The 57671-nt window shown below is 74.7% G+C and carries 48 protein-coding genes (1 of these 48 running past the window's edge); 16 read left to right on the top strand and 32 right to left on the bottom strand.

Annotated features, from left to right (window positions below; genetic code table 11):
* From ACR807_RS09780 to ACR807_RS09765, 4 genes are all read right to left on the bottom strand, one after another.
* Positions 1–632 carry the beginning of a sensor histidine kinase gene (locus ACR807_RS09780; protein WP_438920911.1) on the bottom strand. The gene continues 1831 nt to the left of window position 1, outside the view, so the window shows 632 of its 2463 coding nt (coding positions 1–632); it begins with the start codon at positions 630–632; its stop codon lies beyond the left edge, outside the window.
* 215 nt (positions 633–847) lie between these two features.
* On the bottom strand, positions 848–1774 hold the full coding sequence (locus tag ACR807_RS09775) for an SMP-30/gluconolactonase/LRE family protein (RefSeq protein ID WP_438920910.1): 927 nt from the start codon (positions 1772–1774) through the stop codon (positions 848–850).
* A gap of 329 nt (positions 1775–2103) precedes the next feature.
* A complete protein-coding gene (locus ACR807_RS09770) occupies positions 2104–2523 on the bottom strand; it encodes a hypothetical protein (RefSeq protein WP_438920909.1) in 420 nt (139 codons plus the stop codon).
* A gap of 21 nt (positions 2524–2544) precedes the next feature.
* Positions 2545–4038 (bottom strand): PucR family transcriptional regulator, encoded by a 1494-nt coding sequence (locus ACR807_RS09765; RefSeq protein WP_438920908.1) that lies wholly within the window; start codon positions 4036–4038, stop codon positions 2545–2547.
* Between the two features lie 189 nt (positions 4039–4227).
* Here ACR807_RS09765 and ACR807_RS09760 point away from each other — a divergent pair, with 189 nt between their 5' ends.
* The 5 genes from ACR807_RS09760 to ACR807_RS09740 all read left to right on the top strand — a co-directional run bounded on the left by ACR807_RS09760 (position 4228) and on the right by ACR807_RS09740 (position 9716).
* Positions 4228–5100 (top strand): FAD binding domain-containing protein, encoded by an 873-nt coding sequence (locus ACR807_RS09760; protein ID WP_438920907.1) that lies wholly within the window; start codon positions 4228–4230, stop codon positions 5098–5100.
* A gap of 1 nt (position 5101) precedes the next feature.
* Positions 5102–5563: a (2Fe-2S)-binding protein gene (locus ACR807_RS09755; protein ID WP_438920906.1), complete on the top strand. Its 462-nt coding sequence runs from the start codon at positions 5102–5104 to the stop codon at positions 5561–5563.
* On the top strand, positions 5560–6915 hold the full coding sequence (locus ACR807_RS09750; RefSeq protein WP_438920905.1) for an 8-oxoguanine deaminase: 1356 nt from the start codon (positions 5560–5562) through the stop codon (positions 6913–6915). The genes ACR807_RS09755 and ACR807_RS09750 overlap by 4 nt, the downstream gene beginning before the upstream one ends.
* A complete protein-coding gene (locus ACR807_RS09745) occupies positions 6912–9137 on the top strand; it encodes a molybdopterin cofactor-binding domain-containing protein (protein ID WP_438920904.1) in 2226 nt (741 codons plus the stop codon). Before ACR807_RS09750 ends, ACR807_RS09745 begins: the two co-directional genes overlap by 4 nt.
* Before the next feature lie 96 nt (positions 9138–9233).
* Positions 9234–9716, top strand: a complete 483-nt coding sequence (locus ACR807_RS09740; RefSeq protein WP_438920903.1) for a nucleoside deaminase — start codon at positions 9234–9236, stop codon at positions 9714–9716.
* Between the two features lie 302 nt (positions 9717–10018).
* Here the strand turns inward: ACR807_RS09740 and ACR807_RS09735 are convergent, their stop codons facing one another.
* The 6 genes from ACR807_RS09735 to ACR807_RS09710 all read right to left on the bottom strand — a co-directional run bounded on the left by ACR807_RS09735 (position 10019) and on the right by ACR807_RS09710 (position 14554).
* A complete protein-coding gene (locus ACR807_RS09735) occupies positions 10019–10636 on the bottom strand; it encodes a response regulator (RefSeq protein WP_438920902.1) in 618 nt (205 codons plus the stop codon).
* Positions 10633–11832 (bottom strand): sensor histidine kinase, encoded by a 1200-nt coding sequence (locus ACR807_RS09730; protein WP_438920901.1) that lies wholly within the window; start codon positions 11830–11832, stop codon positions 10633–10635. The genes ACR807_RS09735 and ACR807_RS09730 overlap by 4 nt, the downstream gene beginning before the upstream one ends.
* A 2-nt stretch (positions 11833–11834) precedes the next feature.
* A complete protein-coding gene (locus ACR807_RS09725; protein WP_438920900.1) occupies positions 11835–12560 on the bottom strand; it encodes an ABC transporter permease in 726 nt (241 codons plus the stop codon).
* Between the two features lie 6 nt (positions 12561–12566).
* Positions 12567–13475 (bottom strand): ABC transporter ATP-binding protein, encoded by a 909-nt coding sequence (locus ACR807_RS09720; protein ID WP_438920899.1) that lies wholly within the window; start codon positions 13473–13475, stop codon positions 12567–12569.
* Between the two features lie 135 nt (positions 13476–13610).
* Entirely contained in the window at positions 13611–13973 is a 363-nt protein-coding gene (locus ACR807_RS09715) for an RNA-binding S4 domain-containing protein (RefSeq protein WP_438920898.1), read from the bottom strand.
* Positions 13973–14554 (bottom strand): TetR/AcrR family transcriptional regulator, encoded by a 582-nt coding sequence (locus tag ACR807_RS09710; RefSeq protein WP_438920897.1) that lies wholly within the window; start codon positions 14552–14554, stop codon positions 13973–13975. Before ACR807_RS09710 ends, ACR807_RS09715 begins: the two co-directional genes overlap by 1 nt.
* Before the next feature lie 72 nt (positions 14555–14626).
* Here ACR807_RS09710 and ACR807_RS09705 point away from each other — a divergent pair, with 72 nt between their 5' ends.
* Entirely contained in the window at positions 14627–14950 is a 324-nt protein-coding gene (locus ACR807_RS09705) for an antibiotic biosynthesis monooxygenase family protein (RefSeq protein WP_438920896.1), read from the top strand.
* Here the strand turns inward: ACR807_RS09705 and ACR807_RS09700 are convergent.
* Positions 14937–15560 carry a DUF305 domain-containing protein gene (locus ACR807_RS09700; protein ID WP_438920895.1) on the bottom strand — a complete coding sequence of 208 codons (624 nt, stop codon included), beginning with the start codon at positions 15558–15560 and terminating at the stop codon, positions 14937–14939. The genes ACR807_RS09705 and ACR807_RS09700 overlap by 14 nt on opposite strands.
* A 240-nt stretch (positions 15561–15800) precedes the next feature.
* Here ACR807_RS09700 and ACR807_RS09695 point away from each other — a divergent pair, with 240 nt between their 5' ends.
* Both ACR807_RS09695 and ACR807_RS09690 read left to right on the top strand, forming a co-directional pair.
* Entirely contained in the window at positions 15801–17219 is a 1419-nt protein-coding gene (locus ACR807_RS09695) for an LVIVD repeat-containing protein (RefSeq protein ID WP_438920928.1), read from the top strand.
* Between the two features lie 193 nt (positions 17220–17412).
* Positions 17413–18009, top strand: a complete 597-nt coding sequence (locus tag ACR807_RS09690) for a hypothetical protein (protein ID WP_438920894.1) — start codon at positions 17413–17415, stop codon at positions 18007–18009.
* Between the two features lie 6 nt (positions 18010–18015).
* Here ACR807_RS09690 and ACR807_RS09685 read toward each other — a convergent pair whose 3' ends face one another.
* From ACR807_RS09685 to ACR807_RS09670, 4 genes are read right to left on the bottom strand one after another with little or no spacing between them, the layout of a single operon-like run.
* On the bottom strand, positions 18016–19068 hold the full coding sequence (locus ACR807_RS09685; protein WP_438920893.1) for an ABC transporter ATP-binding protein: 1053 nt from the start codon (positions 19066–19068) through the stop codon (positions 18016–18018).
* A gap of 1 nt (position 19069) precedes the next feature.
* The gene (locus ACR807_RS09680; RefSeq protein ID WP_438920892.1) at positions 19070–19864 is read right to left on the bottom strand and encodes an ABC transporter permease; all 795 of its coding nucleotides are present in this window, start codon (positions 19862–19864) and stop codon (positions 19070–19072) included.
* On the bottom strand, positions 19855–20754 hold the full coding sequence (locus ACR807_RS09675) for an ABC transporter permease (protein WP_438920891.1): 900 nt from the start codon (positions 20752–20754) through the stop codon (positions 19855–19857). The genes ACR807_RS09680 and ACR807_RS09675 overlap by 10 nt, the downstream gene beginning before the upstream one ends.
* 15 nt (positions 20755–20769) lie before the next feature.
* Positions 20770–21900, bottom strand: coding sequence for an ABC transporter substrate-binding protein (locus ACR807_RS09670; protein ID WP_438920890.1), 1131 nt, complete (start codon positions 21898–21900; stop codon positions 20770–20772).
* Positions 21901–22381: 481 nt separating this feature from the next.
* Between ACR807_RS09670 and ACR807_RS09665 the strand changes: the two genes are divergently transcribed.
* The 3 genes from ACR807_RS09665 to ACR807_RS09655 are packed head-to-tail and all read left to right on the top strand — an operon-like array spanning position 22382 to position 25878.
* Complete coding sequence (locus ACR807_RS09665) at positions 22382–24604, top strand: hypothetical protein (RefSeq protein WP_438920889.1); 2223 nt, start codon at positions 22382–22384, stop codon at positions 24602–24604.
* A 60-nt stretch (positions 24605–24664) separates the two neighbouring features.
* Entirely contained in the window at positions 24665–25318 is a 654-nt protein-coding gene (locus tag ACR807_RS09660; RefSeq protein WP_438920888.1) for a hypothetical protein, read from the top strand.
* A complete protein-coding gene (locus ACR807_RS09655; protein ID WP_438920887.1) occupies positions 25315–25878 on the top strand; it encodes a superoxide dismutase in 564 nt (187 codons plus the stop codon). Before ACR807_RS09660 ends, ACR807_RS09655 begins: the two co-directional genes overlap by 4 nt.
* A 34-nt stretch (positions 25879–25912) precedes the next feature.
* Here ACR807_RS09655 and ACR807_RS09650 read toward each other — a convergent pair whose 3' ends face one another.
* The 13 genes from ACR807_RS09650 to ACR807_RS09590 form a co-directional block, all read right to left on the bottom strand.
* Positions 25913–26920 carry a 3-deoxy-7-phosphoheptulonate synthase gene (locus ACR807_RS09650; protein WP_438920886.1) on the bottom strand — a complete coding sequence of 336 codons (1008 nt, stop codon included), beginning with the start codon at positions 26918–26920 and terminating at the stop codon, positions 25913–25915.
* Positions 26913–28319 carry an MDR family MFS transporter gene (locus tag ACR807_RS09645; RefSeq protein ID WP_438920885.1) on the bottom strand — a complete coding sequence of 469 codons (1407 nt, stop codon included), beginning with the start codon at positions 28317–28319 and terminating at the stop codon, positions 26913–26915. The genes ACR807_RS09650 and ACR807_RS09645 overlap by 8 nt, the downstream gene beginning before the upstream one ends.
* Positions 28316–38665: a non-ribosomal peptide synthetase gene (locus ACR807_RS09640; protein ID WP_438920884.1), complete on the bottom strand. Its 10350-nt coding sequence runs from the start codon at positions 38663–38665 to the stop codon at positions 28316–28318. Before ACR807_RS09640 ends, ACR807_RS09645 begins: the two co-directional genes overlap by 4 nt.
* Positions 38666–38697: 32 nt before the next feature.
* A complete protein-coding gene (locus tag ACR807_RS09635) occupies positions 38698–39474 on the bottom strand; it encodes an ABC transporter ATP-binding protein (protein WP_438920883.1) in 777 nt (258 codons plus the stop codon).
* Positions 39471–40493 carry a FecCD family ABC transporter permease gene (locus ACR807_RS09630; RefSeq protein WP_438920882.1) on the bottom strand — a complete coding sequence of 341 codons (1023 nt, stop codon included), beginning with the start codon at positions 40491–40493 and terminating at the stop codon, positions 39471–39473. Before ACR807_RS09630 ends, ACR807_RS09635 begins: the two co-directional genes overlap by 4 nt.
* Complete coding sequence (locus tag ACR807_RS09625; RefSeq protein WP_438920881.1) at positions 40490–41488, bottom strand: FecCD family ABC transporter permease; 999 nt, start codon at positions 41486–41488, stop codon at positions 40490–40492. The genes ACR807_RS09630 and ACR807_RS09625 overlap by 4 nt, the downstream gene beginning before the upstream one ends.
* The gene (locus ACR807_RS09620; protein WP_438920880.1) at positions 41485–42492 is read right to left on the bottom strand and encodes an ABC transporter substrate-binding protein; all 1008 of its coding nucleotides are present in this window, start codon (positions 42490–42492) and stop codon (positions 41485–41487) included. Before ACR807_RS09620 ends, ACR807_RS09625 begins: the two co-directional genes overlap by 4 nt.
* Before the next feature lie 47 nt (positions 42493–42539).
* A complete protein-coding gene (locus tag ACR807_RS09615; RefSeq protein WP_438920879.1) occupies positions 42540–43406 on the bottom strand; it encodes a siderophore-interacting protein in 867 nt (288 codons plus the stop codon).
* Complete coding sequence (locus ACR807_RS09610) at positions 43403–43645, bottom strand: phosphopantetheine-binding protein (RefSeq protein WP_438920878.1); 243 nt, start codon at positions 43643–43645, stop codon at positions 43403–43405. Before ACR807_RS09610 ends, ACR807_RS09615 begins: the two co-directional genes overlap by 4 nt.
* On the bottom strand, positions 43642–44316 hold the full coding sequence (locus ACR807_RS09605; RefSeq protein WP_438920877.1) for an isochorismatase family protein: 675 nt from the start codon (positions 44314–44316) through the stop codon (positions 43642–43644). Before ACR807_RS09605 ends, ACR807_RS09610 begins: the two co-directional genes overlap by 4 nt.
* A 5-nt stretch (positions 44317–44321) precedes the next feature.
* Entirely contained in the window at positions 44322–45965 is a 1644-nt protein-coding gene (locus tag ACR807_RS09600; RefSeq protein ID WP_438920876.1) for a (2,3-dihydroxybenzoyl)adenylate synthase, read from the bottom strand.
* Positions 45962–47161, bottom strand: coding sequence for an isochorismate synthase (locus ACR807_RS09595; protein WP_438920875.1), 1200 nt, complete (start codon positions 47159–47161; stop codon positions 45962–45964). The genes ACR807_RS09600 and ACR807_RS09595 overlap by 4 nt, the downstream gene beginning before the upstream one ends.
* A 139-nt stretch (positions 47162–47300) precedes the next feature.
* On the bottom strand, positions 47301–48074 hold the full coding sequence (locus tag ACR807_RS09590) for a 2,3-dihydro-2,3-dihydroxybenzoate dehydrogenase (RefSeq protein WP_438920874.1): 774 nt from the start codon (positions 48072–48074) through the stop codon (positions 47301–47303).
* Between the two features lie 232 nt (positions 48075–48306).
* On the opposite strand from ACR807_RS09590, the gene ACR807_RS09585 reads away from it, so the two are divergent.
* The 4 genes from ACR807_RS09585 to bla are packed head-to-tail and all read left to right on the top strand — an operon-like array spanning position 48307 to position 51979.
* Positions 48307–48954 carry a helix-turn-helix transcriptional regulator gene (locus tag ACR807_RS09585; protein WP_438920873.1) on the top strand — a complete coding sequence of 216 codons (648 nt, stop codon included), beginning with the start codon at positions 48307–48309 and terminating at the stop codon, positions 48952–48954.
* Positions 48955–48983: 29 nt separating this feature from the next.
* A complete protein-coding gene (locus tag ACR807_RS09580) occupies positions 48984–50123 on the top strand; it encodes an alanine racemase (protein ID WP_438920872.1) in 1140 nt (379 codons plus the stop codon).
* 3 nt (positions 50124–50126) lie between these two features.
* Positions 50127–51047: an ornithine cyclodeaminase family protein gene (locus tag ACR807_RS09575; RefSeq protein ID WP_438920871.1), complete on the top strand. Its 921-nt coding sequence runs from the start codon at positions 50127–50129 to the stop codon at positions 51045–51047.
* The gene (gene bla / locus ACR807_RS09570; RefSeq protein WP_438920870.1) at positions 51044–51979 is read left to right on the top strand and encodes a class A beta-lactamase; all 936 of its coding nucleotides are present in this window, start codon (positions 51044–51046) and stop codon (positions 51977–51979) included. The genes ACR807_RS09575 and bla overlap by 4 nt, the downstream gene beginning before the upstream one ends.
* 7 nt (positions 51980–51986) lie before the next feature.
* Here the strand turns inward: bla and ACR807_RS09565 are convergent, their stop codons facing one another.
* The 4 genes from ACR807_RS09565 to ACR807_RS09550 all read right to left on the bottom strand — a co-directional run bounded on the left by ACR807_RS09565 (position 51987) and on the right by ACR807_RS09550 (position 56727).
* A complete protein-coding gene (locus ACR807_RS09565) occupies positions 51987–52769 on the bottom strand; it encodes a DUF899 family protein (RefSeq protein WP_438920869.1) in 783 nt (260 codons plus the stop codon).
* Positions 52770–52850: 81 nt separating this feature from the next.
* On the bottom strand, positions 52851–54290 hold the full coding sequence (locus ACR807_RS09560) for an amidohydrolase family protein (protein WP_438920868.1): 1440 nt from the start codon (positions 54288–54290) through the stop codon (positions 52851–52853).
* A gap of 328 nt (positions 54291–54618) precedes the next feature.
* Positions 54619–55014, bottom strand: a complete 396-nt coding sequence (locus ACR807_RS09555) for a bacteriophage spanin2 family protein (protein WP_438920867.1) — start codon at positions 55012–55014, stop codon at positions 54619–54621.
* Between the two features lie 264 nt (positions 55015–55278).
* On the bottom strand, positions 55279–56727 hold the full coding sequence (locus ACR807_RS09550) for a DHA2 family efflux MFS transporter permease subunit (protein WP_438920866.1): 1449 nt from the start codon (positions 56725–56727) through the stop codon (positions 55279–55281).
* Positions 56728–56915: 188 nt separating this feature from the next.
* On the opposite strand from ACR807_RS09550, the gene ACR807_RS09545 reads away from it, so the two are divergent.
* Complete coding sequence (locus ACR807_RS09545; protein ID WP_438920865.1) at positions 56916–57473, top strand: GNAT family N-acetyltransferase; 558 nt, start codon at positions 56916–56918, stop codon at positions 57471–57473.
* Positions 57474–57671: the final 198 nt, after the last annotated feature.

Here is a 57671-nt window from a genome sequence, read left to right as displayed (position 1 = left end):
GGGGTGAACTCGCCCGCGGCGAGCGCGCCCGAGGCGAGCGAGGTGGCGCGGGACATCCAGTCGGCGGCCTTGAAGTAGTCGGCCGCGGTGATGGCGTTCTGCACCGACTGGTGGTCGGGCACGATGCGGGCCTGCACGTTGAACAGCGCGTTGCCCGCGTCGAGGACGCTGTTGTAGTACGAGTAGACCTCGGTCTTGGAGGCGCGGTCGGCCTCCAGCGCGGACCGGCGCTGCGGCAGCTGGTCGAGCAGCGCGTTGAGGGCGTTGATCCGGTCGACGATCTCCTGCGGCGCGGAGGACGCGAGGTCCTCGAACGCGGCGCGCATCTCGGTGACCGCGCGGTCGGTGTCCTGCTGCTGGGCCTCCAGGTCGCTGGTGCCCCGGTCGGGCTGGCTGAGCGCCGTCATGCTCAGCTCGCGCTCCTTCTGGATCGCGGCGAAGGACTGGACGGCCGGGATCGAGGCGTCCTTGACGCCGGAGGCGACCGCGCGCAGGTAGAAGCCGTCGAAGACGGTGTAGGACGAGAACAGCGCCCACATGATGAGCAGGACGATGCTGGGGACGACGACGACACCCGTGAGCCGTGAACGGATGGTCTTGTAGTTCGTCTCCGTGGTGCTCTTCTGCTTCACAGCGCTCCGCAGCCTCGTCCTCGTTGGCAGGTCAGACGCAGCGCTAGGACCACTGCCTCTTCTTCACCCGATCGGCCACGGAACGGTAACACCGGAAGATCATTATTACGAAGAGACAGCGATCACTCGCGCGACGCGACGATGAGGTTACCCAGTCGAGTGATGCCGCGAACAGGGGGCCGATGTGAACTTCTCGACATCGACCCCCTCGACTTTCACGCCTTGGGAACGGAAACCGCGTCGTACGTCGTCGCGGGGGTGGGCGGCGTCGTGAAGCGGGCGTTCGGCAGGTACAGCCGGTGACCGAACGAGGCGACCGTGGTGGGCACGTCGAACCGCGGGTCGGTGATCTTGGTCACCAGCCTGCCGCTGGTCCCGTCCCTGGTGAGCGCGAACACCGCGATGGTGTTCAGCCTGTTCTGCACCACGTACAGGGTCCGGCCCTCGACGAGCAGGCCGTCACCGTTGGTCAGGACCTCGCCCCCGAGGTCGACCACCCGGGTCACCCCGGTCTTCTCGCTCACTTCGTGCAGTTGACCGGTGTTGCTCTGGACGATCAGCAGCGCTTTGCCGTCCGGGGTCTCCGCGATGCCGTTCGCGTTGTTCACGCCCGGCGTGAGCACGAAGTCACCGGTGAGCGGAATCGGGACGTGCGAGTCGGGCAACGCCCCGAACCGGCCAAAAGGGATCTTGTAGAGCACGGACTTGCGGGAGTCGGTGAAGTACGCGGCCTCGTCGGTGATCACCACGTCGTTCACGAACGTGTCGGTCTCGGCGAAGTCGTAGCTCTTGAGGACCTCTCCGGTTCTCGCGTCGACCACCCGGCCGTCACCGCCGGCGCCGCCGGCCACGAACAGCCTCTTGCGCCGGTCGACCTTCAGCCCGACCGAGGCCGTGCCGGGCCCCTGGCTGAACACCTCGCCCCGGCCGGTGCGGAGGTCGACCCGGAACAGGTCGCCGTCGGCGCGCGACCCGAAGTAGGCGGTGGGCGCGGAGCCGATCGCGATGCCCTCCGGCAGGAACCCGTCGGGCAGGGGGAACTCGGAGGGGAACCCGTGCGCGTGCGCTGCGGCGGCGGGCGCGGCGGCGACGAGGGAGACCCCCATCACCACGGCGGCCAGCGCGCCGAGTGTGCGAGACATGACCACTCCTAACGGTTGAGTCCGTCGCGGGAGTCTTCCGCGCCGGGACGCACCCGGAGAAGGGCCTACAGGAAACCGACAGGCCCACCCCTGCCGCGCAAGGCGGGGGTCAGGGGCCGAGATCGGGTAACGGAGGGGACGGGGAGGTCACCGGGGCGGAAACACGCCCACCGACGCCGACTCCACCGGAAGGGCGGAGGTCGGGACGGCGGGAGCGCCGACAGCGCTGATCGGCGGGGGCGCTGATCGGCGGGAGCGCTGATCGGCGGGAGCGCTGATCGGCGGGAGCGCTGATCGGCGGGAGCGGGTGGCGGTTCCCCTGCGGCCGGTTACTGCCGGTCGTGGAGGGCCTGGTCGTGGACGACCTGGTCGCGGTAGGCCTGGAAGTCGTGCCAGGTGCCGGGGTCGCCCTCGCGCAGCAGGTCGCCCTCCGACAGGTCCACCGGGCGGCAGCCGATGCCGCGGCCCAAACGGAAGATGGCGGCGTGCGCCTCGTCACCGCCGCCGCGCACGTGGAGCATGATCGCCTCGACCGGGTCGTCGTGGCCGATGTTGACCTCGATGCTCCAGCCCTCGCCGCGCAGCACGCCCCAGACGGGGTCGTGCAGGTCGATGCCGGGCTCGGCTCGGCGCAGGCCCTCGTGCACGGTGGCGAGCGGTCCGATCGGGGGCAGCCGCGCGTCGGTGGGCAGGTCGTCCACGGACCGCAGGTCCTCGGGCAGCGGGTACAGCATGACGTCCCAGCTCATCCGCGAAGTCTGCCAGGGGCGTCAGCCCGCCTGGAGGGCCAGGTAGAGGTCGACGCGTTCGGCGAAGTTCGACAGGTCCGCGCCGAGCAGGTCCTCGACGCGGCCCACCCGGTAGCGCAGGGTGTTCACGTGGACGTGCAGGAGGCCGGCGGCCGTGGTCCACGAGCCCGAGCAGTCGAGGAAGACGCGCAGGGTGCCCAGCAGGTCCGAGCCGTGCTCGTCGTCGTAGTCGATCACCGGGCCCAGCAGCCTGCGGCGCAGGGAGCCGCGCAGCTCCTCGGGGACGCCGGCCAGCAGCAGCTGGTGGAACGCGATCTCCTCGCCGGCGACGACCCGGGTCCGGCCGGTGCGCCGCTCCCCCAACCGCCGGGCGTGCGACGCCTCCTCCGCCGCGCCGCGCAGACCCGCGTGGCCCACCGGGGACGAGATGCCCACCAGCACGCGGGTGGTGCCCAGGCCGGGTTCGAGGGTGCGCAACGCCGTCCGCACGTCCTCCACCCACGGTCCGGCGGGGGCCAGCGCGTACACCTCGTCGCCGACCGCGGCGACCAGGAACCGGGGGGTCACGGCCGCCAGCACCTCGTCGAGCAGGGCGGCGGCGTACCCGGTCCCGGCCCGCTCGCCGCGACCGCCGGACGTCGAGGCGGCCACGACGCGCAGCGGGGCGTCCGGGTCCCAGCCGACGGCGGCGACGCGGGCGGCCAGATCCCCGCCGGCCAGCACCTGCCGCAGCAGCGGCCCGGCGGCGCGGTTCTCGATCTCCCGCCCCTGCACGACGCGGGCCCGCTCCACGCCGACCAGGCCGGCCAGCTCGGCGGCGACCTCGTCCCGGGCGCGGTCGCCGGGGACGACGAGGACCCACGACGCCGGCCTCGGTCCGCCGCGCACCGGCACCGGCAGCAGGGTCACCCCGCGCACCACGCGCGGGAGCCGGTCGGCCAGCAGGAACTCGCGGACCAGGGCGGCCGGGTCGTCCGGCGCCGGCCCGGCGACGACGCGACCGGTGCACGAGAGGACCGAGCACGGCACGCCCAGCTCGGCCGCGCCCGCGGCGACCAGCTCCGCCAGGTCCCCGCCCCCGGTGACCACGGTCAGCAGCCGCCGGTGGCGGCCCAGCTGGACGCCCGCCGCGCCGACCCGTTCGGCGGCCAGCTCCAGCACGACCCGCTCGGTGATGGTCGCGAAGGACAGGTCGACGGGCACCTCCAGCAGCGGCACGCCGTGCCGTTCGCACGCCTCCACCAGCGCCGCCGGCAACGCGCCCGCCTGGGGCGGGCTGGCCGCCAGCGCCGCCACCCCCGAGGCGGCCAACGACGCCACGAACGTCTCGCAGTCGGCGTCCACCCGGTGCCACAGGAGGCCGGACAGCACCAGCTCGCCCCCGGACAGGTACCGGGCCGGATCGGGCAGCTCGGTGCCGTAGAGCCTGGTCACGGGCCGGTCGAGCAGGTCGGCGCCGCTGACCGGGCGCAGGCGCAGCTCGGCCATCCCCACGAGGCTGCGGAGCAGCAACACGCACGCCTCCCCGTTGTCATCTCCGGTGCTTACCTTCGTCCGATCGTGTTTGTAGGAAAGCACAAATCCACTCCGGGGAGGAGGCTGGGATTCATGCGCCACCGCCGTAGCTGACCACCCCCACCGGTCTGTGTACTGGCCCCACGCCGCGTCCCCACCCCCCGAGGTAGCCGACCCCCGAGGTAGCCGATGGACTTCCTTCGCCCCGACAGCCTCGCCGAGGCGCTGGCCCTCAAGGCGCAGCGCCCCGACGCCGTGCCGATCGCCGGCGGCACGGACGTGATGGTGGAGCTGAACTTCGACCACCGCAGGCCGGCCGCCCTGCTCGACCTCACCCGCGTCGAGGAGCTGCGCGCCTGGGACCTCGACGGTGGCGCGGTGCGCCTCGGGGCGGGCGTGCCGTACACGCGGGTCATCGAGGAGCTGGGCGACCGCCTGCCCGGCCTGGCGATGGCGTCGCGCACCGTCGGGTCGCCGCAGATCCGCAACCGGGGCACGGTCGGCGGCAACCTCGGCGCGGCCTCCCCGGCGGGCGACGCGCACCCGGTGCTGCTGGCCGTGGACGCCGTGGTCGAGGTCGCCTCCACCCGCGGCACGCGCCGCATCCCCGCCACCGACTTCTACCTGGGCGTGAAGCGCAACGCGTTGGAGCCCGACGAGCTGATCACCTCCGTCCACCTGCCCGAGACGCGGGCGCCGCAGCAGTTCGCCAAGGTCGGCACCCGCAACGCCATGGTCATCGCGGTGTGCTCGTTCGCCGTCGCCCTGCACCCGGCGTGGCAGCGGGTGGGCGCCGCGATCGGGTCCGCCGCGCCCACGCCCCGGCGCGCCTCGGCGGCCGAGGAGTTCCTGACCGGCGAACTGACCTCCACCGGCCAGTGGGAGTCGCCGAAACCCCTGCTGGACTCGGTGAAGCGCCGCTTCGGCGACCTCGTCGCCGAGGCCGCGAGCCCCATCGACGACGTCCGCGGCACCGCCGCCTACCGCAAGCACGCCCTCTCCGTGCTCGCCCGCCGCACGCTCGGCTGGGCCTGGCAGGACTACTCCGGGAAGGTCGCCTGACATGCGCGTGAACGTGACGGTGAACGGCGAGCGGCGGACGGCCGACGACGTGTGGGCGGGCGAGAGCCTGCTGTTCCTGCTGCGCGAGCGGCTGGGGCTGCCCGGCGCCAAGAACGCCTGCGAGCAGGGCGAGTGCGGCTCCTGCACGGTGTACCTGGACGACGTGCCGGTCTGCTCGTGCCTCGTCGCCGCGGGGCAGGCCCACGACCGCGAGGTGCGCACGGTGGAGGGCCTCGCCGACGGCGACCGGCTCGACCCGGTGCAGGAGGCGTTCGTCGAGGCGGGCGCCGTGCAGTGCGGGTTCTGCACGCCCGGCCTCGTGGTCGCCGCGCACGACCTGCTCGCCCGCGTGCCCCGGCCGAGCGACCCGGAGATCCGCGAGGCCCTCGCCGGCAACCTGTGCCGCTGCACCGGCTACGAGAAGATCCTCGACGCGGTGCGCCTGGCGGCGTCGAGGCGATGATCCCCACCATCATCGACGGCGCGGCCATCGCGACGGTGGACGCCGCCGGCACCGAGATCGCCTCCGGCCACGTCGTGGTCGAGGACGGCCGCATCACCGCGGTCGGCCCCGGCCAGGCCCCGCGGCCCGCCGGACCGCACACGTGGGTCGACGGCACCGGCTGCCTCGTCACACCCGGTCTGGTCAACACCCACCACCACCTCTACCAGTGGGCCACGCGCGGCATCGCCCAGGACGCCACGCTCTTCGAGTGGCTGACCGCGCTCTACCCGGTGTGGCGCGGGCTGGACGCGGGGATCACCCACGCCGCCGCCTCGGCGGGCCTGGCCAGGCTCGCCACCACCGGCTGCACCACGGCCGCCGACCACCACTACGTCTTCCCGCGCGAGGGCGGCGACCAGTTCGAGGCCCTGGTGGGCGCGGGCCGGCGCGTGGGCGTCCGCCTGCACGCCGTGCGCGGCTCGATGGACCGCGGCCGGTCGCAGGGCGGCCTGCCGCCGGACAACCTCGTCGAGGGCACCGAGGACGCGCTCATCGCCACCGAGCAGGCCGTCAACGACCACCACGACCCGGCGCCCGACGCCCTCGTGCGCGTCGCCGTCGGCCCGTGCTCGCCGTTCTCGGTGAGCCGGGAGCTGATGACCGGCGCCGCCGAACTCGCCCGCGCCAAGGGCGTGCGCCTGCACACCCACCTCGCCGAGACCGTCGACGAGGAGGAGCAGTGCCGGGCCGAGTACGGCTGCACGCCCACCGAGTACGCCGAACAGCTCGGCTGGCTCGGCGAGGACGTGTGGCTCGCCCACACCGTGCACCTGTCGCCGGACGCGGTGCGGCGGCTCGGCGCCACCGGCACCGGCTCGGCGCACTGCCCCACGTCCAACGGCCGGCTCGGCACGGGCATCGCCCCGGTCCGCGACCTGCTCGACGCGGGCGCCCCGGTCGGCCTCGGCGTGGACGGCGCGGCGTCCAACGAGTCCTGCGGCATGGTCGAGGAGCTGCACCAGGCCGTGCTCCAGGCCCGCCAGCGCGGCGGCCCCAAGGCGCTCGACGCCCGCCAGGCGCTGTGGCTGGGCACGATGGGCGGCGCGCGCTGCCTCGGCCGCGACGCCGAGATCGGCTCGGTCGAGCCCGGCAAGCTCGCCGACCTCGCCGTGTGGCGGCTCGACGGCCTCGACCACGCCGGCATCGACGACCCGGTCGCCGCGCTCGTCCTCGGCCCCCTGCCGAGGGTGCGGCTGCTGCTGGTCGGCGGCCGGACCGTCGTCGAGGACGGCGAGCTGCGCACCGCCTCGGAGACCGACCTCGCGCGCGAGCTGCGCGCCGCCGCCACGCGACTGAAGGGGACGCGATGAGCCTGACCCCCACTGGACTGACCTCCTCGGTGACGGGCGGGATCGGCTCCAGCCCGCAGCGGCCCGACGGCAACCTCAAGGTGCGCGGCGAGTTCGCCTACGCCTCGGACCTGTGGCACGAGGACATGATCTGGGGCGCGACGCTGCGCAGCCCGCACCCGTACGCGCGGATCGTGTCGGTCGACCTCACCGAGGCGCTGAAGGTGCCCGGGGTGTACGCCGTGCTCACCCACCGGGACGTCACGGGGCTCAACCGCTACGGCCTGGAGCACAAGGACCAGCCGGTGCTCGCCGAGGACGTCGTGCGCTACCAGGGCGAGCCCGTCGCCCTGGTCGGCGCGGACCACCCCGAGACGGCCACCCGCGCCATGAAGCGCATCAAGGTCGAGTACGAGGTGCTCACCCCGGTCGTGGACATGGAGACCGCGGCCGACGACACCCCGCTGCACCCCGGCGGGAACCTCGTGCGGCACGTGCCGGTCCGGCACGGCGACCAGGACGCCACCGCCGAGGTCGTCGTCACCGGTCGGTACGAGGTCGGCATGCAGGACCAGGCGTTCCTGGGCCCCGAGTCCGGGCTGGCCGTGCCGGCCGAGGACGGCGGCGTCGACCTCTACGTCGCCACCCAGTGGCTGCACGTCGACCAGGCCCAGGTGGCCTCGGCGCTGGGCCTGCCGCTCGACCGGGTGCGGCTGACCCTCTCCGGGGTCGGCGGGGCGTTCGGCGGGCGCGAGGACCTGTCGATGCAGGTGCACGCCTGCCTGCTCGCGCTGCACACCGGCAAGCCCACGAAGATGGTCTACAACCGCGAGGAGTCGTTCTACGGGCACGTGCACCGCCACCCCGCGGTGCTGCACTACGAGCACGGCGCGGACCGCGCGGGCAGGCTCGTCTACGTCAAGGCGCGGATCTACCTCGACGGGGGCGCGTACGCCTCCAGCACGGGCGCGGTGGTGGCGAACGCGGCCACCCTCGGCATCGGCCCCTACGACGTGCCCAACGCGACCGTCGACTGCTGGGGCGTCTACACCAACAACCCGCCGTGCGGCGCGATGCGCGGGTTCGGCGCGGTGCAGGCCGCGTTCGCCTACGAGTCGCAGATGGACAAGCTCGCCGCCGCCCTGGGCGTGGACCCGGTGGACGTGCGGATCACCAACGCCATGGCCGAGGGCTCGGTGATGCCGACCGGCCAGGTCGTCGACTCGGCCGCGCCCGTCGCGCGGCTGCTGGAGCTGGTCAGGGACAAGCCGATGCCGCCGGTGCCCACCGAGGTGGACCTGCGGGACATGCCCGGCGGCGTCTCCAACACCACCCGCGGCGAGGGCGTCGTGCGCGGCGTCGGCTACGCGGTGGGCATCAAGAACATCTGCTTCTCCGAGGGCTATGACGACTACTCCACCGCCCGCGTGCGGTTGCAGGTCGTCAACGGCGAGGCGGTCGCGCTGGCGCACACCGCCGCGGCGGAGGTCGGCCAGGGCCTGGTGACGATCATGCAGCAGATCGTGCGCACCGAGCTGGGCGTGCGGCAGGTGACGGTCCTGCCGATGGACACCAGCATCGGCAACGGCGGCTCCACCTCGGCGTCCCGGCAGACCTACGTCACCGGCGGCGCGGTCAAGGCGGCGTGCGCGGCGGTGCGGGAGCGGCTGACCCGGCTCGCGGGCGGCCGGGACCCGGCCGGGCTCGACCTCGCCGACCTGCTCGGCGAGGAGGTCGTCGACGAGACCGCCGAGTGGCGGCACCGGGCCACCGAGCCGCTCGACCCCCGGACCGGGCAGGGCAACGCCCACGTGCAGTACGGGTTCGCCGCGCACCGGGCCGTGGTCGACGTGGACACCGAGCTGGGCCTGGTGAAGGTCGTCGAGCTGGACTGCGCGCAGGACGTCGGCAGGGCGCTCAACCCCCAGGCGGTGATCGGCCAGATCCAGGGCGGGTCGGCGCAGGGGCTGGGTCTCGCGGTGATGGAGGAGATCCAGGTCGAGGGCGGGGTGGTGCGCAACCCGTCGTTCACCGACTACCTGATCCCGACCGTGCTGGACATGCCGCCCATGAGCATCGACGTGCTGGAGCTGGCCGACCCGAACGCGCCCTACGGCGTGCGCGGCGTGGGCGAGCCGCCCACCATCTCCTCGACGCCCGCCATCGTGGCGGCCATCCGCGACGCGACGGGGCGCGCGCTGACCCGCGTGCCCGTCAGGCCCGAGCACATCACCGGCACCTGACCCGGACGGCCCTCGTCCTCGCCGCGGCCGACGCGGCGCGGACGAGCACGCCCGGAGGAGCTTCCCGACGACCCACCACCCGAAGGAGAACACCCCGTGACCACTTCCGCCCTGCCCGAGCACGCGTGGCTGCGCGAGTCCGTCGAGCTGGCCACGCGCAACGTCGCCGAGGGCGGCGGGCCGTTCGGGGCGGTGGTCGTCCGGGGCGGGGAGGTCGTGGCCACCGGCACCAACCAGGTCACCTCCTCGCTCGACCCGACCGCGCACGCCGAGGTCGTGGCGATCCGCGCGGCCTGCCGGGCGCTGGGCGACTTCCGGCTCGCCGGGTGCGTGCTCGTGTCGTCGTGCGAGCCGTGCCCGCTGTGCCTCGCGGCGGCGCTGTGGGCGCGGGTGGACCGGGTCGTCTACGCGGCCGACCGGCACGACGCCGCCGCCGCGGGGTTCGACGACCGCGAGTTCCACGAGCTGTTCGGCCGGCCGCGCGACACGTGGGGCCTGCCGGTGCACCGGGTCTCGACCGGCCACGACGACGCGCCGTTCACCGCCTGGCTGTCGCGGGTGGACCGCGTCGACTACTGAGCCCGCGCGGGCCCGGTGGACGCCGGGTCGGCGGGGTTGCCCGCCCCGGGCCGCGGGATCGCCCCGGCCCTGCGCCGGACGGGGTTGCGCGCCCGGGTCGGCGGAGGTGGGGAGGAGGCACGGGGTGGCGGTGCTGTCGTCGCTCATGGGACCAGGGTGCGCGCACTCCCCCGGACGGCGCGCCACCTCACCCGCCGCCTGTGGACAACTCCCCGGCACCACACTGAAAAGCACCGGAGCGCGGCCGGCGACCAGGGCGATCGCCCGCGCCACTGTGGACAACTCCCCCGGACGGCGCGGGGTTAAGCGCCCAGCAGCCCGCGTTCGTAGGCCACGGCGACGGCCGCGGCGCGGTCCTTCACGCCCAGCTTGGCGTAGACGTGCACCAGGTGCGTCTTCACCGTCGCCTCGCTGATGAACAGCTTCGCCGCCGCCTCGCGGTTCGTGCAGCCGCGGGCGATGAGCCCCAGGACCTCCACCTCGCGGTCGCTCAGCGGCTCGGTCGCGGGGTGCCGGACCTGGCCCACCAGCCGGGTCGCCACCGACGGCGACAGCACCGCCTCGCCCCTGGCCGCCGAGCGCACCGCGCGGAACAGCTCGTCGCGCGGCGTGTCCTTGAGCAGGTAGCCGGTGGCGCCCGCCTTGATCGCGGGCAGCACGTCGCTGTCGGTGTCGTAGGTGGTCAGGACGAGGACGCGGGTCGGCAGGTCGCGCAGCCTCCCGATGGCGGTGACGCCGTCGACGCCGGGCATCCGCAGGTCCATGAGCACCACGTCGGGCGACACGGCCCGCACCACGGCCTCCGCCTCGGCCCCGTCGGCGGCCTCCCCCACGACCTCCACGTCACCGGCGGAGGAGAGCATGCCGCGCAGGCCGTCGCGGACCACCGGGTGGTCGTCCACGATCACCACCCGGATCACCGCGCCACCTCCGCCGGGATCGCGGGCACCGAGGCGGACACGGCCGTGCCGCCGCCCGGCTCGGACTCCACGACCAGGGCGCCCGCCAGGCGCGACACCCGCTGGCGCATCGCGACCAGGCCGAACCCGCCGGTCGCCGCGCACGGGTCGAACCCCGCGCCGTCGTCGCGCACGTCCAGCGTCACCACGTCCTCCATGTACGACAGGGTCAGGCCCACCCGGGACGCCGCCGCGTGCTTGGCCACGTTGGACAGCGCCTCCTGCGCGGCCCGCAGCAGCGCCACCTCCACCTCGGGGTGCAGGGCCCGCGCCGCGCCGGTGGTGGCGACCGACGCGGGCACGCCCGTGTGGTCGGTCCACCCGGCGGCCACCTCGGACAGCGCGTCCGGCAGGTTCGCGCCGTCCAGCGCCGGCGGGCGCAGGGCGTGCACGGAGCGGCGCGCCTCGGCCAGGTTCTCCCGGGCCAGCCGCAACGCGGTCTCGACGTGCCGGGGCGGGTCGTCGTCGACCTGGAGCTGGGTGATGATGCCGGTGAACCCCTGGGCGAGGGTGTCGTGGATCTCGCGCGCCATCCGCTGGCGCTCGTCCAGCACGCCCGCCTCGCGGGCCTGGATGAGCAGCTGGGCGTGCAGGCCCGCGTTCTCCTCGATCATCGCGGCCATCTCGGTCACCATCTCCTTGCGGCGCAGGGACTGCTCGCGGGTGTAGTGCCCGAGGAAGGTGAACGTGGAGGCCACCACCACGACGATGAACACCATGGCCGCGTACAGGCCGATCGCCGCCGGTTCGGGCGCGGGCAGGCCGCCGTGCATCGAGGTGGCGGCCAGCACGGCGGTGGCGGCCACACCCGCGAACTTCCAGCGCCCCGGCAGGTACTCGGTCGCGTAGATGTACCCGGCGAACGAGTAGAACCCGAACATGGGGTGCCGCAGCCCCAGCACGCCGTACACCACCAGCACGCCGACGAAGAACACCGCCATCAGGCCGGTCCGGTCGTGCCACCGGGGGTGCAGGGTGACCCACCAGAGCATCCACAGCCCCGCGGCGACCGCGATGCCGAGGTTGACCCACCTCACCGGCCACGGTTCCTCGGTGATGAGGAGGTAGACCGCGGTGGGCACGACGAGCACCAGGTACGGGATGGCGTGCCCCGCCACGTTCAGCCGGTGCTCCCAGACGTCGAACCTGTCGGTCATGCCTACTCCCAGCGGAAGGATTTCGCCGCGACGGTACCCGCCACCACCGTGACGACGGCGAGGACGCCCAGGTGCACCGGGTCGGGAGCGGCGCCGAGCCACGACTCCTGGAGGGCGCCGACGCCCGGCGGCAGGTGGTCGCCGATGGTGTTGAGGACGTCCGGCAGCAGCACCCGCGGCAGGTAGGCCCCGCCGAAGAACATGATGAGCATGAACACCACCGTCGCCCAGCCGCCGGCGGCACGCGCGTTCGGCGCCCACGCCGCCACCAGCAGTCCCAGCGCGGACAGCGACAGCATGCCGAGCAGGCAGGTCAGCAGGAACCCGAACGGGTGGTGGGGCAGGTCGATGCCGAACGCGAGCCGGCACACGACCAGGAGCAGCACGACCGAGATCGCGCCCGCGACCAGGTTGACCACGACCTGCGCGACGAGCAGCCGGGCCGGGTGCACCGGCGTGGTGGAGAACCGGCGCAGCACGCCCTTCTCGCGGTAGGTGGCGACGGTCTGGGGCAGCTTGTTCAACCCGAGGAACGCGAACGCGATCACCACGAGCGTGCCCACGTAGTGGTCGATGAACCGCAGGTCGCCGAACTTGGGGTCGGGGGTGCGCAGCGCCGGGATCGCGCCGAGCACCAGGAGCAGGACGGTCGGGAACAGGACGCCGAACGCGACCATGACGGGCTCGCGCAGGAACAGCTTCCACTCGATGCGGATGATCTTCAACATGTCAGGTCACTCCGAGAGCGCGCGGCCGGTGAGGTGGATGAAGGCGTCGTCCAGGCCGGCCTGCTCGATGCGCAGGTCGGCGGCGACCACGTGGTTGCGGGCGAGGAGCGCGGTGACGGCGTGCAGCAGGTTGCCCTTGCCGGTCACGACGACCTGCGGCCCGTGCCGCTCGACGGACGCGACCTCCGGCAGGTCCGCCAGCAGGGCGAGGTCGAGCGGCGCGGTGGGCCGGAACCGGACCCGCTGCTCACCGTCCAACCGGGAGACCAGGCCGGCCGGGCTGTCGAGGGCGACCAGCTTCCCGGCGTCGATCAGGGCGAGCCGGTCGCACAGCCGCTCGGCCTCCTCCATGAAGTGGGTGACCAGCACGACCGTGACGCCGGAGTCGCGGACCTGCTCGACCAGCGCCCACGTGTCGCGGCGCGCCTGCGGGTCCAGGCCGGTCGTCAGCTCGTCCAGCACCGCGATCCTGGGCTTGCCGACGAGGGCCAGCGCGACGGACACGCGCTGCTTCTGGCCGCCGGACAGCTTGCGGTACGGGGTCTTGACCCGGTCGCCCAGGCCGAGCCGGTCGAGCAGCTCCCGCCAGTCTGCCGGGTCGCGGTAGAACGACGCGTACAGGTCCAGGGCCTCGCCGACGCGGATGTGGTCGGGCAGTTCGCTCTGCTGGAGCTGCGCTCCCAGCCGGGAGCGCAGCGCGACGCGGTCGCGGCGCGGGTCGAGCCCGTCCACCCGGATCGTGCCGCCGTCCGCCGCGCGCAACCCCTCGACGCACTCGACGGTCGTGGTCTTCCCGGCCCCGTTGGGGCCGAGGATGCCGAAGATCTCCCCCTCGTCGACGGTGAACGAGACCCCGTCCACCGCGACCTTCCCGTCGTACCTCTTCACGAGGTCGACCACTTCGATGATCGCCATGCCCCAAGACTCGTCGGCGGCGCGGCGGAAGTGATCACCCGCGCGGCCACACCCGCGGTCAACCGATCGGTTGACTCCCCCTGGACCGCCTCCGGGTGGTCCCCGAGGCGCGGTCGGGTGGGACCCGGGGGTCGCTCAGAGCTGCCCGGTGCGGAACTTGTCGAGCACGCGGCGCTCGCGCTTGGTGGGACGGCCGGCGCCGCGCTCGCGGCGGGCGACGGGGACGGCCTCCAGCGGGGGCGGCGGCGGGGTGCGGTCGATGAGGCACGTGGCGGCGTCGGCCGCGCCCACCCGCTTCTGGATCACCCGGACGACCTCGACGACCCGCACCACGTCGCCCACGCGGGCGCGCACCTCGTCACCGGGGACGATGACGGTCGAGGGCTTGGCCGGCTTGTCGTTGACCCGCACGTGCCCGGCGCGGCACGCCGCCGCGGCGTCGGGCCTGGTCTTGGTCAGCCGCACGGCCCACAGCCAGCTGTCGATCCGGTTGGCCATCAGCGCGCCAGCCCGTGCAGGACCTGGGCCACGAGGGCGCTCAGCACCGACTCGTTGTGCTCGGCGTCGCCGGGGCGCAGGGTGCGCGCGGCGGCCTCGACGGCGCCGTGGACGAGCAGCGCGCGCAGGCCGGGCTTGGGCACGCCGGCCTCCAGCAGCACGCCGACCAGCGGCGCGAGCAGCTTCTCGTGCTCGGCGCGGATGCGGGTGCGGGCGGCCTCGGGCAGGGCGTGGGCGGACAGCGCGACGACCGCGCCGTGGCTGCCGTCGGCGATGATGCCCAGCTCGGTGCGCAGGTACGCCTCGACCTTCGCGGGCACGCCCTCGGCCGAGTGGACCGCGTCGGCGAGCCGGCGAGCCCAGTCGGGCAGCTCGTCGGACACGATCGCGGCGACCAGCTCCTCGCGGGACCGGAAGTACTCGTACAGGCTCGGGCGGGACAGCCCGACGCGGCGTGCCAGGGACGCGAGGGTCAGCGCGTCGGCGCCCTCCTCGGCGACGATGTCGCGCCCCGCGTCGAGCAGGGCGCGGAGCCGGTTCGCGCGGTGCTGCGCGAGGGTGTCGGCGCTGATCCTGGGCACGCGACGATCCTAGACCTTGCTTTCCCGACGCGCCGTTGGAATAGTTCCCTACACCCCGTCGGGAACCCGGAGGTGCACGTGTTCGTCGCCACCAACCGCCTGTTCGTGCCCGAGGACCGGGCGGAGGAGTTCGAGGCGCGCTTCAGGGAGAACATGCGCGCCCACCTGCCCGGGGTGCCCGGCCTGCGCCGCAGCACGCTGCTGCGGCCCACCCGCCCGGATCAGCCGTACGTGTCGGTCAACGAGTTCGACAGCGAGGACGACTTCCGCGCGTGGGTCGCCTCCGACTCGTTCAGAGAGGCCCACCGGCGCGGCGCGGGCGTCGCCCGCCACGTGACGGGCAACGCCGTGGAGACCTTCCAGCCCTCGGAGGACCTGGTGCTCACGGAATCGTGATCGCCTTCATCCGGGCGATCTCGTCGCTCTGCGAGGCGACCACGTCGTTGGCCATCTCCTCGACCCGCACGTCGGACCCGGTGGACAGCAGGTCGACGGCCATCTGGAGCGCGCCCTCGTGGTGGGCGATCATGAGCTGGAGGAAGAGGCGGTCGAAGTCCGCGCCGGTGGCCGCCGCCAGGGCCGCCAGCTGCGCGTCGGTGGCCATGCCGGGCATCGACGCGTGGTCGACCTCGGGCAGCGAGCCGCCGTGGCCGTGCGCGGGCGCGTTCTCGGCGTACTGGTCCCGCCACTGCTCCATGGCGCCGATCTCGGGGCCCTGGGTGTCGTGGATGCGCGAGGCCAGGCCCTTGACGGTCTCGTCCCGCGCGCGTCCCGGGGCGAGCGCCGCCATGTCCAGCGCCTGGCGGTGGTGCACGATCATCTTCGCCACGTAGGCCAGGTCGGCCTCACCGGGCGCGACCCAGCGGTCGGTGCCGACCTCGTCGGGCGCGAGGGTCTCGGCCTGCTCACCCGGCCCCTTGGGCGCGAGGATCGGCGCCTCGTCCTGTGGCTGCGACGTGCAGCCGACCAGGACGGCCAGCAGCACCGCGACGAACCCGACTCGCATCCGAACCCCCTCATACACCAGGTCGGCGCCAACGTACCCGGCGATCCCGGTAACCGGAAAGTCATCGTTTCCCGACGAACGGGTCTGGTACTTAGCCTTGCGAACGGGCGATACTGCGATCCCTGCACTGTAGGGTTGGAAGGGGAACCTGAAGTGGAAGCACGCGTTTCTACCCGAGGTCGGCGCAGAGCGCCGATCGCGGTCCTGGGGGCGTTCGCGCTGAGCCTGTCGGCCGTGGTCATGGGCCCGCAGGCGATCGCGGCTCCGGACGACGCCGATCTGGCCGGCCTGTCCGAGACCCAGCTGTCCAGCCAGGAACAGCCGGCCACCGGCATTCCCGGCGTGGACGAGATCCGCAACTCGCGCAACGTCAAGCACGTGGCGAACCTGCCGAAGCCGGCGCCGTTCACCTCGTCGTCGACCTGGTCCGACCTGGCCTTCCAGGGCGGCTACGCGTTCAACGGCAACTACGACGGCTTCGTGATCTACGACGTGCGGAACCCGCACAAGCCGAAGATCGTGAGCTCCGTGCTGTGCCCGGGGTCGCAGAACGACATCTCGGTCAAGGGCGACCTGCTCTTCCTGTCGACCGACTCGTCGCGCAGCGACAACTCGTGCGCCAGCACCCCGCTCCCCGCGACCAACAAGGACGCGTGGGAGGGCATCAAGATCTTCGACATCAGCGACAAGAAGAACCCGAAGTACATCAAGTCGGTCGAGACCAAGTGCGGCTCGCACACGCACACCCTGGTCCCGGACAAGCGCGGCAAGGACGTCTACCTGTACGTCTCGTCGTACAGCCCGAACGCGGCCTTCCCGGACTGCCAGCCGCCGCACGACCTGATCTCGATCGTCAAGGTCCCGCTGAAGGACCCGACGTCGGCGTCGCTGCTCTCGGAGACCGTCCTGTTCCCGGACGGCGGCAACGTCGGCCGGCCGGGCACCGTCCCGACCGGCTACGTGACGGCCACCTCCGGCTGCCACGACATCACCGTGTACCCGTCGAAGGACCTCGCGGCCGGCGCCTGCATGGGTGACGGCGTGCTGTGGGACATCTCCGACCGCGAGAAGCCCCGCGAGATCAGCCGCGTGCAGGACGACGTGAACTTCGCGTTCTGGCACTCGGCCACCTTCAACAACGCCGGCACCAAGGTGGTCTTCACCGACGAGCTCGGCGGCGGCGGCGCGGCGACGTGCAACGAGACCATCGGCAAGACCCGCGGCGCGGACGGCATCTACGACATCACCGGGCGCGGTGACGGTCGGGAGCTGGAGTTCCGCTCCTACTACAAGATCTCCCGCACCCAGGCCGACACCGAGAACTGCGTGGCCCACAACGGCTCGCTGATCCCGGTGCAGGGTCGGGACATCATGGTCCAGTCCTGGTACCAGGGCGGCATCTCGATCTGGGACTTCACCGACTCCGGCAACCCCAAGGAGATCGGCTGGTTCGAGCGCGGCCCGCTGCCCAACGGCGCCGGCGGCGGCACGTGGTCGGCGTACTACTACAACGGCTACATCTACTCGTCCGACATGGCCAAGGGCTTCGACGTGCTGGACATCCGCGACCCGCGGACCGTCACCGGCAAGCTCGTGCGCGTGGACGAGCTGAACGTGCAGTCGCAGGGCTCCTACCGGGACCTGTTCCCGCGTCGGTGACCCCATCGATGTGAGCACGGCCCGGGGAAGGGCCCGTCGCACCCGCGGCGGGCCCTTCCCCCTTTTGTGACCGCATTTTCGCGGTGCGGTACTCCTTCGCGGTGACAACACCGGCGAAAGGGCCGGCCACGAGTAGGCTACCCACTGGTATCTCCCTCCCGAATTCCTCGCGAGGAGTATTCCGGTGCCCGACATGACCCTTTACCGCGGCGAGCGGCACACCGCCTGGCCGGCCCCCGCAGTGCGGCTCATCTGGGGCGGCCTGACCATCAGCGACCCCTGGCCGGGCGCGCGGCTGCCCAACCGGGCGGCCACCGCGGCGTGGTGCGCGCTGTCCCGGGCGATCAGCGCGGCGGGCGGCCCGGCGGCGTTCTCCCCGGTCGTGCGCGGTGCGAACGGCTCGTGCGGCCTCACGTTCGCCCGCACGTGCACCGGCGGGGACGCCGACCACAACTACGTGGTGACCATCCACCGCGCCCGCACCTTCCTGCTCCGCTACGCCGGCCTCGGCGGCTGGGCGCCGGGCGACGAGGTGCCCTGGGCGACCGATCCGGAACTGCCCACCGAGGATTACGTGGTGCTGAACGGACCCACCGTCGCCCGGTCGACGGTATTGGGTTTCGGGCATTTCACCGGAACACCGGAGGTGACGTTGTTCACCGATGTGCCGACCGGGTGGGTGACGTCCGTGAACGGTCAGCCGATCGGCGGGAACGGCGTGCGGGTGCTCACGGATTCGGAGTTGTCGGACGACGAACGGGCGCGGTTGGCGAAACTGCGGCGGCCGTGACCGCCCTCACGCCTCGACGACCATCAGCCGCGCCGCGTCGAAGTCCAGCGCGACGGCGGTGCCGGGCGGGAAGTCGCCCGCGCGGCCGGAGGGCTGGTCGACCCGCACGACCTGGTCGCCGCCGCCGAGGCGCACCGACAGGCGCGTCACGGGACCGAGGAAGCTCTGCGCCAGCACGTCGCCCACCAGCACGTCCGCCGTCGGGGCGCCGTCCTCGCGGTGCCGGGTGACGGTGATGTCCTCCGGCCGGACGATCACCTTCACCTCGCCGTGCAGCCCGTCGGCCGCGTCCGTCGCCAACCGGAACGCCCCCAGCCGCACCCCGCCGGGCTCGGCCGTGCCGAACACGGCGTTGGTGACGCCGACGAACTGCGCCACGAACGCCGACGCGGGCTCCCGGTACACGCGGGCCGGGGTGTCCAGCTGCTCCAGCCGGCCGTTCGACATCACGCCCACCCGGTCGGAGACGGCCAGCGCCTCCTCCTGGTCGTGCGTGACGAACAGCGTGGTCGTGCCCAGCTCGGTCTGGATGCGCCGGATCTCGTCGCGCAGGGCCACGCGCACCTTGGCGTCCAGCGCGGACAGCGGCTCGTCGAGCAGCAGCACGCGCGGCCGGATCGCCAGCGCCCGCGCCAGGGCCACCCGCTGCTGCTGACCGCCGGACAGCTGGTGCGGGTAGCGCCCGGCCAGGTGGGAGAGGCCCACCAGCTCCAGCAGCTCGCCGACCCGCGCGCCGCGGTCGGGCGCCTTGCGCAGCCTCAGGCCGAACGCGATGTTCTCCGCCGCGGTCATGTTCGGGAACAGGCTGTACGCCTGGAACACCATGCCCATGTCCCGCTTGTTGGCGGGCACGCCCGTGACGTCCTTGCCGGCCACGGTGACGCGGCCGGAGTCGGCGGTCTCGAAGCCGGCCACGATCCGCAGCGCGGTGGTCTTGCCGCAGCCGCTGGGCCCGAGCAGGCTGACCAGCTCGCCCTCGGCCAGCTCCAGGTCGAGGCCGGCGAGCGCCGGCCGGCCGCCGAACGACTTGCGCAGCCCGTCGAGACGCAGGTGACCCATCTCAGCCTTCCTCCGGGGGGTTCTCCGCCGGGGCGGTGTCCCGCCTCCTGCCGACGAACGAGAGCAGGAACAGCAGCGCGAACGCGAACAGCAGGCTCAGCAGCGACACGGCGATGGACACGCCCGCGTTGCGCTTGCCCAGCAGGTTGACCTGCACCTGCACCGTGTCGAAGTTCAGCAGCGAGGCGATGGTGAACTCGCCGAGCACCAGCGCCACCGACAGCAGCGACGCGCCGATCAGGGCGGTGCGGATGTTCGGCACCACGACCCGCAGCAGCACCGTGCCCCAGGACGCGCCGAGGCCGCGGGCCGCCTCGGCGAGCGTCTTCAGGTCGATCGAGGACAGCCCCGCGTCGATGGCCCGGTAGGCGAAGGGCAGGACCAGCACCGCGTAGGCGAACGTGAGCGTCAACGGCGAGTCGCCGAGGAAGTAGTCCACCCACGCGTAGAGCGGGGCCATGCCGACGACCAGCACGATCGCCGGGATCGCCACCGGCAGCAGGCACAGGAACTCCACCGGCCGCCGCAGCGCCGGCAGCCGCAGCCTGATCCACGCCATGGTCGGCACGAGCAGCGCCAGCACGAGCAGCGAGCTGGTCGCGGCCAGCTGCACGGACACCAGGATCGCCTCGACCAGGTCGGGGTCGTCGACGATGCCCGACCACGACTCCAGGCTGCGCGTGCCGTTCGCGCCGCGCGTGGAGAACTCGGCCATGGCGACCAGCGGCAGCAGGAAGTACGCGCCGAGCACCAGCAGGACCGCGACCCGCGCGGCACCCCGTCCCCTCACCGCCACCGGTCGGCCCTCCGCTGGAGCAGGGCGTAGAGGCCCATCGCGACGGCGACGACCACGACCATGCCGAGGCCGAGCGCCTTGCCCAGGTTCTCCTGCCCCAGCAGCACCTCGCCGGTCAGCGCGCCCCTGATCCGGAGCGGCACGATGGGGCTGCCCTGCGACACCAGCGCCGCGGCGGTGGCGTAGGCGGAGAACGCGTTGGCGAACAGCAGCAGCAGCGAGCCGAGGAACGCGGGCAGCAGGACCGGCCCGCCGACGTGCCGCCAGTAGCTCCACGACGAGCCGCCGAGGCTGTCCACCGCCTCCCGCCACTGCGGGCGCAGGCCGTCGAGGGCGGGCAGGAACACGATGACCATCAACGGGACCTGGAAGAACGTGTAGACCAGGGTGAGGCCGGGCAGCTCGAACAGCCACGCGCCGGTGGCGAAGAGGTCCACGCCGAACGCGTCGCGCAGGAACCGCGTGACGAAGCCCTGGAAGCCGACCGTGGCGAGGAACGCGAACGCCAGCGGCACGCCGCCGAACTGGGCCAGCACGCCCGCCGCGGCGACCACGACGCGGCGCAGCGGCCCTTCGGGGCGGCCGGTGGCGACGGCCCAGGACAGCAGCGCGCCGAACACCGCGCCCAGCAGGGCGGTGAGCGCGGACAGCTCGATGCTGAGCAGGAACGCCCGCAGGTGCGCGCCCCCGGTCAGCTCGGCCAGGTTGGCCAGGGTGAACGCGCCGTGCTCGTCCTGGAACGCCCCCGCCAGCACGAGGACGGTCGGGTAGAGCAGGAACGTGCCCACGTAGGCCAGGAACGGCACGACGACCAGCCACGCCGCCCAGGACCCGCGCGCCGGGCCGCGGCCGGGTGACGGCGCGGGACCGTCCCCGACCGCGGTCGTCACGGGTGCGACCACCGGTCAGCCCACCGCCTGGGCCCACGTCGAGGACAGCACCCGCTTGGCCTCGTCCGACTGCTGCTGGGTGAGGAACACCTGCTCGCCGCCGGTCTCGGGCAGCTTGGCCGCCGCGGCGGCGTCGAGGGTGCCCGCCTTCTCCATCGCGTCCATGCGCACCGGCCGCGACAGGCCCTTCAGGAACAGGTTCTGGCCCTCGTCGGAGTACAGGAACTCCTGCCACAGGCGGGCGGCGGCCGGGTGCGGCGCGTCCTTGTTGACGGCCTGGTTGTAGTACGCGCCGACCTGGGCGTCCCGCGGGACGACGACCCGCCAGTCGGCCTTGCCCGCGAGCTTCGCGGTCTGCGCGGCGTTGGTGTAGTCCCAGTCGACGACGACCGGCGTCTGGCCGGACTCGATGGTCGCGGGCGACGGGTCGACCGGCAGGAAGTTGCCCGCGGCCTTGAGCTGCTTGAAGAACTCGACGCCGGGCGCGATGTCGTCGGCCGAGCCGCCGTTGCCGAGCGAGGCCATGACGACGCCGGAGAACGCGGCGCCGGCCTGCGTCGGGTCGCCGTTGAGCGCGACCTTGCCCTGGTACTCGGGCTTGAGCAGGTCCTTCACCGAGGTCGGCGCGGGCACCTTCGAGGCGTCGTAGCCGATCGACATGAAGCCGCCGTAGTCGCCGTAGTACAGGCCCGAGGGCTCCTTGAGCTCGTCGGGGATGTCCGCCCAGGTCTCCACCCGGTAGGGCGCGAACACGCCGGTGTTGGCGAGGGCGACGTTCAGGCCGAGGTCGAACACGTCGGGGGCGCGGTCACCGCCCTTGAGCTGCTCGGCCGCGTTGATCTCGTCCTGGCTGGAGGCGTCGGGCTGCGCGGAGTCGACCTCGATGCCGTACTCCGCCTCGAACGCGGAGATGATCTCGCCGTAGTTGGCCCAGTCCGGGGGCAGCGCGATGACGTTGAGCCTGCCCTCCGCCTTCGCCGCCTCGACGAGCTTGTCGAGCCCGCCGAACTCGGCGGCGGACTGCGCGGTGGCCGCGGGCGCGCCGTCCGCCGCGCCGTCCTTCGGCGGGGGCGTGCCGCAGGCCGCGACGAGCGCCAGCGCCGCGGCGCCGGTGCCGACCAGCCGCAGGACTCGGGTGTGGGTCACGGGTCGAACCTCCCTGGAGGTGGCAAAGGGCCTGTCAGCGTGATCGCGTCCGGGACGTGCGGAGGATTCGCGAATTGCGCGCGTCTTGTCAAGCAGGGTGTTGTGCCAGGTCTCGATTCAGCCCGTCGGACGAATTCCCCGGAGCGTTCCGGTGGACGGCGGGTTAACCGAGCGTCTTCCGGTCACACGGTCGTGACCAGGGCGAAATCCCCGGATCGGCCCAGCGCTGTGGGCTGGACGTCGTCGTCGCCGAACCCGCGCGGTCACCCGCTGGAATGCGCGTTGGGCCACCGGAACGATCCACCGCCGGCAAAGGGGTGACCTGTGCGCCCCATTTCTGCCGAAAGCCCACCGACCTTTCCCGGGCGCGGTAACGCGCTTCGCGGGGGGCTCGACTCCGTGGTGTCACGTGACGGGAATGCCCGGTTCTCCCCCCTCCCAGAAGGGCAGATCCATGCGTCATCCACGAAGATCAGTCGCCGTGGCGGCCGTCGGGGCGCTGCTGCTCCCGGTCGGCCTGCCCGCGACGGCGTCGGCGGCCCCGGTCGCCGGCGAGGACGTGCTCTACACGCTCGACGCCGACTTCGACCAGGGCGTGCTCCAGGACGTCAACCACGACGCGCCGAACGGCGACCAGCTCCAGCTCGACCGGCGCACCACGTTCTTCCCCTACGTCAACGTCGCCGCCTCCGCGCGCGGCACCATGGTGCGCATCGACGTGGACACCGGCGAGATCCTCGGCGAGTGGCTGTCCGCGCCGGACGGCCAGGGCCGCAACCCCTCCCGCACCACCGTCGACAAGCTCGGCAACACCTGGCTGTCCAACCGGAACGAGGCGGGCGGCGGCCAGGGCTCGGTGACCCGCGTCGGCGTCATCCGGGGCGGCACGCGCGTGGACGGCGACGGCACGCCGAACCCGACCGGCGACCACCTGGTCGGCCCGTTCTCGTACAACACCTGCGAGGACCGCGACCAGGACGGCCTGTTCGCCACCTCGCGGGGCCTGGGCGACATCAGGCCGTGGACCAACGCGGGCGGGGTCGACAGCGACGGCGGGGTCCAGACCGCCGCCGACGAGTGCCTGATCACCTACAGCCGGGTCGCGGGCACCAACACCCGCACGGTCGCCGTGGACGCCGACAACAACCTGTGGACCGGCGGGTCCAACACGCAGCACCAGCTGATCTCCGGCGCGGACGGCAGCCCGCTGACCGCGCCGGTCAGCCTGGGCTGCGGCGGGTACGGCGGCCTGGTGGACCAGGCGGGCACCCTGTGGTCGGCCCGCTTCGGGGCCAACCTGCTGCGCTACGAGCCCGGCACCGGGACCGGCGCGTGCCTGGACACCACGCACGGCGACTACGGCCTGGGCATGGACCCGAACACCGGCGAGATCTGGCACACCGGTGTCAGCACCGGCCGCACGGTCAAGATGGACGCGGCGGGCACCGTCCTCGGCTCGTTCCCGCACGGCCACCCGCGCGCCCAGGGCGTCGCGGTCGACGTGGACGGCAACGTGTGGGTCGCCCACGCGCTGGACAACGGCACGAACACGGTCGGGCACCTGCGCACCGACGGCACGTTCGTCGGCAACGTCGTGCTGCCCGGCGGCAACGGGCCCACCGGCGTCGCGGTGGACAGCAACGGCAAGGTGTGGGTCACCAACATCAACTCCAACAACGCGCAGCGCATCGACCCGGACGCCGGTCCGGTGGGCGGCGGCGGGTTCCCGGTGGGCGCGGTGGACCTGACGGTGGACCTCGGCGCGGGCGCCGGGCCGTACAACTACAGCGACATGACCGGCTCGGTGCTGGGCGAGATCACCGCGCCGATCGGCACGTGGTCGGTGGTGCAGGACGGCGGGGTCGCTGGCCAGACCTGGGGCACGGTCACCTGGAACACCGAGGCGCAGGGCAGCGTGCCGCCGGGCACCTCGATCACGGTGGAGGCGCGCGCGTCCGACACCGAGGCCGGGTTGGCGGGCGAGGCGTTCGCGCCGGTGGCCAACGGGGTGGAGTTCGCCCTGGTCGGGCGGTACGTCGAGGTGCGGGCGACGTTGACCGCGTCCCCGTCGGGCGCGAGCCCGGTGCTGTCGGACCTGCGGATCACCACGTCCGAGCGGACCGGCGTGTTCTCCTGCCAGGCCACCGCGCTGAACCTCGCCGGGGTGGTCGTGGCGCGGGCGAACCCGCCGGACGTGCCGTGCGCGGACGACGCCGTGACGGTGGCGAACGTGAACCTGCCCGCGGGTGTCCTGAACGTCCGGGCGACCGCGTTGAGCGCGCGCACCGACCAGACGCCGGACGACCTGCTCGCGCTGCCGCCGGCACCCGGTGACGGCGCGGTGTCCTCGGCGCGGGTGGAGACCACCCGGATCACGAGCCTGCTGGTGACCATCGAGGTGGGCGTGATCCGGGCGGACGCCTCGGTGACGTGCGACGCGGGGCTGAACCCGGTGTTCACCGGTTCCTCGCAGGTCGCGAGCCTGCGGATCAACGGGGTGTCGGTCGCGGTGGGCAGCGCGCCGCTGACGATCCCGCTGGTCATCGGCTCGCTGCGGCTCAACGGCACGACGACGACCTCGTCGAGCCTGGTGCAGCAGGCGTTCGCGCTCGACACCGCGCTGACCGACGTGGTGCTCGGCGAGGCGCGGGTGAACCTGGAGGCGTTGCCGGGCGAGCCGGGCGGCAGCCCCTGCCGGGTCTGACGCACCCACCCCACTAGTAGCCGTACTATATGTAGGACGGCTACTAGTGGGGGTTCGCCGATGAGTCGGAAACTGCTGGTCTGGGCGCACGTCGTGGCGTCCACCGGCTGGATGTTCATGGCGCTGGCGTTGTTCGTGGTGGTCGACTACGCCCTGTCCGGGCCCGGTCGGCTCGCGGCGTTCGACGCGGCGCTGCTGCTCGACGTCGAGGTGCTCCAGTTCATGGCCACCACGTCGGCGTTCACCGGGCTGATGCTGTCCGGCCTCACCCCGTGGGGCTACTCCCGGCACTGGTGGGTGCTGCTGAAGACGGTCGTCACGTTCACGCAGCTCTACGTCGGGATCTTCGTGCTCAGCCCGAACCTGCACCCCGGCGGGTCGCCGCTGATGATGCGGGTCGGGTCGCTGCTGATGGCCTCGGCGCTGGCGTGCCAGGTGTGGCTGTCGGTGGCCAAGCCGTTCGGGCGCACGCCGTGGGTCGCGCCGGTCAAGCCCAGGACGGCGTCCGGCCGGGCGTTCGCGCTGTGCCTGGCCGTGCCGGCGGCGGACTACGCGCTCGGCGAGTTCGTGCTGGGGCGGTCGACCCCGGTGCTCGCCCTGGCGGTCGTGGTGGTCTTCCCGGTCGTGCGCGCCGTGCGCCGACCGGCGCGTAGTCGAGTGGTAACTTCGGGTGACCACCGACGGCCGCCAAGACCCGGAAGGCACGAGACGTGAACCGTCCTGTCGCCCTGCTCGTCGCCGCCCTCGCGGCACCCCTCGCGACCACCCCCGCGGCCGACGCCGCGCCCGTCGCCGGCGGGGTCGCCGTGACCGTGGCCCGCTTCGCCGCACCCGCGACCGCCACCCGCGCCTACACCTACGACCCGGCCCTGGTCGCGCCCGGCGCGGCCGTCATGGTCGTCGCCACCCCGACGCGGCACGGCACGCGGACGCTGCTCAGCGTCTACGGCCTGGCGCCGGACCGCACCTACGGCGCGCACGCGCACCAGCGGCCGTGCGGCGCGCTGCCGACCGACGCGGGAGCCCACCACCAGCACGAGGTGGACCCCGTCCAACCGTCGGTCGACCCGGCCTACGCCAACCCGGCCAACGAGATCTGGCTGGACCTCACCACCGACCACCGGGGTCGCGCGACCGTCACCACGACCGTCGACTGGCGCTTCGCGGACCGCCGCGCGGGGTCGGTCGTGCTGCACGCCCAGCGCACCGCCACCGAACCCGGCAAGGCCGGCACGGCGGGTGCGCGCCTGGCGTGCGCGACGGTGGACTTCTAGGTCGGCACGCCGTCGCCGGGCGGCGGGACGGCGCCTACCTCCGGGCGCGGGACGCGCGGGCCAGGGCGTGCAGCAGGGGCAGGGTGTTGTCCCAGCCCAGGCAGGAGTCGGTGACGCTCAGGTCCGGGCGCAGCCGGTTCGACGCCGGGTCCTGCCTGCCGTCCGACAGGTAGGACTCGATCATCACGCCCACCAGCCCCCGGTTGCCGTCCTCGACCTGCGCGGCCAGGTCGGCGACCACGGCCGGTTGGCGGCGGTGGTCCTTGCCGCTGTTGCCGTGCGAGGCGTCGACCACCACGCGGGGCGGCACGCCTGCTGCGGACAGGGCGGCCAGGGCCCCGGCCACGTGCGCGGCGCCGTAGTTGGGCGTCGGGCCGCCCCGCAGGACCAGGTGGGCGTCGGGGTTGCCGGTGCTGCGCAGGGTGGTGAGCCTGCCGTCGGCGGCCACGCCGGGGAACGCGTGGGGCAGGCCGGCGGCGCGGATCGCGTCCACGGCGGTGTCCAGGCGGCCGGAGACGCAGTTCTTCATGCCGATCGGCAGGGGCAGCCACGACGCCAGGTGCCGGTGCGGCTGGCTGGCGACGGTGCGCGCGCCCACCGCGCCCCACGTGACGACGTCGGCCACGTAGTGGGCCAGCACCGGGTCGACGAACTCGTAGGCCAGGGGCAGCCCGGTGGCCGCCGCCTCGGCCAGGAACGCCCGGCCCAGCCGGACGCCGGCCGCGATGTCGCCCTTGCCGTCGAGCGTCGGGTCGGGCAGCAGGCCGGTCCACCCGGAGACGGTGCGCGGCTTCTCCAGGTAGGCGCGCATGACCACGACGAGGTCGTCGGCGAAGCGGTCGGCGGCGCCCTTCAGCAGGTGCGCGTAGTCCAGCGCCGCGACCGGGTCGTGCACGGAGCAGGGGCCGACCACGACGAGCAGCCTGGGGTCGCGCCCGGCGAGCACGTCGGTGACGGTCTCCCGGTGCCGGGCCACCGCCCCGGCCACCGAGTGGGCCGAGGCGACCTCGCCGGGTGTGGGCAGGGTGTCCTGGTCAGGCATCTGAGTGGCCCTTCTCGTGAACGGGGCGGGGCAACCTCGTCGCCCCGAGTGCTGCCACCAGGGCGAAGCCGAGCACCCACCAGAAGGTGTCGGCGAACGCCGCGGGCGTGTCCGGTCCGCGCGCCGCCAGCCGGCTGCCGAGGACGACGGCGAGGACGGCGGTGCCGACGGAGCCACCGACCGTGTTGAGCAGGTTGAGCGCCCCGGCGGCCCGGGGCAGCCGGGCCGGTTCGATCCGGCTGTAGACGATGTTCATCACCGGTGCGCCGATCATGGCCGCGCCGGCGCCGCGGACGAGCAGCGACAGCACGATGACGGCGTCCGGCAGGGCGTGGTGGAGCTGCGTGAACGGGGCGGTGCCCGCGGCCACGAGCGCGATGCCGGTCAGCACGAGGGTGCGCGGGGCGACGGTGTCGACCGCGCGGGTGACGAGGACCGACCCGACCGCCGCGCCCAGGCCCTGCGGCGCGAGCAGCAGCCCGGTCTCCCAGGCGGACAGTCCGCCGCCGGTCTGGAGGTACAGCGGCAGCAGGAACATGGTGCCGAAGACGGAGGCGCCGAGGACGGCCAGCGCGAGCGCCGCCACGCCGAACGGCGGCCGGGTGAACAGGCGCGGGTCGATCAGCGGCGTGCCCCGGGTGCGCAGGCCGTGCACGACGAACCCGACGAGCATCGCCGCGCCCACCGCGACGGCGGAGGCGGACACCGCGGCCGGGACGGCCTGGTCGACGGAGGTGAGGCCGAAGACCAGCACGGCCAGGCCGGGCGACAGCAGCAGCGCGCCGCGCACGTCGAAGGGCGTGCGCCCCTCGGCGGGCGGCACGGCGGGCACGGTGCGGCGGGCGAGCAGGATCGCCGCCGCGCCGATCGGCAGGTTGACGTAGAACAGCCACGGCCAGTCCGCGACGGCCAGGACCGACCCGCCGGCCAGCGGCCCGAGGACCGGGGACAGCAGCGGCACCACGGAGACGACGCCGAGCACGCGGCCGATCCGCTCGCGGCCGGCGGCGCGCGCGAGCAGGGCCTGGCCGGTCGGCGGGAGCAGCCCGCCGGCCAGGCCCTGGAGCACCCGGAACGCCACCAGGCTCGGCAGCGACCAGGCCAGCGCGCACAGCAGCGAGGCCAGCAGGAACACCGCCACCGCGGTGATCCACACCCGTCGGCCGCCGAACCGGTCCGCGAGCCACCCCGAGGCGGGCACGGCGGTGACCACCGCGAGCAGGTAGGCCGTGGTGACCCACTGGATGTCGGTGACCCGCGCGCCGAACCGGTCGGCCAGCGCGTCGATGCCGACGGAGACGATCGTGCTGTCCAACGTGGCCATGAACGTGCCGAGGACCAGGGTGAACGCCGTGCGCCACAGCGCCGCGTCCACCTTGGCCGCCGTCGGCCCGCTCACGGCGTCGGCTCCCCGACGAGGGCGGACAGGTCCGCGTCCAGGTGGGCGGGCAGGTCGTGCAGCACGCGCAGCAGCTCGGCCGCCAGCGCCTCGACCTCGGTGCGCCCGAACAGCCCGGCCTGGTGGCCGAGGACGCCCGTCCAGGCGCCCCCCTCCGGCACGACGGTCAGCGTCACGGGGTGGTGCGTGCGCTCGCGGAACCGGGTGCCGGTGACGGTCAGGCCGGGGGCGGGTTCGCGCAGCCGCGCCGGGTCCACCGGGTAGTTCTCGAACACCACCAGGCTGTCGAACAGGCGGTCGCGGCCGGTCAGCCGCTCCAGCTCGGGCAGCCCGACGTGGTCGTGCTCCGCCATGGCCCGCCGGCGCGCCTGGGCGTCCGCCAGCGCGTCGGACACGGTGCCGGTGAACCGGACGCGCACCGGCACCGTGCCCGCGACCAAGCCGATGATCTCCTCGACGCCCTCGACGTCGGCGGTCCGGTTGGCCACCATCGCGCCGAAGCACACGTCCCGCCGCCCGGAGCGGGCCGCGAGCACCGCCGCCCACGCCCCCTGGAGGAGCGCGTTCGGGGTCAGGCCGCGCCGCGCCGCCTCCCGCGTCAACTCCGCCACCAGGGGCGCGTCGACCCGGAACAGCACGGGGTCGGCCGCGCCCACGACCACGTCGCGGCCCCGGGTCAGGTAGTCGCCCTCGGGCAGGTCCGCCAGTTCCGCCCGCCACGCCCGCAGGTGCTCCGCCCGGTCCAGCGTGGACAGGTGGCGCAGGTAGCGGCTGAACGGCACGGGCTCGGGCAGCGCGCCACCGGCGTAGAGCGCGAACAGCTCGGTGAGGATGCGCGGGGCCGACCACCCGTCGGACAGCACGTGGTGGCTGGTCAGCACGAGCACCTGCCGCCCCGGGCCGGACCGCAGCACGGTCAGCCGGAGGGGCGGGCCGACGGCCAGGTCGAACGGCTCGGCCAGGTCGGCGTCCAGCGCGCGGTCCACGTCGTCCACGTCGAGCACGCGGAACGCCGGGCGCGGGTCGCGCGGGACCACCTGCACCGCGGGCGACGGCGGGAACACCGCGCCGAGGTTCGGGTGCCGCCGCAGCAGGGCGTCGCCCGCCGCGCGCAGGGCCTCGACGTCGAGCGCGCCGGACAGCGTGAACGCCGCCTGCACGGTGTACGGGTCGTCGGCGTGCGCCCGCGCGTGGCGCAGCACGACCTGCTGCAACGGGGTCAGCGGCAGCACGTCGGCCACCGGGTACCCGGCCTCCAGCGCGTCGATCGTGGCCTGGTCGAACGGGACCAGGGGCAGGTCGGACGGCGTGAGGCCGGCGCCCGCCACGGCCGCCGGGTCCTCGGCGATCCGGGTCAGCGCGGCGGTCAGGGACCGGGCCAGCGCCCCGATCCCCGCCTCGGTGAACAGCGCGGCGGGCCAGGTGAACCGGATGCCGAGCGCCTCGCCGGCGCCGTCGTCGCGGGCCAGGGCGTTGATCATCAGCGAGTGCGGCAGCGGCAGGTCGTCACCGCCGCCCGAGCCGAGCGGGTCGGCGTCCGCCGGGGCCTGCCACGGGACGTCCCCGGCGGGGCGGGCGGGGAAGCGGCCGAGGTAGTTCCAGCTGATCTCCGGGGCGCAGGCGGGCGCCTCGTCGCCGAGGACGCCGTAGCCGAGGCCGTCGCCCGCGGCGTGCAGCTGCTCCTTGACCGCCTTCAGCGCCGCGGCGACGCCCCCGTCCGGCACCTCCACCCGGGCGGGGTGCACGGCGGTGAACCAGCCGACGGTCTGGGACAGCTCGACCGGGCCGGAGCGGTCGGGCGCGTGCGGCGGGCGGCCGTGGCTCTCCAGGGCCACCAGCAGGTCCGGGGCGGTGCCGCGCCACTCCGCCACGGCCAGCGCGAGCGCGGTGAGCAGCACGGTGTCCGGGGTGGTGCGGTAGGCGGCGGGCAGGGTGGTCAGCACGGTCCGCGTCGTGGCGGGGTCCAGGTGGACCACGTGGTGGACGGCGGTGGCCGCGGTGTCCCTGGTCGGGTCCGGGGTCGTCGCGGCCGGCGGCGCGGCGGCGACGTGCCGCCAGTGCGGCAGCTCCGCGCGGCGGTGCGGCCGGGCGTCGCGCAGCGCCGTCGCCCAGCCCAGGAAGGACTGGCCGTGCCGGGTCAGCGGCCGGCCGGTCCCGTGGACGTGGGCGATGTCGTCGAGCAGCACGCGCCAGGACACCGCGTCCACCGCGGCGTGGTGCGCGACCAGGACGAGCCTGCCGGGGCGCTGCCCGGCGTCGACCCAGGCGGCGCGCAGCAGCGGGCCGGTGCGCAGGTCCATCCGGGCGCGGGCGTCGGCGACGTGCGCGTCGGCGGCCGCGCGCGGGTCGTCGCCGGCGGCCACCCGGGTGAGCACGTCGGCCCCGGTCACCGCGCCGACGGCGGGGATGCGCAGCACGTCGCCGGCCAGGTGGGCGCGCAGCACGTCGTGCCTGGCCAGCACGGCGTCGAACACCGCGTGCCAGGTGGCGAGGTCGCCGCCCGCCGGGACGACCACCTCGACCCACTGGCAGAACCGGTCGGCGGACGCGCCGGAGCGCCGCAGCAGGTCCCGCAGGACCGGCGTCAGCGGGGCGTCGCCGGTCGCGGGGGCCTCCTCGGTCTGCTCCGCGCCGCCGCAGCGGGCGGCGATGCCGGCCACCGTGCGGCCCTCGAAGACGTCCCGCGCGGTCAGGGACAGGCCCTCGCGCCGGGCCCGGGAGACCACGCGCAGCGACACGATGCTGTCGCCGCCGACGTCGAGGAACGCGTCGTCCAGGTTGACCTCGTCGGTGCCCAGCACCTCGCGGAACACGGCCAGCAGCACGGTCTCGGCGTGCGTGGCCGGTTCCCGGGCCGCCGCGGAGGCGCCCGTGCCCGGCGCGGGCAGCGCGGCCCGGTCGAGCTTGCCGCTCGGCCCGAGCGGCAGCCGGTCGAGCAGCACGAACGCGGACGGCACCATGTGGTCGGGCAGCTCGGCCGACAGGTGCTCGCGCAGCGCGTCCGCGCCGGGTTCGGCGCCGTCGGCGGGGATCACGTAGCCGACGAGCCTGCGGTCGCCGGGCCGGTCCTCGCGGACGACCACCGCGCACGCCCGCACGTCGGGGTGCCGGGTCAGCACGGTCTCGATCTCGGACAGCTCGATGCGGAACCCGCGCACCTTGACCTGGTGGTCGGCGCGGCCGAGGAACACCAGCTGCCCGTCCGGCCGCCAGTGCACCAGGTCGCCGGTGCGGTACATGCGCTCGCCGGGCGGGCCGAACGGGTCGGCGACGAACCGCTCGGCGGTCAGTCCGGGGCGGTTGAGGTAGCCGCGGGCCAGCTTCGGCCCGGCCAGGTACAGCTCGCCGGTCACGCCGACGCCGACCGGCAGCAGGCCGCCGTCGAGCACGTAGGCGCGCACCTCCGGGTCGGGTCGCCCGATGGGCAGCGGCCCCTCGTCGTCCGGGTCGTAGTGCCAGGTCACCGAGTTGATCGTGACCTCGGTCGGGCCGTAGGCGTTGAACAGCGCGCGGCGCCCCGCGCCCCAGCGGCGGGCGAGCTCGGGGTCGAGGCGTTCCGCGCCGACGACGAAGAACACGTCCGGGTCGACCGTGCGGTCGTCGGGCACGGCGGCCAGGAACGACGGCAGCAGGTTCACGCCCGTGCAGCGCTGCTCGGCGATGTAGTCCACCAGCTCGTCACCGGGCACGCGCACCTCCTCCGGCGCGATGACCGACGTGCCGCCGGACAGCAGCGGCAGCATGAACTGCCAGAAGGCCACGTCGAAGCTCGTCGAGGCGAAGTGCAGGTACCGCTCCCCCTCGCCGATGCCGACCACGTCCTCCTGGAGGGAGATCAGGCTGGGCACGCCCCGGTGCGGCACGGCGACGCCCTTGGGCTTCCCGGTCGTGCCGGAGGTGTAGATGACGTAGGCCAGCGAGTCCTCGGTGAGGTCGCGGCGGGCGTCGACCGGGTCGGCGTCCCACTCCGCCGGACCGTCCAACGTGGACGGTCGGGCGAGGTCGAGCACGGGCAGCCCGGACAGCACGACCGGCGCGTCCCCCGCGGTCACGGCGGCGGTCGGCGCGGCGTCGCCCAGCATGTGCGCCAGCCGGTCCTTCGGGTAGTCCGGGTCCATCGGCACGTACACCGCGCCCGCCTTGAGCACGCCGAACAGCGCGACGACCATCTCCACGTCGCGGCCGAGCAGCACGGCCACGGCGTCCTGCGGTCGCACGCCCCGGTCGAGCAGGGCGTGCGCGAGCCGGTTGGCCCGCCGGTCCAGCTCCGCGTAGGTCAGCGACCGGTCGCGGCACACCACGGCCTCCGCGCCCGGCGTGCGGTCCACCCACGTGGCGAACTCGGCGAGGCAGCCGCCGCGCTCGCGGGTCGGCTCGGGGCCGCGGCCCATGGCCAGCACGCGGTCGCGCTCCTCCGCGTCGAGCGCGGCGAGCCGGGCCACCGGCCGGTCCGGGTCGTCGACGATCCCGTGCAGCAGGGTGCGCAGCCAGCGGCCGTAGCCGCGCACGGTCCCCTCGTCGAACGCGTGCGGCTGGTAGCCGAGGCCGACGACGATCTCGTCCTCGGGGATGACGATGACGGTGAGCGGGTAGTGCGTGGCGTCGGTGATGTCCACGCCCACCAGGTCCAGGCCGGGCGCGAGGGGCGTGCGCCGCCTGCTGGAGAGGGGGAAGTTCTCCATCACCAGCATCGTGTCGAACAGCTCGCCCACCCCGACGGCCCGCTGCACGTCCGGCAGGCCGACGTGGTGGTGCTCGCTGAGCGCCACGCTCTCCTCGTGCACGCGGTCCAGCAGCCGGGCGACGGTGTCGCCGGGCTCGTACCGGACGCGCACCGGGATGGTGCCGCCGAGCTGGCCGATCATCGCCTCGACGCCGTCGACCTCGGCGGGCCGGCCGGAGACCGGGCAGCCGAACACGACGTCGCGCCGGCCCGTGAGCCGGCCCAGCAGCACGCCCCACGCGACCTGGAGCACGGTGGTCGGCGTGATCCCCCGGTCGCGGGCGAACGCGCGCAGGCGGTCGCTGAACCCCTCGCCCAGGCCCACGGTCACCCGCTCGGGCCGGTCCACTGCGGACGCCGCGCCGGCGGGGGCGAGCCGGGTGCCCTCGTCGACACCGGCCAGCGCCCCCTTCCACGCGTCCAGGGCGGCGTCGTGGTCGCGGTCGGCGAGCCAGCGGTGGTACTCGGCGGGCGACGGCGCGACGGGCGCGGCCGGGCCGCCGCCCAGCTCGGCGTAGACCGCCAGCAGCGTGCGGCCGACCAGCGGCATGGACCAGCCGTCGAGCAGGGCGTGGTGGTTGGTGATGACCAGCCGGTGCTCGTCCGCGCCCAGCGAGCACAGCAGGAAGCGGATCAGCGGCGGCCTCGTCGTCGTGAACGGGCGCTCCAGCTCGGCGCGGCAGTGCTCGGTCAGCAGGTCGTCGCGCCGGGGCTCGGCGCGCAGGTCCACCTGCCGCCAGTCGAGCGTGACGTCCGCCGGGACCACCTGCACGACGTCGCCGGCGGCCGTGGTGTGCAGGTGGACGCGCAGCGCGGGGTGGCGGCGCAGCAGCTCGGCGGTCGCGGCCCGCATCCGGTCGGCGTCCAGCTCGCCGCGCAACAGGGTCATCGCCTGCACGACGTAGACGTCGGCGTCCTCGTCGCCGCGCACCAGGCTGTGGAAGGACAGCCCGACCTGCAACGGGGTCGCGGGTAGCACGTCCTCGACCCGGCCGTCGCGTTCGAGGGCGTCGATCGCGGCCTGGTCGAGCGGGACCAGCGGCAGGTCCGAGGGGGTGAGGCCGCCGCCGCCGGTGCCGATGCGCCCGGCGTGCGCGGCCAGCGCGCCCAGGGCGGTCGCCCACGCCTCCTGGAGCCCGGCCACGGCGGCGGGCGGCAGCACCAGGCCGGCGGCGGTCCACTCGACCGCGATGCGCGGCGCCCCGTCCCCGTGCGAGCCGTCCCCGCGGCCCCCGTCCCCGCGCGCCCCGGCCTCGTGCACGAAGCAGTTGAGCGCCAGCACCTGCTCCAGGGCCTTGCCCGCGGGCTCGACCACGGCGAACGGGTCGTGCTCGGGCAGCCGCCACCCGGTGCCGGGCAGCGGGGCGAACCGGCCGAGGTAGTTCAGCAGCAGGTCGGGCGGCGGGACGGCGGCGAACCCGTCCCGCGTCTCCGGGTCCAGGTGCCGCAGCACGCCGTACCCGACACCGCCGTCTGGCGCGGCGCGCTTGGCCTCCTTGGCCGCCCGCAGCAGCCGCCCGGCGGCGTCACCGCCCGCGAGCGCGTCGGCCAGGTCCGCGTCGGCGCGCACGGCGTCGGCGGGCACCCGCACCGGGTGCTCGGAGGTGAACCAGCCGACCGCGCGGGACAGGTCGGCACCGGGCGCGAGCTGCTCGCGGCCGTGGCCCTCGACGGTGACGGTCACCGCGTCGCGGGCCTCGCGCACCCACAGCCGCACGGCCAGCACGAGCGCGGCCAGCAGCACCTCGTCCACGCCGGCGCGGTAGGCGGCGGGCAGGGCGTCCAGCACGGCGGCGGTCACCTCGGGCGACGCCGTCGTGGTGCTCCGGTCCGCGGTGGCCACCACGTCGACGGCCTGGTCCAGTGGGCGGGCGCCGATGCCCTCGTACCCGGCGGCGCGCCGCCAGTGGTCCAGCTCGCCGCGCCGGGCGCCGGTCTCCCCCTGCTCGGCGAGCAGCAGCGCGTGGCCGCGCCACGACGTGCCGGCGGGCGCGAGCGGGCCGCCCGCGCAGGCCGTGCGCAGGTCCGGCAGCAGCACGCGCCAGGACACGCCGTCCACGACGAGGTGGTGCACGACCACGACGAGCCGGTCCGGCGCGTCGGCGGGGGTGCGCACGAGGGCCACCCGCACCAGGTCGCCCGTGCGCGGGTCGAGGGACGCGGCCAGCCGTTCGGCGAGCGCGGTCACCTCGTCCTCCCCGGCGGTGACCTCGTCCACCGCGGCGGTCACCGCGCCGCGCGGGCGCACCACCAGGCCGTCGCCGGTGACCAGCAGGCGCAGGGCGTCGTGCCGGTCGAGCACGGCGGCCACGCCCGCCACCAGGTCGTCCAGGGCGAGGGGGTCGTCCACCCGCACGGCGGTCCACTGCGCGTACCCGGCGACGTCGGCCACGTCGGGGTTCGCGTCGAGCAGGGCGCGCACGATCGGCGGCGCGGGCACGGGGCCCGTCGGGTCGTCGACCACCGGGGCGGGTCCGCCGTCGACCTCGCGGCCCGCCGCGGCGAGCGAGGCGAGGGAGCGGCGGGCCAGCAGGTCGCGCGGGCGCAGCTCCAGGCCGCGCGCCCGCAGCCGGCTGCTGACGCTGATCGCGGTGATGCTGTCGCCGCCCAGGGCGAAGAAGTCGTCGTCCACGCCGACCCGCTCGGCGCCCATCACCTCGGCGACGACCGCGCACAGCAGGCGTTCGCGCTCGGTGGACGGCGCGCGACCGCCGCCCGCGGCCCTCGGCGCGGGGAGCGCGGCGCGGTCCAGCTTGCCGTTGGCGGTGACCGGCAGCTCGTCCAGCACCACGACCGCGGCGGGCACGAGGTGGTCGGGCACCCGCTCGGCGAGGGCCTCCCGCACCGACTCGGGCGTCACGGTCGCCCCGGCGCCGGGCACGACGTAGCCGACCAGCCGGGCCGGGCCGCCGTCCGCGCGGACGGTCGCCGCGGCGGCGCTCACACCGGGCACCGCGCCGAGCGCGGCCTCGACCTCGCCGACCTCCACCCGGTGCCCGCGGACCTTGACCTGGCCGTCGCGCCGGCCCAGGTACTCCACGCCCCGGCCGGGCACCCAGCGGGCCAGGTCGCCGGTGCGGTACATCCGGTCGCCCGGCCCGCCGAACGGGTCGGCGACGAACCGCCCGGCGGTGAGGCCGGGGTCGCCCAGGTAGCCGCGGGCCAGGTGCGGCCCGGCCAGGTACAGCTCGCCGCGCTCGCCGTGCGGCACCGGCTGGAGCGCGTTGTCCAGCAGGTAGGCGCGGGTGCCGGACAGCGGGAAGCCGATGGTCGGCACGTCGCCGTCGAGGCGGGCGCTGGTGCTGTCCACCGCGGCCTCGGTGGGGCCGTACATGTTGCGCGCGGCGACGCCGGAGCGGACGACCCGCCGCCACAGCGCGGGCGGGGTGGCCTCGCCGCCGAGCACGAGCAGCGCGGGGCGGTGCTCGTGCTCGGCGAGCAGCAGGCCCGCGTCCACGAGGGGCGCGGCCATCGACGGCGTGGTGTCCACGACGTCGATCCGGTCGCGCCGGTAGGCGTCGAGCAGCGCGTCGGCGTCGCGGGCCGTCTCGGCGTCGTAGAGGTGCAGCTCGTGCCCGCACAGCAGCCACGACAGCTGGTCCAGCGCCGAGTCGAAGGCGAACGAGTAGGTGTGCGCGACGCGCAGCCGCCTGCCCGCGGCGCGCTCCGCCTCGGCGACGGTGGTCGACCGGTGGTGGTGCAGCAGCGCCAGCAGGCCGCCGACCCGGCCGAGCACGCCCTTGGGGCGGCCGGTCGAGCCGGAGGTGTGGATGACGTACGCCAGGTGCTCCGGGTCGCGGTCCACCGGGGACGGCCCGGAGACCGCTCCCCCGTCGTCGTCCGGGGACATCCGCGCCACGCCGTCCGGGACGGCGCCGGCCGTCGCCGGGGTGCACAGCACGAGCACCGCGCCGGTGTCGGCGACCAGGCCGCGCAGCCGCTCCACCGGGTGCTCGACATCCAGCGGCTGGAAGGCGGCCCCGGCGTCCAGCACCGCCAGCAGGGACACGACGAGGTCGACCGAGCGCGGCAGCGCGAGCGCCACCACGTCGTCCGGCCCGACGCCCCTCGCCCGCAGCGCGCACGCCAGGCGGCGCACCCGGGCCACGAGGTCGCGCCCGGTCAGCCGCTCCCCGCCGTGCACCAGCGCGGTCGCGTCGGTGTCCAGGTCGTCGAGCAGCGCGGTCACGTCGCGCGGCGCGCCCGGCAGCGGCGGCGTCGCCCACTCGCCCAGCAGCGCGGCCCGCTCCTCGTCGCCGACCAGCGGGACCCGGCCGATGGCGGGCGCGTCGGCGGAGGTGCAGGCGGTGAGCAGGGTGCGGAACGCGGTCAGCTTGCGCTCCACGGCCGCCTGGTCGTGGGTGCGCGCGTCGACCTCGAAGCCGAGCAGCAGGCCGCCGTCCCGGGTGGGCAGCACGCTGAGGCCCATGTCCTCCGGCGGGCCGCCCGCGACGTTGCGCATCACGCCGGTGGCGCCCGCGAAGTCGAGGGTCAGGTCGAACGCCTTGAGGTTGATGCCCCGGCCGTGCAGCAGCGCGCCCGCGCCGGGCACGGCCAGGTCGCGCGGCAGGTCCTCGCCGCGGTAGCGCTGGTGGGCGCGCATCCCGCGCATCACCCCGGCCACCCGCCTGCTCAGCTCGCCCAGGTCGTCGTCGCCGCGCGCCTCCACGCGCAGCGGCAGCACGTTGACCGCCATCGCCGGGGTGCGCAGGCCGACGCCGGTGCGGCACATCAGCGGCAGCGCGAACACGACGTCCGCGCGGCCCTGCACGCGGTGCAGGAACGCGGCGTAGCAGGCGATCAGCGCCTCGCCCCAGGTGACGCCCGCGCCGTCGGCGAACTCCCGCAGCCGGGCCACCTCGTCGGCGGGCACGACGGCGCGGGCGGTGACGGTGCGGTCGGGCGGACCCGAGGCCGCCGCGTCGTCCACGTCGAACTCGGGCAGCGGCGTGAGCCGGTCCAGCCAGTAGGCCCGGTCGCGCTCGAACTGCTCGCCCTCCCGGTAGGCGCGGTCGGCGGCGACCAGGTCGGCGAACCGGCCGAACGCCGGCTTCGGCGCGGGGGCGCCGGCGGCCAGCGCGGTGTGGTGCGCGGCCGTGCGGCGGGCGAGCATGGCCGCGGTGTAGCCGTCGAACACGAGGTGGTGGCCCAGCTGCGTGTACCAGACCTCGCGGTCGGACAGCCTGATGACGGTGCACGAGAACAGCGCCCGGTCGACCATGCCCCGGCACGCCTCGGCGACGCGCGCCCGTTCGGCGACCACGAACGCCTCGGCGGCGGCCCTCGGGTCGGCCTCGCCGCCCAGGTCCACGACCGCGGGCAGCGGCACCGGCTCGTCGGACACGACCTGGCGCGGCCCGGCCGGGGTGTCGAACACCCGCAGCCGCAGGCTCTCCGCCTCCTCGAACGCGGCCCGCACGGCGCGGGCGACCAGCCCGGGGTCCACCCGCTCCCCGCCGGGCGCGGCGGTGATCTCCACGACGTCGCCGACGACGTAGTAGGGCGAGTCCGGCTCCAGCCGCTGCGCGTTCCAGATGCCCAGTTGGGCGCCGGTGAGGTCGAGGACCGCGTCGACCGGTGTCACGTCCGCGGTCGTCGGGCGCTGGGCGTGGGCAGTGCTCAACTCGTGCTCCTGGGATCGGGGGTGCGCCGCGCTCAGAGCGACGGCACGACCATGGGTGTGCCGGTCACCGGGTCGGGCACGACGATGCTGGGCAGGTCGAAGACCTCCTTGACCAGCTCGGCGTCGACGATGTCGGCGGCGGCGCCCTGGGCGACGACCCGGCCGCCCTTCACGGCGACCAGGTGGTCGGCGTACCGGCACGCCTGGTTGATGTCGTGCAGCACCGCGATGACGGTGCGGCCCTCGTCGCGCAGCCGGGCCAGCAGGGCCAGCAGCTGGTACTGGTGGGCGATGTCGAGGAACGACGTGGGTTCGTCCAGCAGCAGGTAGGGCGTCCGCTGGGCCAGCACGACGGCGACCCACACGCGTTGCCGCTGCCCGCCGGACAGCTCCTGCACGGGCCGGTCGGCGAGCGCCGTGACGTCGGCGGCGGCCATCGCCTCGACGACGGCGGCCTCGTCCTCCTCGGACCACGTGGACAGCAGCGACTGGTGCGGGAACCGGCCCCGGGCGACGAGCTGCCGGACCCGGATGTCGTCGGGCGCCACCGGGTCCTGGGGCAGGAAGCCCAGTTCCCGGGCCAGCGCCTTGCTCGGGTACGAGCCCACCTCGCGGTCGTCGAAGAGCACGTGCCCGTCGGCCGGGCGCAGCAGCCGCACGAAGGCGCGCAGCAGGGTCGACTTGCCGCAGGCGTTGGGCCCGACGATCGCGGTGAACGCGCCGTCGGGCACGTCGAGGTCGAGCCGCGTGGAGACCACGCGGTCGCCGTAGCGCAGCGTCAGGTCCCTGGCGGTCAGGCGCGTGGTCACGCTCTCCGCACCTCCTTGGTGAGCAGCCAGATCAGGTAGCAGCCGCCGATGGCCGTGCTGACCACGCCGACGGGCAGGGCGACGGGCGCGAGCAGCACCTGGGCGACCAGGTCCGCGCCCTGGAGGAGCACCGCGCCGGTCAGCGCGGCGGGCAGCAGCGGCACGCCGGGCGCGCGGGCCAGCCGCCTGCCGATCTGCGGCGCGGCCAGCGCGATGAACGCGATGGGCCCCGCGACGGCGGTGACGGTGGCCGTGCAGCCGACGCCGATGAGCACGAGCAGCAGCCGCAGCCGGTCCACGCCGACACCGGTGGTGACGGCCATCTCCTTGCCCAGCGCGTCCTGGTGCACCGCGTGGGAGCGCAGCACCAGCACGGCCAGCAGCACGGCGATGACGGCGAACGGGATGCGCACGTCCTCCCAGTCGACGCCGTTGAGGGAGCCCGCGCTCCACCCCACGGCGGCGATGGCGACCTCCAGCTCCGCCCGCAGCACGATCCACGAGTTGACCGCGGTCAGGACCGCGTTGACCGCGATGCCGATGACGACGAGCCGCAGCCCGGACAGCCCGCCGCCCGAGGACAGCAGGTAGACGGCCGCCGCGGCGAGCACGCCGCCCACCACCGAGGCGGTGGTCAGCTGCGCGGACGTGCCGGACAGCACGGTGATCGCGACCAGCGCGCCGGTGTAGGCGCCCGCGTCCAGGCCGATGACGTCCGGGCTGCCCATGGGGTTGCGGGTGATGTTCTGGAAGATCGCCCCGGCCACGCCGAGCGCCGCGCCGAACACCAGGCAGGCGAGCACGCGCGGCAGCCGCCACTCGCGGATCACCACGCTCGACCCGCCGCTCGACCCGGTGAGCGCGGCGAACACCTTCGCCGGGTTCGCCCACGTGGCGCCGTAGGACAGGCCGAGGAACCCGAGGCCCAGGACGACCACGGTCATCGCCGCGACCAGCACCAGCGTCCGCCGCTCGACCCGGACCGAGACCGGGCCGCGGCGCAGCACGACCGCGCTCACAGCGCCGCCGCCCCGTACCGCCGGACCGCCCAGATCAGCACCGGGCCGCCGAGGAACGCGGTCACGACCGCGACCGGCACCTCGCCGGTCGGCAGCAGCACCCGCGACCCGATGTCGGCCAGCAGCAGCAGGACGGGGCCGAGGACGGTCGCGTAGACCACCAGCCACGGCACCGAGCTGCCCGCCATCCGCCGCGCCAGGTGCGGCACGATCAGGCCGACGAACAGGATCGGGCCAGCCACCGCGGTCGCCGCGCCGGCCAGCACGGTGGTCAGCACCAGCGTGGTGACCCGGACGCGGGCGACGTTCGCGCCCAGCGTGTGCGCCACGGTGTCGCCGAGCGCGACCGCGTTGAGCTGCCTGCTCAGCAGCAGCGCGCCCGCCACCGCGACGGCGATGGCGAGCAGCGGCAGCGTCGTCGGGGCCTGCTCGCGGCCCGCGAGGGACCCGACCGACCAGAAGCGGTACTCGTCGAACACGTCCGGCAGCACCAACCTCAACCCCAGGGACACGCCCGCCAGCACGGAGCTGAGGGCGACGCCGGTGAGCACCAGCCGCAGCGGCGACCGGCGGCCCACCGAGTACACGAGCACGGCGGCGACCACCGCGCCGAGCACGGCGAGGACCAGTTCCCCCGCCGCCGACGCGGTGGCGCCCAGCGCCGAGCCCACGGTGATCGCGAACCCGGCCCCCGCCGTGACGCCGAGGACGCCGGGCTCCGCCAGCGGGTTCCTCGACAGGACCTGCACGAGCACGCCCGCGACGGCGAGCGCGGCGCCCGCGCCGACGGCCAGGACGGCGCGGGGCAGCCGGATGTCGCGGACCACGACGTGGTCGCTCGACCCGTCGTGGTCCAGCAGTGCCCGCACGACCTCGGCCGGGGCGACGGCGTGGGCGCCGATGCCGACGCTGATCACCGCCACCCCGATCAGCACGGCCAGTGCGGCGACCAGCAGCACGACCCGTGCGCCCGGCAGCCGGCGCGTGGCGGTCACTTGGTCAGCAGCGGCGCGAACGCCTCGTCGACCGCGTCCAGCGTCTTCATCGCGGAGCGGTAGGTGGCCGCCTCGGTGTAGCGGAACGGGAACGTCTTGCCGGCCTTGACGGCGGGCAGTTCCTTCCACAGCGGGGAGTCCATGACGTACTGGACCGGGGCGGGGACCTTGCCGTCGGCGGCGACCGAGTAGGTGATGGCGTCGGCCTCGCTGAACGCCGCGGTCAGCTCCTCGATGGACGGGTACTCGCTGACGTCCTTCGAGCCGCCGCCCTTGACCTTGACCTGGCCGTAGTAGGTCGCGCCGGCGTCCTGGGCGACGTTGGTGCCCCAGGAGCCGTTGAACTCGCGCTGGAAGTTGCCCTTGGCGACCTCGCCGTACGCGCCGACGTGGCCGAGCTTCAGGGTCGGCAGCACGGCGGCGTACTTGTCCTTGAGGCCCTTGGCCTTCTCCTCGTACTCGGACTTCACCGCGTCGAACGCGGACAGCGCGCCCGCCGCGTCGGCCTGCTTGCGGGACAGGTCGCGCCACGCCGACGGCACCGACGGGCCGATGGCGACGACCGGCGCGATGGCCTCCAGGCGCTTGAGGTCGATGTCGGCGAGCACCGGCTTGGGCACGCCGATGACGATCAGGTCCGGCTCGGCCTGCGCGATGGCCTCGTAGTTGGTCTCGGCCGCCGACTCGCCCGCGACCTTGGCCAGCTCCTGGTACTTCTTGAGGTCCTCCGCGCTCATCAGCGGCTCGCCGCGCTTCCACGAGGAGATCCCGACGAGGGGCGCGTCCGCCTCCAGCAGGGCGGGCACGGCGTACCCGGTGGCCACCACCCGCTTGGGCGAGACCGGGATCGTGATGTCGCCGTTGTCGGCGGTGAAGACCCGGGTCGTGGGCTCGGCGGAGGCCGGCGCACCGGTGCCGGCGTCGTCGGCGGAGCCGCAGCCGACGGCGGCGACGAGGGTGAACGCCAGCGCGGCGGCGAGGCGGGGGGTTCTGGCGATGGACATCGGGGTTTCCTCGGGATTCGGTGGTGCGGGGGTCGGTGGTGCGGGGGTCAGTGGTCGTGGTCGTCGTCGAAGTCGGCGACGCCGCGCTTCCAGTAGCCGGTGACGTCGTGGTCGGCCTTGGCCAGGCCCAGCTCGTCGCGGACCCAGCGGCGCAGCGGCTTGATCGAGCCCGCCTCGCCCGCGACCCACGCGTAGAGGCGTTCGCCGTCGGGCACCTCGACCGCGCGCACGGCGTCCGCCAGGAGGGTCGTGGTGCCGGCCGGGGCGTCGCCGCGGTGCAGCCAGCGCACCTCGACGTCCTCGGGCGCGGACAGCTCGATCTCCTCGCCGGCGTCCGCGACCTCGATGAACGCCCAGCCGGCCGCGGTGCGCGGCAGCTCCTCCAGCCACCGGGCGATGGCGGGCAGGGCGGTGAGGTCGCCCGCGAGCAGGTAGCGGTCGTAGTCGTGCGGCACGATCAGCCCGCCGGGCGGGCCGGCGACGTGCACGACCGCGCCGGGCTCGACCGAGCGCGCCCAGTCCGAGCCGAGGCCGCCGCCGTGCAGCGCCACGTCGATGTCCAGCTCGCCGGTGGCCGGGTCGTAGCGGCGCACGGTGTACTCGCGCGACGTCGGCGAGGGCCGCGGCCAGCGCAGCACGTTCCCGTTCTGCTCGGGCAGGCGCAGGGTGCCGTCCGGTTCGGGGAAGAGCAGCTTCACGTGCTCGTCGGGCGCGTGCGCCTCGAAGCCCTCGGTGCCCGGACCGCCCAGCGTCACGCGCAGCAGCCCGGAGCCGACCGCGGTGGTGCGCACGACCTCGGCCGCGCGGACGCGGATGGGGTAGCCCACCTTCTCCGCGCCCCGCCCCTCGCCGCCGCCCGCGCGCACCTCGGCGATGCGCTCCAGGTGCCGGTCGCGGTGGTCGACGCGGCTCACGCGGACGCCCCGGTGACCAGCTCGGTCCAGCGCTCCAGGCGCGGTTCCTCGGCGAGGTCGGCGAACTCCAGGTCGGTGGCCCCGGCGGCGCGCCAGCGCTCGACGAGGCTCATGATCCGCATCGAGTCCAGCCCGAGGTCGAGCAGGTCGGCGTCCTGGTCGACCTCGGCGGGCTCGACGCCGAGCAGGTCGGCGACGTCGGCGCGGAGGCGGTCGGCGGTCAGGGGCGTGGTGGTCATCGCGGTGCTCCTGCGGGGATCTGCGCCGGGGCGGCCAGCGCGGCCAGCACGTCGGCGGTGGTGGTGACGACGCCGCAGCGCTGCGCGACGTACTCGCACGCCTGGTCGTGCCGCTCCCGGGAGAAGTCGGCGACGGCGTCGTTGACCAGGAACGGCCGCACGTCGCGCATGAACGCCTCGACGGCGGTGGCCTGGCAGCCGATGTGCGCGTAGACGCCGGTGATCAGCAGCTGGTCGCGGCCCGCCTCGGCGAGCTGGTCGGCGAACGCGCTGCGCTGGAACGCGCTGTAGCGCCACTTGGTCAGCACGGTGTCGCCCGGCGCGGGGGCCAGCTCGGGGATGATGTCGGCGGCGCGCGGGTCGTCGTCGATGACCGCGCCGATGCCCGCACCCCAGAACTCGGTGAGCAGGCCGCGGTCGGCGGCGTCCTGCCGGCCGGGCTGCGCGGTGTAGAACACCGGCACGCCCCGCTCGCGCGCGGACGCGACCAGCGCGGCGATGTTGGCCGTCATCTCCGGGACCGGCGCGCCCTCGTAGGGGGCCAGGAAGTAGCGCTGCACGTCGTGCACGAGCAGCGCCGCGCGGGACGCGTCGGGCCGCCAGGACACCCGGCCGGCCGGGACCTCGTCCGCCGTGGGCAGCGGGTAGGGCTGGATCTTGGGCAGGGACACGGGTGTCACCCCTTCTTCTCGGCCAGGGCGGCCAGGGCCGCCCGCAGTTCGCGCTTGCTGGTCTTGCCGACCCCGGTCACCGGGAACTCCCCGACGACCTGGACCAGGTCGGGCACCTTGAACGCCGCGACGCCGCGGTCGCGCACGAAGCGGCGCAGCTCGGCGCCGGTGGGCGAGGCGCCCGCGGCGGGCACGACGTAGGCGCACGTCCGCTCGCCCAGGTAGGCGTCGGGCACCGCGACGACGGCGGCGTCCAGCACGTCCGGGTGGGCCATCAGGTGGTTCTCGACCTCTTCGGCGGCGACCTTCTCCCCGCCCCGGTTGATCTGCTCCTTGGCCCGGCCGACGACCTCCAGGTGGCCGGTGGGCGTGCGCCGCACCAGGTCGCCGGTCCGGTAGAAGCCGTCCTGGGTGAACGCGGTCGCGTTGTGCTCCCCGGCCCGGAAGTAGCCGCGGATCGTGTACGGGCCGCGGGTCAGCAGCGCGCCGACCTCCCCGTCCGGCACGACGGCGTCCGAGGGCGCGGCCGGGTCGTCCGGGTCCACGACGCGGACCTCGTCGTCGAGGGAGATCGGGCGGCCCTGCGTGCTCAGCACGACCTCGTCCGGGTCGTCGAGCCGGGTGTAGCAGACCAGGCCCTCGGCCATGCCGAACACCTGCTGCAACCGGCAGCCCAGCGCGGGGCCGATCCGCTCGGCCAGCTCGCGACCGCACTTGGCGCCGCCGACCAGCAGGACCTCCAGCGAGGACAGGTCGTGCCCGGTGCGCGCGGCGGCCTGCACCCAGGCGGCGGCGAGCGGCGGCACGACACCGCTGATCGTCACCCGCTCGGACTCGATGAGCCGGAACGCGGTGTCCGCGTCGGGGCGCGGGGCCAGCACGGTCGCCGCGCCCGCGTGCAGCGCGCCGAGGACGCCGGGCGAGCTGAGCGGGTAGTTGTGCGCGACGGGCAGCGCGGCCAGGTAGACGCTGTCCGGGCGCAGCGCGCAGATGCGGGCGCTCTCCCGGACGCTGTAGAGGTAGTCGTCGTGGGTGCGCGGGATCAGCTTCGGCAACCCGGTGCTGCCGCCGGAGAGCTGGAGGAACGCCACGCCCGCCGGGTCGGGGTCCGCCAGGTCGCGGGGCGCGGTGGCGGCGAGGTCGGCGAACTCCGGCGACCCCACCACGAGGACGTCGCGCACGGACGCCACGTCGTCGGCGACGGCGCGCGCGGTGCCCGCGTGGTCGTGCCGCTCGTGCCGGTCCACGGTGATGATCGCGACGGCCTCGCTCTGCTCGGCGAAGTGCCGCAGCTCGCTGTGCCGGTGGGCGGGCAGCGCGAACACCGGCCACGCGCCGACGCGCCACAGCCCGAACACGACCGGCACGAACTCCGGCACGTTCGGCAGCTGCACCACGACCCGGTCGCCCGGCCGCACGCCCGACTCGACCAGCCCGGCGGCGATCCGGTGCGCCCGCTCGTCCAGCTCGGCGAACGTCCAGCGCGACGCGACGCCGTCGCGCTCACCCACCACGGCGGTCCGACCGGAGTGGGCGGCGGCCAACGCGGTGAGCCACGTGCCGAACGTCTGCCCGCGCCAGTGCCCGGACGCGCGGTAGCGGGCCGCGACGTCGGCGGGCCAGGCGACGTGGTCGACGTTCGCGCTCACGCCGCGCCCTCCAGGCCCAGCGCGCGCAGCAGCGTGCGGAACTTGGCGCTGGTCTCGGCCAGCTCGGCGGCCGGGTCGGAACCGGCGACGATCCCGGCCCCGGCGAACAGCCGCACCGTCCGGTCGCACACCTCGGCGCTGCGGATCGTGACGACCCACTCGCCGTCGCCCTCCAGGCCGGTCCAGCCGACCAGGCCCGAGTAGTAGCCGCGGTCCTCGGGCTCCAGCTCGGCGATGGCGGAGCGGGCGCGCCCGACCGGCACCCCGCACACGGCGGGGGTCGGGTGCAGCGCCTCGGCCAGCGCCAGCGAGGAGGAGCCGGGGTCGGTCGGGTCGGCGAGCCGGCCGGTGATCCGGGTCGACAGGTGCCACATCGTGGGCGTGCCGATGACCACGGGGTCGGCGGGCGCGTCCAGCTCGGCGCAGAAACCGCCCAGCACCCCGGCGACCTGCGCGGCGACGTGCGCGTGCTCGTGGCGGTCCTTCTCCGAGGCCAGCAGCTCCGCGATCCGCCTGCGGTTCTCCGCCTCGTCCGCGACGCGCGGCCGGGACCCGGCCAGCGGGTTGGCCGTCACCACGTCGCCGCGCCGCGACACCAGCAGCTCGGGGCTCGCGCCGACCAGCGTGCGGGGGGCGGGATCGCCGGGGGCGCTGACGTCGACGGCGAAGGCGTGCGCGGCCGGGTCGGCGCGCACCAGGCGGGCCAGCAGCGACGGCACGGCGACCGGGTCGGCGGCGACGAGTTCGAGGCAGCGGGCCAGCACGACCTTGTCCAGCTCGCCCCGGTCGATCAGCTCCAGCGCGGCGCGGACGCCGTCGGCGTAGCCCTCCGGCTCGGGCCGCGGCGTGATGGACCACCGGGTCGAGCCGAACGGCGTGACCGGCACGTCGGCCGCGGAGTTGGCGCCCGACCGGCGCACCAGGGCGGGCACGACCAGGCTGGCCTCGGCGTCGGGCCGGAACCCGATCGCGCCGACGACCACGGGTTCGTCCACGCCGCCCACCGCCGCCGCGTCGAGGGCCTCGGCCGCCGCGCGCGCCCGCGCGCCGTGGCCGGCGCGGACGGTCGTGTGCACGCCGTCGGCGAGCAGCGAACCGCGCGCCGAGGAGAAGTAGAACGACCCCGGCAGGTAGGCGGCCAGCAGGTCGGCCGCCCGGTGCACGGGCCGGGGGCGGACCAGAGCAGGTGGGGACACGTCGTGGTTCCCTTTCGGTGACAGCGCGGAGCGCTCGACAGCCACTGGTGGAGACGAGGTGGGCAGGGGTTCGCCGACGCCCACAGGGCATCCGTGTTGGTTAGCCTAACCTAACTTTAATGCTCGCGAAAGGCGCTCGTCACGCGCGCAGGGTCGCCCCGCCGTCGACGAACAGGTTCTGCATGGTGATGTGGCGCGCGCGGTCGGAGGCCAGGAAGAGGACCGCGTCGGCGATGTCGGCGGGGTCCGCGATGCGGCCCAGCGGGATGCCGACCCGGAACTGCTCCGGGGACCCCGCCACGACCGCGTCGGCACCGTTCTCGTCCGTCCACAACAGACGTTGCATGTCCGTGTCGGTCGACCCGGGCGACACCACGTTGCACCGGATGCCGGAACCGGCCAGCTCCAACCCCAGGCAGCGGGTGAGCATGGTGGCCGCGGCCTTGGACGCCGCGTAGGCACCCATGCCGGTGCGGGGCACGCCGGAGGCGTTCGACCCGACGGTGACCAGCACCCCGTCCCGGCGGGGCACCATCCGGCGCGACACCTCCCGCAGCACGTGGAACACGCCGGTCGCGTTGACCGCGAAGGTGGCCGCCCAGTCCTCGTCGGTGGTGTCGCACACGGCCGCCGGCCGCAGCACCCCCGCCACGGACACCGCGATGCCGATCGGCCCGAGGGTCCGCTCCACCTCGTCCACGACGCCGGCGACCGCCGCGGCGTCGGCGACGTCGGCGACGAAGGGCGTGACCCGGTCGTCCCGGAGGAGGCGCACACCGGGGTCGACGTCGAGCGCGGCGACCGAGGCCCCCGCGCGGACCAGGCCGTCCACCACCGCCGCGCCGATACCGCGAGCCGCGCCGGTCACCAGCGCGACCCTGCCTCCGATGCCCGCACCCCAGTGCTCAGACACGACAACCCCTCCACGACGAGAACTTCGCTTAGGCTTACCTAAGCGCGCCGTCGTGTCCAGTCCCCCGAACAGCCCACCGGCGTGATCTGGATCTCCAGTCGACCGATCAGTCCACTGTGGACAACCTCTCGCCACGCCTGTCGCCGTGCTGTCGCACGGCTGTTGACCTTTGGACTTTTCATCCAAGAGTTGGACGTATAGTCTGAGTCAACCGCCGGGAGAGGGAGGTTCCGTGCCGAACGGGTCCGGGGACGCGGTGCTGGCCGCGCTGCTGCCGGTCGTGGAGGGGTTGGCCGCGACCTTCGGCCCGGCGTGCGAGGTCGTCCTGCACGACTACCGCCGGGGCGAGAACTCCGTGGTCGCGGTGGCCGGGGACGTGACCGGCCGGCAGGTCGGCGGCGCGCTCAGCGAGATCGGCCTGTCCGTGCTGTCCCGGGGCGCCGACGCGGTCAACGACCTGAACTACGTCACGCACGCGCCCAACGGCCGCGTCGTCAAGTCCTCGACGATGCCGCTGCGGGACGCCGACGGGACGCTGATCGGCGCACTGTGCGTCAACCTCGACGTCACCGCGCTGCGCCAGGCGGGCGACCTGCTCGCCGCGATGGGCGGCACGGCGCCGGCGGCGCTGCCGACCACCACCTTCACCAACGACTTCGACGAGGTCGTCGACGCCGTGGTGCGCGCCGAGGAGCTGGCGCGCGGCAAGCCGGTCGACGGCCTGAACCGCGCCGAGCGGCTCGTCCTGCTGCGCGCGCTCGACGAGCGGGGCGTGTTCGCCGTGCGCAATGCGGTGACCCGCGTCGCGACCAGGCTGGGCGTGTCCCGCTCCGGCCTGTACGCCGACCTCGCCGACAGCCGCGGGCGGGCGGACCGATGAGACCGGGCGGACCGACGAGAGGGGCAAGCATGGGGCACGACACCCTGGACCGGGTGGCGACACCGTTCCTGGCACTGGACCGACCGGTGGTCGAGGCGAACGTCGCCCGGCTGCGGCGGCACCTGGACGGGCGGGGCGCGGTGCTGCGACCGCACGTGAAGACGGCCAAGTCCGTCGAGGTGGCGCGACTGGCGTTCGACGGCGGGACCGGTCCGATCACGGTCTCCACGCTGGCCGAGGCCGAGGCGTTCGCCGACGCGGGGTTCACCGACGTGGTCTACGCGGTGGGCATCGCGCCGGACAAGCTCGACCGCGTGGTCGCCCTGCGCCGGCGCGGCGTGGACCTCGTCGTGCTGCTGGACAGCGCGGCGCAGGCGGTCGCGGTCGCCGACGCGTCGCGGGAGCACGGCGCGCCGGTCCCGGCGCTGGTCGAGGTGGACTGCGACGGCCACCGCGGCGGCGTGCGCCCCGGCGACCCGGTCGTGCTCGACATCGCCGAGGCCCTGGTCGGGGGCGGCGCGGAACTGCGCGGCGTGCTGACCCACGCGGGCGAGTCGTACTTCGCGCGCACCCCGGAGGAGCTGGCCGCCGCCGCGGAGGGCGAGCGGCTCGCCGCGGTGCGCGTCGCGGAGGACCTGCGGGCGGCGGGCCACGCGGTCCCGGTGGTGAGCGTCGGCTCGACGCCGACCGCGCACGCCGCGCTCGACCTCACCGGCGTCACCGAGGTCCGGGCGGGCAACTTCGTGTTCTTCGACCTCGTCATGGCGGGCATCGGCGTGTGCTCGGTGGACGACCTGGCCCTGTCGGTGGTCGTCACCGTCATCGGGCACCGACCGGACAAGGGCTGGATCATGACCGACGGCGGGTGGATGGCGACCTCGCGCGACCGCGGCACGGCCCGCCAGACCGTGGACCAGGGCTACGGCCTCGTCGCGGACCTCGACGGGAAGCTCCACCACGACCTGCTGATGACCGACGCGAGCCAGGAGCACGGCACGCTGTCCCTGCGGCCGGGCAGCGCCGCCGCCCTGCCGGACCTGCCGGTGGGCACGCGGGTGCGGGTGCTGCCCAACCACGCGTGCGCGACCGCCGCGCAGCACGACCGCTACCACGTGACCCCCGGGTCGCGGGACGTCCTGGCCGTGTGGCCGCGCGTGCGGGGCTGGTGAACCGTGCGCTTCCTCTCCGAGGCCCGGTCCGCGGCCCTGATCGACGAGCGGATCGCCTACGACGCCGTCCGCGCCGCGTTCCTCGCCGCCGCCGACTCCGCGTCCTTCCCCACCGTGCACGGCCACGGGTCCGACCCGGCCAACCGCTTCACGGTCAAGTCCGCCTCGTCCGCCGACCTGGCGGGCGTCAAGGTCGGCAGCTACTGGCCCGGCAACGACGCCGCGGGCCTGCCGCGCCACAACTCGACCGTGCTGCTGGTCGACCAGTCCACGGGCCGGATCGGCGCGGTCGTCGAGGCGGGCGTGGTGAACGCCTACCGCACCGCCGCGGCCGACGCCGTGGCCGCCGACGTCCTGGCCCGGCCCGACGCGAGCACGCTGGCCGTCTTCGGCACCGGGCACCAGGCGCTGTACGAGTGCGTCGCGCTGGCCCGCGTCCGTCCACTGGAGACGGTCCACGTCGTGGCCCGCTCGGCGGAGCGCGGCGAGCGCTTCGTCGCCGCCCTGGTCGACCGCGGCCTGCCCGCCCGGCTCACGCCCGCCCGCGAGGCGTGCCGCGCCGACCTCGTCGTCACCGCGACCACCGCCACCGCGCCGCTGTTCGACGCGGACTGGATCGAGCCCGGCACCCACGTGGCGAGCATGGGCTCCGACGCGCGCGGCAAGCAGGAGCTGCCACCGGCGCTGCTGGAGCGGGCGCGGCTGTTCTGCGACCTGCCCGCCCAGTCGGTCGCCATCGGCGAGTTCCAGCACGTGGCCGACCGGGTCGCGGACGGCTCGCTGACCCTGACCGCGGTGGGCGATGTGCTGGCCGGGCGCGCCGAGGGGCGGCGTTCCCCGGACGACACCACGGTCTTCGACAGCTCCGGCCTGGCACTCCAGGACCTGCACGTGGCCGCGGCGCTGCTGGCGGCGTCGACGTGAGGCGGTCCGCCGCCGCGGTCCTCGCGCTCGCCGTGCTCACCGGGTGCGCGGCCCGGCCGGCCCCGCCGTCACCCGGCACCGCCGCATCGTCCGGCACCGCGTCATCCGGCACCGCGTCACCCGGCACGGCCTCGGCGAGCGCCACCCCGGCCGCGGACGGCGAGTTCGCCCGGTTGGAGGCGGAGTTCGGCGCCGCGCTCGGCGTGTACGCGCTGGACACCGGCACCGGCCGCGAGATCGCCTACTGCGCCGACCGGAGGTTCGCGTACGCCTCGACGGTCAAGGCGCTCGCCGTGGGCGCGCTGCTGCGGCAGCGGACGATCCCCGAGCTGGACGAGGTGGTGACCTACGCGCAGGCCGACGTGGTCGCCCACTCCCCCGTCACCGCGGGCCGCGTCGCCACCGGCGTCACGCTGCGCGAGGCGGCCGACGCGGCGATCCGGCTGAGCGACAACACGGCGGCGAACCTGCTGTTCCGCGCCCTGGGCGGTCCCGCGGGCCTGGGCGCGGAGCTGCGCGGGGTCGGGGACACCACCACGCACGTGGACCGGGTGGAGACGCAGCTGAACGAGGCCGCGCCCGGCGACGTCCGCGACACCAGCACCCCCCGCGCGCTGGCGGGCAGCCTGCGCGCCTTCACCCTCGGCGACGCGCTCCCCGGGGACGAGCGGGAGTTCCTGGTCGGCCTGCTGCGCGCGAACACCACGGGCGACGACCTGATCCGCGCCGGCCTGCCCGCCGACTGGGTCGTCGGGGACAAGACGGGCGCGGGCGGCCACGGGACGCGCAACGACATCGCCGTGGCCTGGCCACCCGGCGGCGCGGCCCCGGTCGTGCTCGCGGTCATGTCGACCCGCGGCACGCCGGGCGCCGGGCACGACGACGCGCTGATCGCCCGCGCCGCCGGGGTGGTGGCCGACCACCTGCGGTGACCCCGGGTCAGTGGCAGTGACCGGCGCGGCCGAGGGTGTCCTCCGCGGTCGCGCCGGGACGGGTCCACTGCGGCGCGGGACGGCCGGTCGCGCCCCAGGTGGGGTTCCCGTCCGCGTCCACGCGCCAGTACCAGCACGGGTGCTGCCCCTCGGGCCAGCCCTCGGGGGTGTCCTGCCACGCCTCGCGGCGGCCGTAGGGCGTCATGTCGAGCAGGGCGAAGGCCGGGTTGAGCGGCTCGTTGCCGCGCCCCGTCGTGGAGTAGGTGAGGAACACGCGGTCGCCGTCGCGCAGGAAGCAGGCGATGTGCCCCATGTCCCCGCCCACCGGGGCCTCCGCGTCGCGCGCCGAGTACCAGGGCTGGGTGTAGCCCATGAACTCGACGTAGGGGGCCACCTCCTCCCACCGCCCCTCGGTCAGGACGGCGAACGAGACGCCGCGGGCGTTGAGGTAGACGGCGTCCCGCAGGCCCCAGGCCGCGGTGGTGCAGCCCTCGCACTGCCCCTGGTGCGGCGCGCCGTCGTGCCACATGTGCTTGTAGACCACGAGTTCGTCGCGGCCCTGGAACAGGTCGAGGAACGGGACCGGGCCGTCGGGTCCGACCACCTCGACCGTCCCGTCGAACTCCACCATCGGCAGCCGGCGGCGGGCCGCGGCGAGCGCGTCGCCCTCGCGGGTGTGGGCCTTCTCGCGGACCAGGAGCTCGTCGCGGGCGGCCTGCCAGGTGGCCAGGTCGACGACGGGTGGCCGGCCCGGTGACGTGGTGGTCGGGTGGCTCGGCGTGGTCGTCATGGTGTCCTCCGCGGTGGTGCCCGGTCGGTGTCCTACGACGTCCTACCAGAGCGGTCCGACATCGCCGGACGTGTCCGGACGTCAGGGCCGGTTCCGGGTGGTGCCGCGGTAGTCCGTGTAGGTGTACGGGTTGTCCCGCACCTCGGGCTCGGGGACGTCCGGGTTCATGCCCTTCGCCCACGCCTCCTCGCCGAGCCGCGAGCGCAGGTGCTCGACCGTCCGCTCGACGCCCGCGCGCACCGCGGCGAGGTCGACGCCGACGAGCCGGTGGTCCCGCTTGACCACGCGGCCGTCCACGACCACCGCCTCCACGTCGCCGCGCTGCGCCTGGAACACCACGTGCCCGTGCGGGTTGAGCAGCGGGAACATCACCGGCGAGCGCTCGTTGCGGATCAGCACCAGGTCGGCCTTCCTGCCGACCTCGACGCTGCCCAGGTCGGCCTCGCGCCCCAGCGCCCGCGCGCCGCCCAGGGTGGCCCACTCCACGACCTGCTCGGCGCGCAGCGACGAGTGCGTGACCGTGCCGCCCTCGGCGTGCGCGGCCAGGTGCTCGCGGGCGCGGTCGGCGCCCAGGGTGGCGCGCATCGCGGAGAACAGGTCGCCGCTCCACCACACCGAGGTGTCCGACGACAGCGACACCGGGATGCCGTGCGCGCGGATCGCCCACGTGGGCGGGTAGCCCTGGCCGGCGCTCTGCTCGCTCTCGGTCGACACGGACACCGAGCCGCCGGTCGCCGCGATGCGCCGGTAGGAGTCCGCGGACAGCGACGCGGCGTGCACGTACACCGTGCCGGGCGTGGCGAAGCCGTGCTCGTGCATGAGCCGCACGCCGTCGTCGCCGGTCGCGCCCCAGACCCCGGCGTGGGTGGTGACCGCGACGCCCAGCTCGCGGGCCACCTCGAACGCGGGCCGCTCCGGGAACGCCGGGTCGCCGGTGACGTCGAAGGCCAGCTGGAGGCCGAGCAGGTCGCCGTCCCCGCCCCGGCGGGCGACGAAGTCCCGGAACGCCGGGTCGGCGCTCCACACCGCCGGTGCCTCGTGGATGTTGCCGTACGCCAGCACGAACCGGCCGGGCACCGCCTCCAGGGCGTCGACGGCGGCGTCGGCGTGCTCGGTGGTGCGCAGGCCGTGCGACCAGTCGACGGTCGTGGTGACGCCGGCGTCCAGCGCCTCGACCGCGCCCAGCAGGTTGCCCGCGTGCACGTCCTCGGGGCGGAAGTGCCTGCCCCACTCCAGGTAGTACCAGGCGAAGTACTGGGTGAGGGTCCAGTCCGCGCCGTAGCCGCGCATCGCGGTCTGCCACAGGTGGCGGTGGGTGTCGACCATGCCGGGCAGGACGATGCCTCCGGTCGCGTCGATCTCGTCCGTGCCGGGCGGCACGTCCAGCCGGGGCCCGACGGCGGCGATCCGGTCGCCGACCACCAGGACGTCGTGGTCGGCGAGCACGCGGTGCCGGGCGTCGACGGTGAGGACGGTGCCGCCGCGCAGGACGAGGGGGCGGCGGTCGCCGGGCACGCTCATCGGCCGCTCCCGGGCATCCTCGCCTGACCGCCGTGCGGACAGCCGTCCGCAGGAGCGCAGTCTTCAACCCCGGCTCGGACCCGTCAACCCCGCGTCTCAGGAGGCCGCACGCGGGGCGGTCTGAGGACGACGCCCGTGCGCGCGGACCACGGCAGGCTCACGACCGCCCGCCCCGCACCGCACCGCCCGCCGGACCCGGGCGCCGGCGTCGACCGGCAGGTGCAGGTCGACGACGAGCACCCGGCGGCCACCGCCACCACCGACCCCGGAGCGCGCATCACGCGGGGGTGGTTGCCGTTCCCTCGGACGGCACCCCCGCGCGGGCGGGTCAGGGGGCGCAGGCGGAGGTGAGCGCGGCCACCTGCGTGGCCTTCGTCTCCAGCCACGCGGCCGGCCGCGTGACCAGGTCGTCCAGGGTCACGCTGCTCAACGTGCCCGCCAGGGCGGTGATGGCCTCGGTGACGGTGGTGTCGGCGGCGCGGGTCGCCAGGTCGCCCAGGGACGCGGCGGTCTCGTGCGCCTGGTCCACCGCCTGCTGCGGCGAGGACGTGTCGAACGAGGTGGTGGCCCGCGTCAGCGCGTCGGCGCAGACCTGGACGGCATTCGCGGTGTTCGCGACGGCGTTGGCGGTGTCGGCCGCGTCCTGCACCGCGCCGCAGGCGCTGAGGGCGGCGACGGCGGCGAGACCGGTGATGGCGGTGGCGAGGCGTGCGGAGGTGCGCATGGTCCGTCCTTCCGGGACGTGAGGGGGCTGCTGCGGTGGACACCGGCGAACACGCGGGTCCTAGCTGCGAACGACCATGAACACACCTCCGGTTCTCGAACGAACCAGAGGTCTCCCCGACCACCGCGAGCGGTGGCGCCGTGACCGAACCGCCACGGGGCGGTCGTAATGACGATCACGGGCTGGGTGGGTACTCCCCTCCGCACCTCCAGGATGGCGAAACACCGCCGCCCTGTCAAACGGCCCCGGCGCCCCCCGCGGGCGTCACGCGTGGGAGTCGGCCTTGCCCCCCTTGATCGCGAGGGAACCGGCCACCGCCACCAGCGAGAGGACCGCCGAGAGCAGGAACGCCGTGTGCATGCCGCCCATCTCGGCGCCGATCGCGGGCTCGCCGGACGCGGCCAGGTCGGCGGCGCGCGCGCTCATCACGCTCACCAGCAGCGCCACCCCGGCCGCGGCGGCCAACTGCTGGGTGGTGCTGAAGACGGCGCTGCCGTGCGAGTAGAGCCGGGACGGCAGCGCGCCCAGGCCGGCGGAGAACAGCGGGGTGAACGAGAACGCCAACCCGAAGCTCAGCGCGAGGTGGAACACCAGGACCAGCGCGGGCGCCGTGGCGGCGTCGAAGCCGGTCGCGAACCACAGGGACCCGCTGGTCGCGATGGTGCCGACGATCAGCAGCAGGCGCGGGCCCACGCGGTCGTAGAGCCGGCCGACGAACGGCGACAGCAGGCCCATCAGCAGACCGCCGGGCAGCAGCAGGAGGCCCGTGGTGAGCGGCTCCAGGCGCAGCACGTTCTGCATGTAGATCGGCAGGATGGTGGCGACGCCGAGCAGCAGGCCCATCATCACCATCATCAGGGCGCTGCTGACGGTGAACGTGCGGAAGGCGAACGTGCGCAGGTCCAGCAGGGCGCGTTCACGGCGCTGGAGCGAGACCTGGCGCAGCACGAACGCGGCGACGCCGAGCACGCCCACGGTGAGCGACGTCCACAGCACGGTGGAGGCGCCCTCGCCGGAGTGGCCGATGCTGGACAGGCCGTAGACCAGGCCACCGAACCCGACCACGGACAGCACGACCGACAGCACGTCCATCGGCGCGTCGCTCGACTCGCCGACCGGCGTCACCCGGCGCAGGCCCAGCACGAGGGTCGCCAGCGAGATCGGGAGCACCACCCAGAACATCGCGCGCCAGCCGGACAGGTCGAGCACCACGCCGCCCACGGTGGGGCCGATGGCGGGCGCGACGGAGATGACGATCGAGATGTTGCCCATCACGGCGCCCCGGCGCGCGGCCGGCACGAGCGTCATGACGGTCGTCATCAGCAGCGGCAGCATGATCGCGGTGCCGAACGCCTGCACGACGCGCGCCGCCATCAGCACCTCGAAGCCGGGCGCGAGCGCCGCGATCAGCGTGCCCGCGCTGAACAGGCTCATCGCCACGCCGAACAGCACGCGCGTGGGCACCCGCTGGATCAGGTAGCCGGTGACCGGGATGACCACCGCCATGGTGAGCAGGAACCCGGCGGTGAGCCACTGGCCGACCGCCGCGGTCACGTCCAGCTCGACCAGCAGCACGGGCAGGGCCACGCCCATGATCGTCTCGTTGAGGATGACGACGAACGTGGCGACGAGCAGCACGGCGATCACGACGCGATCGCCGCGGCCGAGCGCGGGCGGCGACGCGACGGCGTCGGACACACCTGCGGAAGTCATGCAGATCCCCCAGAACGGATGACGGGCGCGGAAAAGGGCGACAGCGCCCCGAACAAGGACAACCCTACCGCCGCGTGCGGTATTCCAGCCGCGCATTTACGCCGCCGGCGGAACACCTCGTGACGTGCCGCGGGCGCGGAGCGGAAATCCGCGTGCCCGCCGGCGGTGTTCCGCGACACCATGGCCGGGTGCCCGCTCCGGTCCCGGTCGACCCCGCCCACCCCGACCCCGACCCCGACCCCGTCCCGGTCGACGCGGCGGGCGGGCGGTCCACGCCCCGGCTGCGCCTGCGGCGCGTGGTGGCGGACGACCTGGACGCGTTCGTCGCGCTCGAAGCGGCCCTGCGGTCCCGGGAGGCACCCCCGCGCGACCCGCCGGACCGCGCGGAGTCCGCCCGCTACCTCGACGCGTTCACGGCGGTGTGGGAGCGCGGGGAGCTGGGCTACTGGGCGATGGTGTTCCGGGGCCGCGTCGCCGGCTTCGGCGGTGTGCAGCCGAAGCCGTGGCGGGGCCGGCGCTGCTGGAACCTGTACTACCGGGTGCACCCCGACCTGTGGGGCCTGGGCCTGGCGACCGAGACGGCGCGCGAGGCGGTCGCCGCCGCCCGGGGGGCGCACCCGTCGTGGCCGGTCCTGGTGGAGACCCGCCCGGACAACGCCGCGGCCGTCGCGGTGGCCGAGCGGGTCGGGTTGACCAGGCGGGAACCGGAGGACGGCTGGGCCGTGCTGCTGCTGGACCCGGCCTGAGCGGGCGCACCCGCGGCCGTCACACCGGTGCCGTCACACCCGCGACGTCACACCCGCGACGCGGTGGCGACCACGGCGGCGCCGCCCTGCGCGACGCAGCCCTGCGCGCCGCCGGGTCGTGACGGGCGTCCTGGCCGGTGCCGCGCGACGCGTGACCGGCCAGGACCATCCACACCGGACGTCCACACGGGAATCGGG

The organism is Saccharothrix sabaoui (assembly GCF_051756985.1).
Taxonomy (GTDB): domain Bacteria; phylum Actinomycetota; class Actinomycetes; order Mycobacteriales; family Pseudonocardiaceae; genus Actinosynnema.
This window is presented reverse-complemented; position numbering and strand designations above follow the sequence as displayed.

Excerpts from the sequence above, each read along its gene's own strand:
- ACR807_RS09660 (WP_438920888.1), top strand. The coding sequence starts at position 24,665 with ATGAGTCGGAAACTGCTGGTCTGGGCGCACGTCGTGGCGTCCACCGGC.
- ACR807_RS09550 (WP_438920866.1), bottom strand. The coding sequence starts at position 56,727 with ATGACTTCCGCAGGTGTGTCCGACGCCGTCGCGTCGCCGCCCGCGCTC.
- ACR807_RS09555 (WP_438920867.1), bottom strand. The coding sequence starts at position 55,014 with ATGCGCACCTCCGCACGCCTCGCCACCGCCATCACCGGTCTCGCCGCC.
- ACR807_RS09745 (WP_438920904.1), top strand. The coding sequence starts at position 6,912 with ATGAGCCTGACCCCCACTGGACTGACCTCCTCGGTGACGGGCGGGATC.
- ACR807_RS09770 (WP_438920909.1), bottom strand. The coding sequence starts at position 2,523 with ATGAGCTGGGACGTCATGCTGTACCCGCTGCCCGAGGACCTGCGGTCC.
- ACR807_RS09760 (WP_438920907.1), top strand. The coding sequence starts at position 4,228 with ATGGACTTCCTTCGCCCCGACAGCCTCGCCGAGGCGCTGGCCCTCAAG.
- ACR807_RS09620 (WP_438920880.1), bottom strand. The coding sequence starts at position 42,492 with ATGTCCATCGCCAGAACCCCCCGCCTCGCCGCCGCGCTGGCGTTCACC.
- ACR807_RS09720 (WP_438920899.1), bottom strand. The coding sequence starts at position 13,475 with ATGGCGATCATCGAAGTGGTCGACCTCGTGAAGAGGTACGACGGGAAG.
- ACR807_RS09650 (WP_438920886.1), bottom strand. The coding sequence starts at position 26,920 with ATGCCTGACCAGGACACCCTGCCCACACCCGGCGAGGTCGCCTCGGCC.
- ACR807_RS09725 (WP_438920900.1), bottom strand. The coding sequence starts at position 12,560 with ATGTTGAAGATCATCCGCATCGAGTGGAAGCTGTTCCTGCGCGAGCCC.
- ACR807_RS09755 (WP_438920906.1), top strand. The coding sequence starts at position 5,102 with ATGCGCGTGAACGTGACGGTGAACGGCGAGCGGCGGACGGCCGACGAC.
- ACR807_RS09565 (WP_438920869.1), bottom strand. The coding sequence starts at position 52,769 with ATGACGACCACGCCGAGCCACCCGACCACCACGTCACCGGGCCGGCCA.
- ACR807_RS09730 (WP_438920901.1), bottom strand. The coding sequence starts at position 11,832 with ATGACCGACAGGTTCGACGTCTGGGAGCACCGGCTGAACGTGGCGGGG.
- ACR807_RS09700 (WP_438920895.1), bottom strand. The coding sequence starts at position 15,560 with ATGCGAGTCGGGTTCGTCGCGGTGCTGCTGGCCGTCCTGGTCGGCTGC.
- ACR807_RS09560 (WP_438920868.1), bottom strand. The coding sequence starts at position 54,290 with ATGAGCGTGCCCGGCGACCGCCGCCCCCTCGTCCTGCGCGGCGGCACC.
- ACR807_RS09685 (WP_438920893.1), bottom strand. The coding sequence starts at position 19,068 with ATGGGTCACCTGCGTCTCGACGGGCTGCGCAAGTCGTTCGGCGGCCGG.
- ACR807_RS09610 (WP_438920878.1), bottom strand. The coding sequence starts at position 43,645 with ATGACCACCACGCCCCTGACCGCCGACCGCCTCCGCGCCGACGTCGCC.
- ACR807_RS09580 (WP_438920872.1), top strand. The coding sequence starts at position 48,984 with ATGGGGCACGACACCCTGGACCGGGTGGCGACACCGTTCCTGGCACTG.
- ACR807_RS09750 (WP_438920905.1), top strand. The coding sequence starts at position 5,560 with ATGATCCCCACCATCATCGACGGCGCGGCCATCGCGACGGTGGACGCC.
- ACR807_RS09715 (WP_438920898.1), bottom strand. The coding sequence starts at position 13,973 with ATGGCCAACCGGATCGACAGCTGGCTGTGGGCCGTGCGGCTGACCAAG.
- ACR807_RS09695 (WP_438920928.1), top strand. The coding sequence starts at position 15,801 with ATGGGCCCGCAGGCGATCGCGGCTCCGGACGACGCCGATCTGGCCGGC.
- ACR807_RS09775 (WP_438920910.1), bottom strand. The coding sequence starts at position 1,774 with ATGTCTCGCACACTCGGCGCGCTGGCCGCCGTGGTGATGGGGGTCTCC.
- ACR807_RS09690 (WP_438920894.1), top strand. The coding sequence starts at position 17,413 with ATGACCCTTTACCGCGGCGAGCGGCACACCGCCTGGCCGGCCCCCGCA.